The organism is Clostridium sp. (assembly GCF_047718555.1).
Taxonomy (GTDB): domain Bacteria; phylum Bacillota; class Clostridia; order Clostridiales; family Clostridiaceae; genus Clostridium_I.
Map to the genome: position 1 here is coordinate 40,701 of NZ_JBDNRK010000012.1, position 57,671 is coordinate 98,371.

Below are 57,671 nucleotides of genomic sequence, written 5' to 3' on the forward strand. Positions count from 1 at the left end.
GCTGCAAATAGCAGTGTAACTTGGAGTACATCTAATTCAAAAGTAGCAACAGTAAACTCTAGTGGAACAGTAACAGCAGTAGGAACAGGAACAGCAACAATTACAGTAACTACAGTAGACGGAAGCAAAAAAGCAACATGCACAGTAACAGTTACTCCACCAGTAAAGGTAACAGGTGTAGGATTGTATACAACTTCATCTACCTTGACTGTAGGAAATAGCACTTGGCTTAGTTACACAGTGTATCCATATAATGCTGCAAATAGCAGTGTAACTTGGAGTACATCTAATTCAAAAGTAGCAACAGTAAGCTCTAATGGAACAGTAACAGCAGTAGGAGCGGGAACAGCAACAATTACAGTAACTACAGTAGATGGAAATAAGACAGCAGTATGTAATGTTACAGTTAATACTCCAGTAAAGGTTTCTTCTATAGCTTTAAGCAGAACAACAGATACTCTTGTAGTAGGTAGTAACGATTATTTGAGTAAAACAATATATCCGTATAATGCTGCAGATCAGAATGTAATATGGACAACGTCTAACTCAAAGGTAGCTACAGTTTCAACAAGTGGAACAGTAACAGCAGTAAGCGTAGGAACAGCAACAATTACTGCTACAACTGAAGATGGAAGTAAAACAGCAACTTGTATAGTAACTGTTACTCCTCCTGTAGCAGTTACTTCCGTAACAATGAGTAGAACTACAGATACATTAACTATAGGTGGAAATGACAGTCTATGGGCAACAATATATCCGTATAATGCAGCAAATCAAGCAGTAACATGGACAACATCAGACTCAAAAGTAGCCACAGTATCTTCCAGTGGATATGTAACAGCAATAGGAGCAGGAACAGCGACAATTACAGCTACAACAGTAGATGGAAGTAAAACAGCTACTTGCAAAGTAACAGTTACTCCTCCAGTGGCAGTTACTTCTGTAACAATGAGTAGAACTACAGATACATTAACTATAGGTGGAACTGACGATTTAGGAACAACAATATATCCATATAATGCTGCAAATCAAGCAGTAATATGGACAACTTCTGATTCAAAGATAGCAACAGTATCTTCCAGTGGATATGTAACAGCAATAGGAGCAGGAACAGCGACAATTACAGCTACAACAGTAGATGGAAGTAAAACAGCTACTTGCAAAGTAACGGTTAATTCTCCTGTAGCAGTTACTTCTGTAGCATTAAGTAAAACTACATCTAATTTATCCATAGGTGGAACCGACTATATATCAGCTACAGTGTCACCAAGAAATGCAGCAAATCAGGCAGTAATATGGACAACTTCTAACTCCAGTGTGGTAATAATTACTAACACTTATAGTTTTGGTGAAGTAGATATAAAGGGAATAGCAGCAGGGACAGCAACAATAACAGCAACTACAGCAGATGGAAGTAAAATAGCTACCTGCAAAGTAACTGTTACTGCTCCAGTTGCAGTAACCTCAGTAGCTTTAAGCAAGACAAAAGACACTTTAACAGTAGGGGGAACTGATTACTTAAATACCACTATATATCCATACAATGCTGCAAATAAGAATATAGCTTGGACGAGTTCTGACTCTAGTGTGGCGGCAGTAGATTCAAATGGAAATGTAACAGCAATTGGGATAGGAACGGCTACTATTACTGTAACCACTGATGATGGAGCGAAGACAGCAAGTTGTGTAGTGACTGTTAATGCACCAGTTAAGGCTACATCAGTAACATTAAATAAAACTAGTGATACCTTATCATTATGGGATTCAGAGTATCTTTATGCAACTGTTAATCCAGATAATGCTACAAATAAGTCAGTAACATGGACAACATCTGATCCTAGTGTAGTAACGGTAGATTATTATGGGTGGATAAGAGCAACAGGAGTAGGAACAGCAACAATTACGGCTACTACAGAGGATGGAAGTAAAACTGCAACTTGTGTTATAACGGTAAATAATTAAGTTATTTATTGAAAGAGTATACAAGAGACTTATAAAAAATTATTGGAAAATAATCCTAAATATTTATTTTAGGATTATTTTTTATAGTTTATTAAAAATTATTTAGATATTATAAGAGAGAATCGTCATTTCGGTTGAAGATTCTTTATGTTTTTTTAAAATCTTTCCTTATCATTTGAATACCAGTTTTTAAGTCAGTACAGTTCCCATATATTTTTCCTATACTAAGTTTTTCCAAAAATCCTTTTTCACCTTTAATATAATGCTGTCGTTTTGTTCCTTTCCTAAAAAGGCCTTGTAAGTCTTTATGAGTAAGTCTTTCGGGATTAGAATAGGTTCTTCTTAAGCTATCAGTTAATTTTAAACCTATATAATTACATATTCCCTCTAAATCATAGAAGAACCAACTCTCTATCATTATAATAGCTTCAATTTTTTCTATCTTTTTAATTTGTTTTTTATTAAGAACCTTTAGTATTGCATCAGCATCAAATTCTACTAAATCATTTTTTGTTCCTTCTCTATCTATAAAAGCATAAACGTATAGATCAATATTTTTGTTTTTCTTATTGCTAAAAAAATAGTATAGTTCATTTGCTATTTCTTTATTGATTCCTGTACCTGATTCAAGATTTTTTGTTTTATTAGGTATTCCATTTAAATAGTTTCTGAAAACCTTCTTGTAAAATATCTCTTCTGTAAAACCTTCATAAAATATATAAGCAAGTCTTTCTTGTTTATTTTTACTTTTAACCATATTTTATACCTCAGTATAAAAGAAAATGTCACTAAAACTTGAAAAAGGTCCGGATAACTTTTTAATCAATTCTTTATTATTCTTAACTGGCTCAATAAGTGCTTCACCAAATTCTTTATTACTTATTATACTCACCTCATTAACCTTAACCATATTCAATAATACAGGTGAATGAGTAGTCAATATTATTTGAATACTTGAAAAGTCATTCTTAATTAAATATATCATTTTCTTTAGTAATTTAGGATGTATAGAATTTTCAAGTTCTTCTATGGCAATTACAGGATATTTATTTGACATAAGATAGGTAATTATATTAAGCGCAATTAGAGTACCATCTGAGAGTTCATTTATGGTATTCTTTTGCTTATTAGCAAATGTAAATACTAAATTTTTTAATTCTTGCCCTATATTAACAATATCAGTATTATCAATATTTAATATATCTTTAAGTATTTCATTATAATATTTTGCTTTATCAGATTTCAATATTTTATCTATTTCTTCAATTAAAGCTAATGATACTATTCTACCATTTTTAATTACAGGCATTTGCTTTCTAATTGATTCTCTAATTACATCTGGTGTACTATACAATACTGGAATTTTACAAAGTAAAAAAATATCATCTATACCTTTTTGAATAGGAATTTCAAAACTATCTTTAATATCCTTTATTTTATTAATAAGTGAAACTAAAGCCTCTGAACCATCTATCTTTTGTATCTTTGGACCCTTAACCTTTTTAACAATAGTATTTTCTCTTTCAAATACAGTTGATATAGGTCCTGTAGATGTTATTTTTTTATACTTAAATATTTCTCTATTTACATAACCAGTATCGAAACCATTATTACATACAACAATTTCGATGAAATAAGAATATTTATATATCTCATTTTCAACTTGTTCATTAAATTCTACTTCAATAGAAATAGAATTACCATTATAACTTTTGCAATGAGATAATACTTTGTCATTATCCAATTCTCCTATATTTAACAGTCTCTCTTTTAACTCTTCGCTTCCAGTCAACAGTACATTTAAAAAAGAAAATATTTCTAACATATTTGATTTGCCACTATTATTAGAACCAATTAGTACATTAAAATCTTCTAAAACGTATTTACAATCTATTAAGTTTTTATAGCCATTAACCTCAATACTATTAATTTTCATAATATACCCTCATTTCAAATGATATTAGGCTTGTTTATATAATATTATTAACATGTTTCAATTTAACTATACTATTAATAATAGTATATTACAATAATTATTGTTTTGTTATTATCAAGGAGCTGACTTCCAGCCATCTCCTTGCAAGTTCCAGCAAGCCCTCACTATGGTGCCTGACACGCATGTACGAATAACAAATAACTAAAAGATAAACTATTTTACAGTGTATCATATAAATCAAGCAGTATCAGGATCGAAATTCCTTTGAATAGAGAGTAATATAGGATAGATTACGGGATGATTTTGTAAATTGGGCTAAGTAAAAAACTAAGAACGTCTATGATTTAAATCTTAATAATGAAATCATGGTCGTTTTTTATTTTTAATCTTTAGTATAGAGCTATTTCATACGATTTAATAAACATGTAGATAATATTTTTATTCCTACAAAAGGAGATGAAAAAGTTGAGTCCTGAGAGAATTTACTATAGTGGTAAAGGATATAAACATCTTCTATTCTACGTTATCTTTGGAGTTAATAAATCTGAATCAAATATTTCATAACAAAAATATAAAATATAGGAGGTGCTATCTTGAAAAACAAAGAAAAAAATCATCACATATTAAAGGATATAGTAACAGTTATTTTACCTATTATAATCACATTTAACTTATTAGGGCATTCTGTATTTGCCAGTGAAGTTAATAAAAACTTAAAGGTATCATCGATAAATAGTGTATTAAACAGTAAATCACAATTAAATTTAAATAAGTCCAAAGTGGCTACAAAAGGTAAAGGACTCATACCCTATAAAGTAAAGATAAAAAAGAGTGCAGAAAGTTTAAATTCACAACCAAGGTTAAAATCAGCTGCTCCACTGCCAGCTTCTTATGACTTAAGAAAAACTGGGAGAATAACTATTGCAAAGGATCAGGGCCAACTGAATAATTGCTGGGCTTTTTCAGCTATAGGCTCCCTTGAATCAAATCTTCTTAGAATAGAGAAAAAGACTTATGACTTTTCAGAAATAAATATGACAACCCATAATAATATTGATAACAATCCCTTTGATGGTGGAAATAATGAAATGGCTACAGCATATCTTGCCAGCTGGAAAGGGCCTGTGAATGAAACTGATGATTCAGAACCATCTGATCCTAACAATATAGTAACTAGAAATGGACTAAAGGAAAAAAAGCATGTACAGGAGGTATTATTTATACCTGACAGAACAGGAGCCTTAGATAATAGTGAATTGAAAAAGGCAATAATGAATTATGGTGCTGTATCCTCTTCTCTTTATATGGACGAGTATAGTTATTTTAATTTAGGTAAAAACGCTTATTACGATTATGCAGAGAGTTCTGGTAATCATGCCATAGATATAGTGGGGTGGGATGATAATTATTCTAAAAATAATTTTTTAGTTACTCCTAAAGGAAATGGAGCTTTTATTTGTAAGAACAGTTGGGGGACAAGCTTTGGGGACAAGGGCTATTTTTATGTTTCCTATTATGATGTGTCTATAGGAATTGACAATGCAGTTTTCAATGGCATAGAGCCCGTTGATAATTATAGTAAAAATTACCAATATGACTTAGACTATAATGGTATTGTTTCATTTGGCCAAAGTAATTGGTTTTCAAATGTGTTTACAGCTTCAGCAAATTCTACTACCATGGAATCCTTAGCAGCAGTTAGTTTTTATACGGATAAAGAAAATGTAAGCTATTCAGTTTATGCAGAAAATGATTATAGCACTAACAAATTTAATAAAATAGCTTCAAATTTAGTAGCATCGGGAATAATTGCAATGCCAGGATATCATACCATAAAATTACCTAAGCCTCTTTCGTTAAATACAGGTAAAAAGTTTGCAGTGGCTGTGAAGGTTACAGGATCATCTATACCTTTAGATTACTTAAGTAATTCTAATGGAAACTCCTTTGTAAGTAACAATGGATCAAAATGGGCTGCGATTCCAGCAGCTGTAGACTTAAAAGCATTTACAAATATAAGTTCTAAAGTTTCAGTAAAGGGAATTTCTTTAAACAGCAGCTTTCTGAATATTAATGTAAACAGTACAGCAAAGCTTTCTAGTTCAATTTCTCCAAGTAATGCTACAAATAAAAATGTAAGCTGGAGTAGTAGTAATTCAAAAATAGCTACCGTAGATAACAGTGGAAATGTCAAGGGAATCTTACCAGGAAAGGCTGTAATAACAGTAAAAAGTCAGGATGGAAATTTTGCAGCGCAGTGTACAGTTAATGTAAAAGGGACTATAGCAGTTAATTCAGTATCCTTTGGGTCAAGGCCTGTAAATATAAACAGTGATTTCAGGTTTACTTTTCCAAGTACTATTTATAAGGGAACTAATTTTAAGTATATTACACTAAAAGATAATAAAAATGCTAACATAGCAATAAACGTTAGTATAAACAACAATGTGCTAATTTTAAAGCCTAAGAATAATTTAAAGAATGGCACTATGTATTTTATAAATATTCCTGTAAATTCGGTGATAGATGGCAAAGATAGTACATTGCTAAAGGATTATAGTACAAAGTTTGTAACCATTCCAGCCTATAATCCAGATATAAAATTTACAGATGCTAATTTAGAGAAAAAAATAAGGTCTGTTTTAAAAAAGCCTAAGGGAAATATAAGTTCAAATGATATGGCTGCTTTAACTTTTTTAGATATAAGCTGCAGTAATATTACAAGTTTAAAGGGATTAGAATATGCAGTTAATTTGATTAGTGTTAATGCAAAAGGTAATAAGATAACTGATACAAGTCCAATGTAGACTTAAAAGAATATTTGAATAGATATCTTATTGACATAATATTAAAAAATAAGGATAATAGATTTATATTAAACATATAGGTATAATATATTGTTGTGTAGTGAAATATAAAGTTAAATTATATTAATTAATCACAACGCTGCTTGTAGTTGACTAGAGAACTAGAGACTAATTTTTCTTAAAGTAATTTAAGAAGAATTAGTCTTTTTTGTTATATGAATAATGGAGATGATGATAAGTGTTGAAAAATGGTAATTATTTTGAAGTTGAACCCAATGTAGATATGTATTATATAGATAAAGGTGAAGGAATACCCTTGGTTTTTGTACCAGGATGGACCTTTACTTCAGATGTTTTTGAATATCAAATTGAATATTATTCTAAAAACTATAGAGTTATTGCCATTGATCCGAGAAGCTATGGTAGATCAACAATAGCTTTACATGGAAATGATTATAATACTCACATAAAAGATCTGGTGAAGCTTTTAGGTTATCTTCAGTTAAAGAATATAATTTTAGTTGGATGGTCCTTTGGTGGTTTAGTCACATGGGGCTATATTGAGCAATTAGGATTATCCAATGTAAAGGCATTAGTGAATATTGATGTTACACCAAAACAATTATCTTTAAATGAAGATGACTGGGTAGGTGGAGAAATTGATGAAATATCAAATAATTATACCTATAATATGAATTCTAATAGAAGTTTAAGAAAGTTTATGATTCCTTTTACCACTGAATTTATGGTTGAGCGTAAGCTTTCTGAAGAAGAGGTAAATAAGATAATAAAATACTCAATACGTACACCTTACTATATAACTCGTGAACTATATGCCAGCGGTATGTTTTCAAATAAAACCAAAGCAGCAAAATTGGCAGATGAATCAATACCATCCTGTATGTTCATTTCAGAGTCTAGGGCAAGTAAAGGGGTTCCATTTATGAATAAGTATTTTCCTAATACTGAGGTGTTTGTTTTGGGGCGTCATATGATGTTCTGGGAGTATCCTGATAAATTTAATAGGCTGCTGGATGAGTTTTTAGAAAATGTATAGTGTAGTAAGGAAAATAATCTATTTATATCTCATCTCATGTATGTATCTTTCTGTTCACAGATTCAAGATGATGTATGTATAATAGATAATAGTTTGAACTGAATTTCATATAGTTGGGTAATGTCTGCTTTTGTTTTGGATATAGTTTACCTACCTTATATAAGCAAAAAAAATAATAAATCTTAATTACTTATATAAGTAGATAAACTATTACAGTTGGGATAAAGCCTAGCCCCGCCCCATCAATACCCTTCTTGTTTATTGCAAACAGCAACATTAACTTTTAACTTATAATGCTTGTCCTATAAGTTCTTATCAAGGAATAAGAATATTAATGCCTACCCAGCATAAATCTGCCAAGCAACCTTACCGAACCTTTAATGGTAGTCCACACCTTGCATAGACACCACTAAAGAAGGGTATAGTGTTGTATGTGTCTATAGTTGACTTTCCGCATCGGCTCAACTGACCTACTGGATATTTTTATAGTTATTCCAGTGCGCAGATAACTAACCTACTATCTAAAAAAGACAATAGGAAACTAGACCTTTATAAAATTATATTTTTGAATATAATTTTATAAAGGCGTGGTTTGGCTGTATTTAATTTTAAAATTAGTTATAAATTTTTATTCTAAATCTATATATGATATTTACCATATAATTACAAAAAAACAGTGCAGCAGGGGCAAAATAATTTGCTATGTTTTTTAGAGGATTGAACATTAATTTGGCGTGGTTATTTATTATAGATAGTGTAGAATAAGACTTAATTTTCTGATAAAATAAAAGTACGAAGATGTAAATATAATGTATTTAATATCTAGTGGCAAATATAGAGGATGTGATACAGTGGCTGGAAAAAAGAAAAAAATACTGGATGATAATTTCATAATGTCGCCTAAGTATGATTTCGTTTTTAAGTATATATTTGGTAATGAGAAACATAAGGACTTGTCAATAGCATTACTCAGCGATATATTAGCTGTTCCAGAGGAAGAATTTGAGGGAATAGAAATAATAAATAGTGAACTTATAAAGGAATTTAAGGAAGATAGAAAAGGAATTCTTGATGTAAGGATAAAAACTAAGTTAGGAAAGCAGATAGATGTTGAAATACAAATACTTCCAACAGAGTACATGGCAGAAAGGACTATATTCTACTGGAGCAAGATGTATACAGGTCAGATCAAGCCAGGAGATACCTACGATAAGCTAAAGAAATGTGTAACTATAAATATAGTAGACTTCAAGTGTACGCCGCTAAATAAACTATATTCCAGTTATCATATAACAGAGGATGAAACAGGATATAGATTAACAGATATATTGGAAGTGTATTTTTTAGAACTACCAAAGCGTTTTGATGAAGATGTGAAGAAGGATGAGGATGACCCTATAGTTCAATGGATGGAATTCTTGGATGCAAGAACGAAAGGAGAGGTAGAGATGTTGGCGAAAAAGAATAAGGACATAAAGAAAGCTTATGATTTATTACAGATAATAAGTAAGGATGAGAAGGCTAGAATGTTGTACGAAGCTCAGCAAGCTGAAATAAGTGATCAATTGACTAGAATAAAGGTGGCAGAAGCTAAAGGAAAAGCTGAAGGAAAAGCTGAAGGAAAGGCTGAAGGAAAGGCTGAAGGAAAGAAAGTTGCAAAAGAAGAAGATGCTATAAATTTTCTGAAACTTGGAGTAGATGAAGAAATAATAGCAAAGGGTACAGGGCTAAGTATGGAAAGGATATTGGAACTTAAGAAGAAGTATCAAAATTAGTAGCAAGCAGAAATTGTTCATTAATAAATTAAAAATAAAGTGCATCTGAAATCTGATGCACTTTATTCTTCTATCCAAAGAAGAAATTGAGAATTAACAAGGCAATAAGTCCCGTAAAGCAGGCCAGAGTTGAAGTAACAGACCACACTCTCATTTGTTCTTTAACGTCTTTTATACCGATAGATTCATTGATAACCCAAAAATAGGAATCATTAAAATAGGAGAATAGCATTGAACCGATACAAGCAGCTAATGCTGCAAAGGTAGGGTCAATATGAAGTCCTGAAACCATTGGAGCTGTTACAGAAGCGGCAGTCATTATGGAAACAGTTCCTGAACCCTGCACTAGTCTTATCAAACAGGAAATAATAAAAGGCAGAAGAATTGGAGGAATACTGGTTTTGGAAATGCCTAATGCAATATAGTTTCCAAGTCCGCTGTTTTGTATAATCATTCCAAGGGCTCCGCCGCCTCCAACTAATAGAATCAATTTTCCGCTGGCTTTTAGACCTTCTTCCATGGCATCTAATGTTTCACCCTTTGAAAAAGCTTTAGTTAGGCCCAAAATGGCAATTAGTAATCCTAGTGCCAGTGCAATTATTGGAGAACCTATAAAGGAGAAGAATGAAGCTATAATATTGCCCTTAAAATTCAAAGATTTCAAAATAGTGCTTAATAGTATTAATAATATTGGAATTAAAACTGGAGCAAAGGATAAAAAAGGTGAAGGCAATTCTTTATCATTTTCTTTTAGAGTATCATTTTCTTCAAAGACATTATCTTCACTGAGATTATCTTTTACTTCAGGCCTAATCCAGCCGTCTTCAGTTTCATTAGGTAATTGATATATTTTATTTCCCAAATACTTTGCATAGGGAATTATAACGCACATAATTGGAATGGCAATAATAGTTCCAAAGAGCATGAATCTACCTATATTTGCATTGAGAATTCCAGCTGCCCCTATAGGACCAGAAGCAGGGGGAACCAAAGCATGGCTCATTAAAAGTCCACCTGCCAAAGCTATTCCAAGGGAGACTACAGATTTTCCTGTCTTTTTAGACAGACCTTTAACCAGGGGTGATAAAATAATGAAGCCAGAAGTGCAGAATATTGACAGGGAGGTAATGAAGCCGGAAGCAGCCAGAGCTTCCTCTTCTTTTTTACTGCCGAAGAGCTTGATAAAGCTGTTTGCCATTACTTTTGTAGCACCAGATACTTCTAAAAGTTTTCCAAGCATAACTCCAAATCCGATAATAATACCTATACTGCTTAAAGCATTTCCGAAACCCTTTGAAATTGATTCAACAAGCTTTTGATGATCCATTCCTCCTATGAGCCCTATTGCAGTGGCAGAAATAATTACTCCTAAAAATACATGTACTTTGGTTTTTGTAATTAGAAATATAAGTAGAGACATACCAATAATTAATCCCAGTATCATTTGGATTCCTGAACTCATTTTAATTACCCCTTTATTTTAAATTTATATATATTTAACCTGACTAACTTGGCGTAAGTCTCCCACTTATTCAAGTGGGAGTTCAACGCCAAGTAAGCCATGCATTTGCAGTTCTAAAATTCAGATGGGGTAAAAGAATCCCCACCTGAATTAAGAACTTGCTTCAACCCTCATTACTGTATTCAGTGGAGGTCTTGGTCTTTAGATAATTGATACAAACGCTTAAGGTATCCTTTGTACCTACTAGTCCTCCCTTTGTTATAATTGGCTTATTGTTAAAAACTCCACCGATTACTCTGCCATAAATAGCTAGTGGAATGACTTCATCTTTTACATCTATGCCATCAGCTTTTATCTTGTTGCAAAAATCTTCTGTCACATCTCCACCGGAAGTATAAACACTACCAATTTTATTTCCCAGTTTTTTAATTACAAGGCAGAGTATTTCGGCAATGGCGCTGGTTATTAAATTAGAACATTGTTTTTTATTCAAATTATAATTTTTTTCTATTTCTGAGAAATTCAATACATCTTTTTCTTCAGTGGTAGTAGTAACCACTAGAATACTGTAATTATCTTCTCTATGAATAATTTCATTTACAATTCTATTGACTTCTCTATCTTTCTTCTCCTCCTGAAGGAAATTCAATGTATTCGTTTTCACGATTAACGGATTATATTTTACTTTAAGATAATTTATCTGCTCTCTTGTAAGATTGCTTGCACTTCCAATACCGCACAGTACCTTCTCTCTAATCTTTAATTTTTCATCTTTTTTATAGAATACATTTGCGGCAGCTGCAGTAAAGGGACCTGGATCCACAGATACAAATTTGAGCTTACTTTCAACAGAGGCCTTTGCAATTTCATTGATATCATTATTTGTACAAGCATCAATTACAATAACTCTATTCTTTTGCTGTGCATTTTTTAGTATTTCCTGTTTTATAACCTCTGCTCCTTTAAGTACTTTATCCAGAGATATAAAGCCAACCTTATATTTACTCTGTTTTTTTACTATTTCAGTAACTTTGGAAGTGCTCACAGGAGAGGTTGGATCTTTAGCCACTTCTGTTTTCTCAAGGGGAACTCCATTAACCAGTAAAAAATCTCCTATACTGGCTCTTCCTGAATCAGGGAAAGAAGCAACTACAATAGCTGTGATGTCAGAGCCAAGACTTTCAATAATACTGTCAATTTCATATCCTACATTTCCTCTTAAAGTGGAATCGATTCTTTTACTAAAGAATAAATTCTTCTTATCATTAAATAGATTTACTGCATCCTTAACCTTTTTATAGGCATCCTCAGGGGCTAAGCCTCTGCTGTTAGTAGTTATGCTTAAAACATCAAAACTTTTAAATTTGTATAAATCTGATTCTTGAAGCAGAGTTCCTACCTTCAAACCATTTTTGGCAAGAAGTGCTCCTGTATCATTGGCACCAGTTAAGTCATCTGCAATAATTACTGTTTTTAACATATAATCCTCTCCCATCCTTATAATATCTAAAATATTTTTTTAACAAACAGTTACATTTAATCTAAAATAAAACAATTTTAATCCATGTATGTTAAACTATTAGTGTCCATTTGGATAGGCCTCTTTTTGTTCAATAGATTGAATTTGCAGGTTTTTTCTATATTGACAAATCGAGGCTTTTTTATTTCAAGTTATATTTATATACAACTAATTGTTTTTACTATTCTCATTTAAAAATCCTGGCCCATATTTAGCAGCTAATATAATGGCTTCTATCATGCTTACCTCACTTACTTTTCCAGTGCCGGCTATATCAAAGGCTGTGCCGTGGTCTACAGAAGTTCGTAAAAATGGCATATTATTAGTTAAGGAAATTGTTCTTTCAAAGTCCACCATCTTTGTTGCAATATGCCCCTGGTCATGATAGAGGGAGAGAACTGCATCATATCTTCCAAGTAAAGCCTGATAAAATACTGAGTCAGCACCAATTGGACCACTTATATCCACTCCCTTTTCACGTAAACTTTCAACTGCTGGAGATATATATTTAACTTCTTCATCTCCAAAAAGTCCATGTTCTCCAGAATGAGGATTGAGTCCTGCAATAGCTATATGCGGTTTTTCAATTCCAAGAACCTTAAGTGCCTTTTCACAGCGAATTACGAATTCTTCAATACCTTCCTTTGTAATTAAATCACAGGCATTTCTTAAAGACACATGTCTGCTGAAGAAAAACACTTTCAATCCTTTTACTTCAAACATGGTTAAAGGGTTTCTAGTATTAGTAAGGCTCTCCAGCACTTCTGTATGACCTATATAGGGTACCCCTGCACTTTTAAAGGATTCTTTATTTAAAGGAGTAGTTGCGATAGCTGTCACTTTTTTATCCATGGCTAATTTAATAGCATAGGAAAGATAATCAAAGGCTGCCTGACCACATTGTGCCTGAACTTTTCCAAACTCTAAAGTTGAAATGTCAATATTATTAAGATCAATAAAATCTATAGTTCCTAGGGTATATTTACCTTCATCTGGGCTTGAGACAGCATTTAATTTCAGTGAAATATTTGTTATATCTAGAGCTTTTTTTAAAACCTTCTTATCTCCTATTACAATGGGATTACATACATAATAAACACTGGTATTTTTAAGGGCTTTAACTACAATTTCAGGTCCTACTCCTGCTGGGTCTCCTAAGGTAATTGCAATAATTGGTCTGCTCATTCTCAATCTCTTCCTTTCAATTTATATATTTATAATTAATGTATTAGAACTAAACAAATACACAGTTATCAATGTTAAATTTATTGAAATCTTCTATTAATTTTGTGGATTGTTTGTCAACAATAATTCCAGTTAACTTACTAAAATCCTGTACTTTCACCATACTTTTCTTTTCGTATTTATCACTGCTGGCTAATAAAAAGGCTTTTTCACTTATCTTGATAAAACTGCGTTTTAAATACATTTTTTCAATACTAGTTGTCATAAAACCATTGGTTATATCAAAAGCATCACAGCCTAAAAAAGAAGCATCCACATTGTATTTTTCAACTATTTTACAGGTTTCAACTCCTGTACATTGTTTTGATTTCATGGAAACTTTTCCACCAAGGAGTGTAACTTCTATATTGGTAAAATCACTTAAAAAAACACCTATTTTTAAATCATTGGTAATAACCCTTAATTTTTCAATGTGTCTTATGCACTTTGCCATTTCCATTATGGTTGTTCCAGCATCCAAAATAATTGTGGAATTTGGTTTTACAAATTCACTGGCTTTTTTTCCTATTAAGTATTTTTCATTAATCATGGATTTTTCTTTTTCCAGATAGCTTTTTTCTTTAATTATTTTACTTTTGATTATTGCTCCACCAAAAGTCCTATCTATAAGCTGCTGACTTTCTAAAAAGGCTAGATCCTTTCTTATGGTTACTTCAGAGACATCTAACTTTTTTGATAGTTCTAAAACGGTTACATTTTTATTCTGCAGAATATAGTCATATATTTGTTCTCTTCTTTCTAAAGTAAACATAATTTTATCCCTCCATAACAATAGTTTCATTAACTTACGTGAACCTGTAAACATATAATCTTGAAAGTAATTTGATAATTAAACAGTTTATTAAATACTTTCAATGTGTTTCATTTTGTTTCTTTACTAGATAATATGAAAGCATTTTGAAAGTTATGCTAAAAATTACCTGATGTGTGAAGATATATTATCGATTGTTATAAAACTGTAAAAAATAAGTCTATACTGATTACATATTTTTGATATATGTTATAATTAAATTAAATTTTACATTAAAACTCAAAGAATTTGGGATTATTAGCCTATATTTCATATTGAGATGAAAGGGGTAATGTATTGAAGAAATTCATAATATTCTCGGGTATTATTGTTTTATCATTTTTTTTAGCTTTTAAATATATGTTTCTAATCCACAATATAACTTCTGTATATAAAAGCAGCGGAATATCATATATCTCAAAGGTAGATAGCAAGTCTTTTTATATATACAGCTATGGAAGATGGCAAAAATCCTTTGTTAAAGGAGTAAATATAGGTGCTTCAAAGCCAGGTACTTTTCCTGGAGATCTGGGCATAACTAAGGAGGAGTACCTAAGATGGTTTAAGGAAATAGCGGCTATGAATGCCAACGTTATAAGAATTTATACAATACCTAAACCTGAATTTTATGATGCTTTATATGAATATAATAAAAATGCATTTAAGCCATTGTATATTTTTCAGGGTGTGTGGGTTAATGAAGATGATATGTCAAAATACGAAAATGCACAAAACAATGTAATTAAAAGTGGTTTTAAAACGGATATTAAAGACGTAATCGATGTAATACATGGTAATGCTGAGCTGCCTGTGAAAAAGGGTTATGCCAGTGGAACCTATACAAAAGATGTATCCCCCTATGTAATGGGATGGATTTTGGGTATTGAATGGGATCCCCATTTTGTACAAAATACAAACAAAATGAATGAAAGTATTAATAGCTTTAATGGAAATTATTTGTATACAGAAAAGGCCTCACCTTTTGAAACCTTTTTAGGTGAAATGGGTGATTATGCTATTAGCTATGAAACTAATAAATATGGAATGCAGAGACCTTTAAGTTTTACAAATTGGGTAACTACAGATCCATTAAAACACCCTAATGAGCCTTTAGAAAAAGAAGACATGGTTGAGGTAAATACAGAACACATAAAGAAAAAAAATTCCTTTAAACCTGGACTCTTTGCATCTTATCACATATATCCGTATTACCCCGATTCTATGAACTACCAGCATGACTATGTGAGTTACAGGGATAAAGATGGAAAAATAAATACATATGAGGCCTATTTAAAGGATTTAATAAAGGAACATACAATGCCGGTTTTGGTAGCAGAATTTGGTGTGCCTGCATCAAGAGGAATGGGGCATAAGAGTTCTATGGGATTCAATCAGGGAGGTATAGATGAAAAACAGCAGGGTGAAATGGATGCATCAATGCTGAAAAATATTTATGATCAGGGCTATGCAGGTGGATTAGTCTTCACATGGCAGGATGAGTGGTTCAAAAGAACATGGAATACTATGGATTTGGATATGCCGGATAGAAGACCATATTGGTCTAATCCACAGACAAATGAGCAGGAGTTTGGAGTTTTGGCCTTTGATCCCGGAGCAGGTAAAAGTATATGTTATGTGGACGGGGATACATCAGATTGGAAAGATGACAAGCCTTTAGTAGATAATGACAACATGAAGCTCTATGCTAAAAGTGATGAAAAATATCTATATATTATGGGAGATATAAAGGGATTTGATTTTGAAAAGGATAAATTATTTCTGCCCATTGATATAACTCCAAACTCTGGAAATGATAAATATGATTATTACAATCTGCAATTTAAAAGACCAACAGATATGGTGGTGGTATTGGATAAAAAAGGTGGATCAAGAATAGTTACAGATTCCTATTATGATACTTTTTATTATACTTATGCTACCCAATTAAATATGATGGATAGGAATGCAGCTTATGAGAAAAAGAACAGCGGTATATTTAATCCCATATATTTATGTCTTAACAGACAATTGTATTTACCAGAGGATAAAAAATCCCTGCCACTGCAAAAATATGAAACAGGCAAATTGCGCCTTGGGGATGCTAACCTGGAGCACAGTGATTACAATTCACTGACGGACTACTCTGTAAATAAAAATACAGTAGAAATTAGAATACCCTGGCAGCTTTTAAATGTTATGGACCCTTCCAGTAAGATGATTATGGATGATTTTTATGCTAAGGGAAAAATAACTCCTACAAAAGTACCAGGACTCTATATAGGAGGTGTTTTAATTGAAAATAATAATATCATTGAAAATAGTAATATGGAATTTTACAATTGGGAAGAATGGGAGGAGCCCACTTATCATGAGAGATTAAAACCATCTTATGATATTCTTAAAAAAGCTTTCAAATCAATTGGAAACAAGTAAGGCATGTGAAATATTTGAATATGCCTAAATGGGGGATGGATATGGAACAATATGTATATTTCTCAATAATATTCTTTTTCTTAATAATATTCTTTCTATACATTTATATAATATACGAAAAAGCTGCAAGATTTTATAATCGTAAAAAAATGAAAAAATACGATAGTGAAACAGTATTTTTTATTAAATCTGCTGTTAATAAGATAGTAAGTGGACAAGATATAGATTGTGATATGCTGGAAAATATTAAGAAGCAGTGTAAAAATAAATACAAAAGAGAAATAATTAAAAAAAGGTTACTATATTATATTAAAAATTTTAAGGGGGATTTTTCTCAAAGTATCACAAAATTATCTGAGTATATTGGAATTATTCAGTATGATATAAACAGTCTTAGGACCAGAAATTATCACGAGAAAGCATTGGCAGCCAAGAGATTGGGTGAATTTAGAAGCAATAGTGCAATTGAAGCATTGCTAAGAGAAATTGATACTAAGGATAATGATGTTAAATACAATATTTTACTGGCTCTTGCCAAGATAGGGGAAGAAGAATCTTTTATTAAAGTCTTTGAAAATATTGATTCATCCATAGATTTAAGCGAAATAAGCTTAATAGAGATAGTTGATAGTTTTGAAGGAGATAAAAATAACATTTATAAATGTATGATAAATTCAGATAATAATTTCACCGCCTGTGTGTTTATTAAATTAGCAGGAAATTATAAAAACATATCTTTAAGCAAGAATATATCAAAATATTTATTTAGCAAAGATAAGGAAAGAAAAATTGCAGCTGTAGAAGCTATTGGCAATATGGGTGATGTAAGATATTTGGATTACATTATAAAGCTTTTAGAAGATAGTGAATGGGAAGTGAGATCAGCAGCTGCAAAGGCATTAAATAATTTTACAGATAGTAAAGTGTTAATTCCTCTAGCAAAATCACTTTCTGACTCACAATGGAATGTAAGGTATAATGCAGCCCTGTCATTATCAGCCAATCAGGAGGGAATGAATATAATTTCTCACATCTTTAAAGGGGAAGATAAATTTGCTAAGGATATAATCCTATCAACTATGGAAAGCTTATCTGGTAATGAATTATATTTATATGAAAATCCAGAAGAACACAATAAGAGGTCATTAGTTACTGAAATAAAAAAATATATGGTAATGAAAAAAGAGGAAGAAGTATATGAATACAGGATTAGTTAGACAAATAATTATGGATATTAATTATATAATACTCTATTACGTATTATGCATTAACACCATATATTTTTTACAATTGATATTATCTGCCTTTGGTTTGTATGATTATATAAAGAGAATGAATTATTCTGATTATAGTAAATATACTACTTCTAATAATATGATACCAGTTTCTGTACTGGTTCCTGCCTATAATGAGGAGGATACCATATTAGATAATATAAAATCTTTATTAGAGCTGCATTACCCCTTATTTGAAATTATTGTAATTAATGATGGCTCAAAAGATGATACCTTAAAGAAAATAATTGAGGCCTATAATCTGAGCAAAATAGACCAGTCAGTGTGGCATTTAATAAAGACAAATAGAATCAGGGGTATATACAAAAATGCGGATATTCCAGGCTTTACTCTAATTGACAAGGAAAACGGCGGTAAAGCAGATGCTCTTAATGCGGGAATAAATGTGTCAAAATACCCCATATTCACATCTATAGATGCAGATTCAATACTTGAAAGTGATTCTCTGGTGAGAGTAATTATGCCCTTTGTTGAAGACAAGTCAACAGTGGCAGTTGGTGGAATTGTAAGGATTGCCAATGGCAGCAAATTTGAGAATGGAATAATAAAAAATATTGGATTACCGGATAATAAATTGGCCATGTTTCAGGTGGTTGAATACTTAAGAGGATTTCTCAGTGGAAGAATGGGGTGGGATGCCCTAGGATGCCTTTTAATTATTTCAGGAGCATTTGGAGCCTTTAAAAAGGATATTGCTGTAAAAACCGGTGGATACACAAGCAATACTATTGGGGAAGACATGGAATTAGTAGTTAAGATGCATGAATATTTAAGAAAAAATAAATTGAAATACAAAATTAAGTTTACACCTGATCCTATTTGCTGGACACAGGCACCGGAAAAAATAAAAGATTTGAGAGGCCAAAGGCGGCGATGGCAAATTGGGTTAATGGACAGCTTACTTCGCCACAAAAAAATATTATTAAATCCTAAGTATGGTATTATAGGCATATTTGGAGCTCCATATTTTTGGATTTTTGAAATGCTGGGTCCTATAATTGAAATTTTCGGTTATATTTTTATTCCTTTATCCTATATTTTTGGTTTACTTAATGTGAGATATTTTATATTATTTTTAATTGCCTCAATACTTTATGGCATAATACTATCTATAGGTGCAATTTTGCTGGAAGATTACACTTTCAATAAATATAAATCCATTAGACAACTGCTTAAGCTTTCCTGGTATGGAATATTAGAAAACTTTGGGTATAGACAGATGACGGTACTTTTTAGGGTGGAGGCCATTCTAAGATTTAAGAAGTTTAAAAACAGCTGGGGAAAAATAAAAAGGAAAAATTTTAGCGAGTCCGGGCAGTCCTCATGATTAATAAATATTTTATATGATATAATAAAAGTAAGAAAATTATGGCAAGTCCTAATACTTTTCATCAAAGAATTTCACGAAAAATATCATTAAATGAAGAAAATTTCTATGGTGAACCTACTGTATATTATAAGGATGATATAGCTAAATCCAGTATATTTAGCAATCTGAATGTAAGTCTGAAAGAGATATTTAAGAATAGTTAAAAAACTGTCTCACAATGGATAGGTATATTGTGAGACAGCCATTTTTTTTATAAGAAATAGAACATTACTGGAATAGGTAGGATTTATTTGGGTTGTTAACACTTTCTTAATTTAGTTATTGTTTAATAAAAGCAATTTATATTATATAATGAATACTATGCTGTAAGTATTATGAGAAGTGAATATATGTGGTCACAAAGGATTAAAAGGTTAGCAGTTAAAATCAAAACTGCTGAATTCTTGCATAAAAAACATTGCAGCGTTGTAAATAAGCTATAATGAACATAGAGAGGAAGTGAATAAATGCAAGAAGATGAAAATAATATTATTGATAATAAAGCAACCGATAATAATATTCAAAAATATATTTTTAATTTCTATGCTATTTTTATAATGGCATTTATACCACTGTTTATTACCCCCTGGAGAACAGATATTTTTAACGATTACAGGATAATTGCTGTGGTTGTGGTTAGCGCAATAGTATTTATTATTACTTTTTATTACAGAAAACAATATGAAATTAAACTCTTGGACAAGCTGCTATTCATATATGCAGCAATATTGATACTTTCAACTATATTTTCTAAGGAAATGAATTTAAGCTTGTTTGGATTACCTAGATGTAGAGAGGGTATATTTTCTCTTTTGACTTATTTGATAATCTTCACTATATTTTATAAAAACTTTCACTTTTCCAAAAAAAGTCTCAATATAATTTTAATCAGTGCTTCAATAATTGCTATATACGGTATTTTGCAGTATTTTAAGATTAATCCAATACTTAACGTAGCCAATAATGAATTTAGAGGTTCTGTTACATCAACTATAGGTCAGCGAAATTTCGTTGGAACTTATTGTACACTTTTTATTCCCATATTCCTGGGGCTGTTTATACATAATGGTAAGAAGAGATATTTTATTGTAAACATGCTTATGATAGGACTGATGTTTAGTTCTACCACAAGAAGTTCATGGATTGCATTTGTTTTTTATAGTTTAATTTTTATTATCTATTGTCTTATTAATATAAAAAATAATAAGAAGTTTATTGCAAGATTCTCACTATTGTTAATTACACTTGTATTGATTTTCAGTTTTATGAACTTTAAAAATAAAGATATGCTTACCAATAGAGCTAAAACTGTTTATACAGATGCAAGGAACATTGATAACGATGATTCAGGTTCCAGTAGAATATTCATATGGAAAAAGGCCATTCCTTTTTTGTTTAAAAATCCTATATTGGGTTCTGGCCCGGATACATATAACCTGGTGTTAAATGATGCTGAATCCAAAAAAAGAGCTTTATATTTTAAAGCTCATAATGAATATCTTCAAATAGCCATAACCGAAGGCTATCTAGCTTTAGCAGTGTATATTTCTTTTGTATTGGTTATCCTTTTCAGACTTTTTAAAAGCCGCAAGAAGGGAATACACATATGGATTTTATTTGGCTGCATAACAGGTTATTTAATACAGGCATTTTTCAATATAAGCTTTATAGCTACTGCAGTAATATATTGGGCTATACTTGGTATTGCTGCAAATTACAGTGAGGGTAAGGCATGTGAAAATAAATAGTAAGTCAAAGATGCGACGAATATTTTGAATCATACAAGGAAACAGGTTCTGAGGATAGTGGGCTATCTGAGGGTTCTGTTGACGCAGTAGGATTGAAGCAAGTTCTTAATTCAGGTGGGGATTCTTTTACCCCATCTGAATTTTAGAACTGCAAATGCATGGCTTACTTGGCGTTGAACTCCCGCTTTCACAGAGTGCGTGGCAGTTCTTACGCCAAGTTAGTCAGGTGAAAAATAGGCTAGCATACTGACTAGTTATTTATTTGAATATGCCTAAAATTGAGGAATAAGTTTAGCAAATATAACAGAGCAAGTTGCTCTGTTTTTCTTTGCCGAATTTGATTTAAATTAAAAAGCAAAGTGGAATGAAGATAAGACTGTTGAAAAAAAGTTTCTACTTAACATATAGCATGGCTATAGTTTGGGTAGTAACTTTTTGTTTCTAACAAATAATGTATAATCAAAGATATATGGAAAATTTTTAAGTATTAGTGAGAAAAAATCATATAAATACAGAAAAACAATCTCATTAGTATAGGATAATAAATTATATTATATTTTTAAATATTTTAGATTAATTATATAATTAATCTAATTAAAATTCCATTAATGGATTTCTCTGTATAGGTAAATTTTATGTTGATTTTCTCAATGGCTAAATGTATATGGTAAAGTAGAAAATCCATAATTGAATATCCAAAGTGCAGAGGGGGGTAATTAAAATAAAAAATGTTTTGATTGTTGATGATACAAAAGCCAACAGAATTTTTATGGCAAAGTGTCTTGAGTATGAAGGGTATGAGGTTACTGCAGTTAATAGTGGAAAACAGGCCAAGGAATTGTTGGAGAGGGAAAATTATAAATTAATAATTCTAGATGTGAAAATGCCTTCTATGAGTGGAACACAGCTTCTGAAATGGATTAGGAAAAATTACATAAAGACAAAAGTGATTATGGTTACAGCATATGGGACAGTACGAAATGCTATTGAATGCATAAATAATGGTGCTATAGAATATATTCAAAAACCATTTACCATGAATAGATTTAGGAAATGTATATGTGATATAGAAAAAAAGATAGAACATGAATATATTTTTAAGAAAAATATTACAGAGACAATGCTGCATAATACTATGGAAGCCAATTTGGATACTGAATATGCTACTGCTGAAAGAATGTCAGATGATGTTATTTTAAGGCAGGCGGAAGAAATAATTAAACAGAATACAGTTACAGGTCTTTTTGATATGATACCTTACAGTATTCTTATATTAAACAATGAACGTCAGATTATATACTCAAATAATTATTTTTTAAAGCTATTGGGAATAAAACTAGATGAGGAAGTCAATGGTCTGCGTCCTGGCGAAATTCTTAAATGCGTACACTCTAGTGAAAAAAGTAGTGGATGTGGAACCACGGAATACTGTAGTGTTTGCGGAGCTGTTGAGGCAATATTGGAGTCTCAGGAGAAAAAGATATCTGTGAGTAAAGAGTGCTTAATGACGTCAGAGGGAAAAAATAAAATAGTAAGTATAGAGCTTCTAATTTATGCTGCACCAGCAGGAATAATAAATAATGAGTATACAATTTTAGTTATAAAGGATATAAGCCATGAGAAAAGAAGACAAGCTATTGAAAAGACATTTTTTCATGATATATTAAATACTTCAGGGGTAATAAGAGGATTAGTTGATTGTGTGTCAGAATCATTGAAGATAGAAGAATCAAGAGAATTGATTAATTGTGTCAGTGAAACAACAGATATAATGATTGATGAAATAAAGACGCAAATAGATTTAGTCTCAGCTGAAAGTGGAGAGCTTAAATTAAATTTATTAAACTTCTCATTAAAACAACTTATATTAAAGCTTATTAAATATCATGAGAGTATCATTGGTTGTAAAATTAAGTTTGAATGCGAAGATGACTTTGTAATTGAAAGTGATAAAGTACTTATACTGAGAGTGGTAAATAATATGGTTAAAAATGCTTTGGAAGACTCAGAAGATAAATTGATAAATATTGGAATACGAAAGAAAGAAAGGTTTATAGAGATATATGCAGATAATAAAAAATATATGCCAAGAGATATTCAATTACAAATATTTAAACGTTCTTTTTCTACAAAAGGAAAAGGTCGTGGACTAGGGACATACAGTATGAAACTTATAGGAGAAAATTATCTGAAAGGATATGTTAAATTTACATCAGATAAGGAGAATGGAACTAGATTCATGTTTGGATTACCTTATGAAAAATAAGCTTACCAAATTGATAAGGTGGATACGTAATATGTTGGAGCAAAAAGAAAATCATCATAAATCTGTACCGAAAATTTTAGAGAAAATGCATAGTGCAGAGGATATAAATGAATTAATTAAATATAAAAATATACTGGTTTTAACTTTTATATCTTCTATAGGAGAAGTAGCCAGTATAATTAGTTTAATTGTTTTCTATAAAAATAATATTCTAGATATCATATTAATAATTCCAATTTTAACAATTGCTATTAGCATAATATTATATATTATACAGAGAAAGAAATGGAATGAAAAAATTTCAATGTTATATGAAGAATTAATACAACAAAATGAAGAATTAATACAATATAATAAACAAATTGAAAAAGATAGAAAAAATTTAAGATATATGGCAAATTACGATGATTTAACAGGTTTACCCAATAGAAAAATGTTTATGGATAAATTGACGTTAATAAGTAAAGCATATAAGAAAAATAAATCTGAATTTGCTGTGGTGTTTATTGACATAGATAATTTTAAAGAGATTAATGATACAATGGGTCACTATATTGGAGATCTATGCCTTTGTGAAGTTTCCAAAAGGCTTATAAGATTAATTAATAAAAATGATGTTTTGGCAAGACTGGGTGGAGATGAATTTGCATTGATTGTCCATAAATATCAGGATAAAAAAACATTATTTAATTATATTGAGAACCTAAGAAAAAGTTTTGAAAAAAGTTTTCTAATTGAAAAATGTGAATTGAGGTTAAGTGCCAGTTTTGGAATTTCTATATTTCCACAGGATGCAGAAGATGTCATTGAACTTATTAGATTAGCAGACAAGGCTCTATATGTGGTGAAAGAACAGGGTAAAAATGGTATACAATTTTTTTAGTAATGATTAAAAAGGAAGGTAGCTTCAATGCATCAATGGAGAATTAACTAAAAAGAAATATTTATTCAAATTCAATTGAATTTTCTATAAGATTAAAACATAAAACAATAGTAATATTGCGTCTAAGGAGAATACTAGTTTGTAAGTATTCTCTTTTTCGTGAAAAGCTTAGTAGTAGGAATTAAAAAAATAGAAGAGTATTGCTTTATATTAAAAATCCTTTATCTTATGTAACTAAATTTAGTCAATAATATTTTTAATATTTGGTATTAAAGTGCTGTCTAGTAAATATATTATACAAAGATACAAATGTTTATATATTGATTAAAAATAAGGATGGTGTTTTAATGTGAAACGGTCAAAATTAATTAATACTATTACCCTGCTAAGCATATTTATATTTTCTGGAGCAGCAATATACTTCTATTTAAATTATGCCTATATTTTTTTGCACGATGTACAATATTTTCTTGATAATTACGTGGCTTGTATATTTGTAAATCATAAGGTAAGTATATTCTTTCTTGAAATTATATGGTTATTTTTGCTGTATATAATAATAAAGAAATCTACTAAAATAAAGCTTTTATTTGTTATTACTATTATTGCTTTTAATCTAATTTACATGTTTTGGAGGATTAAATATACTATACCTACAAGTAATAAATTGGGTATGATTTTAGGTGTTATGCTTATAATAGCTGAATTAATAGGCTTTTTTCAGTCTGTAATCTACAGTGTACTATTTTATAAGCCTTATAAACTTAAAGAAATGAAGATGAGTGATTTAAACAGACTTCCTACTATAGATGTCTTAATCATGACATATAACGAACCGTCATATATTTTAAGAAAAACTATTGCAGGATGTCTAAACATTGAATATCCATCCAATCTGTTAAATATCTATATATGTGATGATGGACATAGAGATGAGATTAAAAAATTAGCTGAATTCTTCAATATACATTATGTAACCAGAGATAACAATGATTCTGCAAAAGCAGGTAATATTAATAATGCTTTATCAAACTATTGTAAAGGGGAGTTATTTTCTGTATTAGATGCAGATATGATTCCTAAACCTAATTATTTGGAAAAAATGGTGGGATATTTTAAAGATAACAATGTAGGATTTATTCAGTCACCACAAGTTTTTTATAATCCAGATCCTTTTCAATATAATTTGAATTTGGACAATAAGATTCCAAATGAGCAAGACTTTTTCATGAGAGAGGTACAAGCTGGTAGAGCTAGATATAATGCATTATTTCATGTGGGTACAAATGCATTATTTAGTAGACAAGCTATAGATGATATAGGAGGCATACCAACAGGCAGTATTACAGAAGATATGGCAACGGGAATGATACTGCAGGCAAAAGGTTATAAATCAATATTTGTAAATGAGGTATTGGCAATAGGATTATCAGCTGAATATTATAAAGATTTTGCAAAACAAAGGAAAAGATGGTGTAGAGGTAATATTCAAGTGTCAAAAAAATGGAATCCTTTGATTATGAAGGGCTTAACACCTATTCAGAGATTATTATATTTTAGCGGTATTCTATATTGGTATTCAGGTGTATTAAAAATGATTTATATGTTGTGTCCAATCATATATTTGTTAGCTGGTACTTTGATAATAAAAGCTAATACAATGCAATTATTGCAGTTTTTTGTTCCTTCATATATGTCTTATATTTTAATGTTTAAGTCCCATTCATCAAAATATAGATCTTTAATTCTTACCCATATATATGAATCTGCTACAGCACCATTTTTAGCATTAGCTTCTTTATCAGAGCTTATATTTTCTAAAGAACTAAAGTTTAATGTTACTTTGAAGGGTAATATAAAGAAAAATATATTTGTAAGCTGGAATTTATTGCTGCCTCAACTAATATTGTTTATAGCAACTGTTTTTGGATTTGGAATAAGCTTAAATAAATTAATGAATACTAATTCAGTGGCACTTAAAGAGTCATTGATTATAAATATAGCATGGGCTAGTTACAATCTTATTGGTATGATAATGATTATGTTATTATCTTTAGAGAAGCCTAGATACCGAAAATCTGAAAGAAAAATAGTTAACGGTGAAAGTACATTGATATTAGCAAATTCACAAAGCATGAATTGTACTATTAAAAATATAAGTGATTCAGGGATCGGTATTAGTATTAGTAATAATAAAATAGATAATTTAGATATAGGAGATATTATAAAAGTAATGATAGGTAAAAATTATGCTTTTTCTAGAATAATAAGGTGTAATGAAAATAGTTTTGGCTGTAGATTTGTTAATTTATCAGAGAAGCAATATTTGAATATCATTAAATTTATATTTGCAGATGAAAATGGATATTACAATGTAGAAAATAAAAAATTAACTTATAGAAAATTAAATTCTGCTGAAAGCAATAATTTAATTGAACATGAAAGAGATGATGATATATTTGTGAACAATGTAGCTGTAAATGCATTTTCTAACTCAGAGACTAAAATGAATATATCATATTTAACAAATAGTGAAGTGGTAAATGAAAAGAATGTAATAAATAATAAACCAATAGAAGCTGCCAAAGAAGAAATTAGTATCAGCAGTCTTAATAAAACTAATAAGTCTTATGCAGATTTATCAATAGATGAGGTATTAAAGAATATATTAAAATTAAATAATGAAAAAATTGTTATAATAAAAATGTATGAGGAACTTACTGAAATGAAGAAAAAATTAGTGAATAGCCATAACTGAGGGATATCTAGCTTTAGCAGTGTATATTTTTATTGCATTAATTGTCCTTTTTAGACTTTTTAAAAGCCGTAAGAATGGCACATATGGATTTGGAAAATATTGCACCTTTGGGGTGTAATATTTTCCAATTTTTATACTGATAGGGGTAAGTTACCCCGTCACTGGAGTTAATTATTTCCTGCTAGAAGCTGCCTTAGTCTATTAAGTGCTTTTTTCTTTATTTCCACTGCTTTCCTATAGTTAATGTCATAGGTAGCAGCCACTTCTGTAAGAGGTCTACGCTGAATATATACTCCGGAGACTATATTTCTTTCTTGGGTAGGAAGCTTGTCCAAAGCTTCCATAATGCGTTTTGTTTCATCATAGGCAATAACCTCATCTTCCAAAGTAAAATCGTATACCTGTAAGCCTAGAATGGCCTCATTTTGAACTTCTCTAAAGTGTTTTATATGGCCTTTTAAAAGAGCTTTATAATTATTTATAATTGCATTGGTACAATAGGTGGTAAAATTGTTGCTTCCAAGTTTATAAAGATATACAGCTTTTATTATGGATAGAAAACCATGTTGGATAAGGTCATCAAAATCGTGAGAAGGTACTATGTATTTTCCCGCATGTTTTATTATAAAATAGTTGAATTTATTTAGAATTATCTCCATAGATTCATTACTTCCATTTCGGGCACTTTTAACTAGTGTCTCCATATCAGCTTTGGTGAGTTTTGATGTATCTGTATTTTTAATAGATTGTTCCATGATTAACACCCCTTATAATAAATTATTTCCATTAACTGAAATTACCCAGGTGATTTATTAAACTGCTTATAATTATTAAAACTATACTTTTTTTAGGAATATCTGAAAATAAATCTTCTACTTTAACTCCAAAAGCTTTTGCTATACTTTTTTGAGAGCTTTCTCGTGGGGTGTTTACCGCATTTTCCCAATTGCAATATGTTCTATGGTTTGTGGCACATCTTTCGGCAGCCTCCTTTTGTGTCCATTTTAGGCTTTTTCTTAAAAGCAGCATTCTCATATTCCATTTAGAATCAGCTAGTATTTTAGCCAGTAAATTAAACATATAGATCATCCTCACTTTATTAATAAGTTTTTGTTTTATGCTCATAAACTTTATGTTCATTGATGATACTATAATATTTAATGGTATAAATTGTAAATCGCTAATTTTGAATAAAAAAGTCTAATTTGTCTAATTATTCTTTATTTTCTCAATAGATTGATTCTTATCTTTTATTTACATATAAAATGTCATATTTTATGATATTTTACCATATTCAAATACACTATTTTTCTATTTAGAATTTAAATAATTTCACGGCTATGGTGTCAGTTACTCCAGCAGATACAGTTGAAGCATTGTTTATACAGTTGCGATGTAAACCCATACAGTAGATATAGTTTAAGCATCACTTATATTTTTAAATATTGAAAAAAATAATTGTGCAGCTATTTTTTAGAAAGTTTATTACATAGAAAAAGATTGATATAATCAGAAAAAATTACATCTGAATTATATCAATCTTTTATAGTTGTGATGATAATTATAACTATTCAGTTTACATGGATGAAGTAGCTTATTTTAATAGCCATGACTTTGTTTTAAGGAATATATTTAAATTTGTTTATCTCCACAAATTATCACTTAAGCCGTAATTTAAATCCAGGTTAAGATTAATTACATGAACAGTTCCCTGACCGTTAATTATAGCCATTTTTCTGGACAGAATATCACTGGAATTAGTAGTTGAAGTACTTGCTACGGCATTTGCAATAACACTGAGAAGGTCTTTTTCACTCATATTAGGATTTGTAACATAAGTACTAGCTATAATCTCCTGAGCAGCTGTGGATATACCGCCATCTTGGTTGACAATATCAAAGGCAAGAGCAAAGCCTCTTACGGTATTTAACTTGTATTTATCACATATAAGCATTGCCTGATGTACTGTATACACCTGTGCATCTTTTTCAATACCTATGAAATCCTGATTATTAGTTAAATTTACAAGCTGTGAATGCCAGGAGCTCGTAATATTATTTGAGGAATCATTAATGCTCTTAGCCCAGTTAAGTTGATTAGCCTGAGTGTCTTGCAGCATTTTGTGGATGGAATCATAATTAGTACCAAAAATACTTTTCATTTCACTGTTGTATTGACTATCCATTCTGTTAAGAAGAGGCTGAAGAGTACCCTGACCTATGCACCACTGAAGATATCCAAGAGATAAACCTTCACCGTCAAAATTTCCTTCAATCTGATTAGAAGCCCCAACTTCAAATTGCTTGGTTATATTTGCAGCAATATTAACTACATTATCTGGAGGAGAAGTATAGTGTTGTATATAGGCATCAGATACATAGGCAGTAGCATTATTATAAGTAATTTTATCCCATGTAATATTATCAGCACTATCAGTTACTCTGTCTAAGATGTTAATGTTTTGATAGTCATATAGAGTTCCTACAATGTTGTTTGCATCTAGGGTTGGGGCTGATCTTACATTAAGATAAGCATTATTTACATAGCCTTTTTCATTATTAACAGTAACAGTACAATTTGCAGTTTTGCTTCCATCTGCAGTTGTTGCTGTAATTGCAGCAGTTCCTGCAGCTACAGCAGTTACCTTTCCTGTAGAGTCTACTGTTGCAACAGAGCTATTGGAAGATGCCCATGTGACAGCTTTATTTGTGGCATTTGATGGTGCTGCAGTGGCTGTAAGGGTATCTGTATCACCCACTGTTAAATTATCTGTAGTTTTATTTAAGCTTACTGATGTTACAGGAATCAGTAATGGATTATTCACTTTTATTGTTCTGCTTGATGATACTGTCTGTCCACTGTTTCCCGTGCTGGTTACAGTTATGGTATGAGTACCGGTTCCTAATTTGGTAAGATCTAAAGTATAATTATAACCGCTATTTTTATTATTGTAATCTGGATAAGCGTTGTATACATCTTGCCTTGGAACTCCAGGAGTTATGTTTACAGCTGGCTGAGTATCTACAACTATAGATACCTGTTTTACGCCTGTAATGTCTAGTGCCCAACCTCCTATATTAACACTCTTTTGATTGTCAAAGCTTTGATTTACCTGAGGAGAATCTATAGTTAGCAGGCTATCTGGTCTTGTAATAGTAATGCTGCTAGCTTGTACAGAACCATCATTGCCTACTGCCTGCACAGTTATTGTGTGTTTTCCGCCTCCAATAGTGGAAGTATCTAGAGTATAGTGATATCCGCTTTTAGTGTCATTATACTGAGGGAACACTTTAGCCACATCTGGTCTTCCATCTCCTATAGCTGCTGTACCTATCTGCTTACTATCAACCAATATATTAACCTGCTTAACTCCAGAAGGATTCAATGCCCAACCGCCTATATTAGTACTGTTTCCTTTAAACAGCAAACCATTTTGAGGAAAATCTATGTCAGTCATAGCAGCTGGTCTGTATATTGTAACATTTTGAGAAGAAGTAGTGCCGTCATTTCCAGTGGCTTTTACTGTTATTTTATGGTTTCCAGCAGTTAATTTACCTGTATCAAGAGTATAGTTGAATCCACTATTGTTTTGGCTATAGTCTGGAAACACTTTAGCTACATCTGGTCTTGCTGTACCTATATCTGCAGTGCCCACTTTATTATCATCAACAGATATCTCTACCTGTTTTAAGCCTGAAACGTTTAGTGCCCATCCGTTTATTGGCAGAGAATTTAGAGCGTTGGCACCATTTTTTATAGTATCCAGGCACATGATAGGTAGTGGTTTATTAAAATCTATGGTTGAATTGTTTTGCTCCACAGTTCCATCGTTACCAACTGCTTGTACAGTTATGGTATGTTTGCCACCTTCAATAGCAGAAGTATTTAAAGTATAATGGTATCCGCTTGTGCTGTTTTGATATTGAGGGAAAACCTTAGCTACGTCAGATCTTGAGTCTCCAAGGGATGCTGTACCTGCAGGTGTACCATCCACTAGAATATTAACTTGTTTTACTCCAGAAGGATTCAGTGCCCAGCCAGCTACATCCACATTGGCGGCGCTTCCACTAATTGAACCTTTTGGAGTGTCTATAGTTGTAATATTTGAAGGCCTGTTTATTGTGAAATTTTGTATGGCAGAGCTTCCATCATTACCGTTAGACTGTACAGTTATGGTATGCGCTTTATGAGATAATTTACTTGTATCTAAAGTATAAGTAAAACCACTTGTTCCATCATTATAGCCTGGAAAGACCTTAGCTACATCCGGTCTTGCTGTGCCCAAAACTGCATTTCCCACTTTAGTGCCGTCTACAAGTATGTCTACACTGGACACTTTAGAGGCATTTAAGGACCAGCCTGCTATGGTAGCTTGATTTAAGGCAGCATCTCCACTGTGAGGAACATCCACACATATTAAAGGTGCAGGCTTATTTACATTTATTTTTACTGAATTTAAATTTGTTGTGCCATCATTACCTATAGCTTGTACAGATAAAGTATGGGATCCTGCTCCAATGGAATTGAAATCTATAGTGTAGGAATAGCCGCTGTTAGCTTGTCCATATGCAGAAAATATTTTTTCCACATCTGGTCTTGCTTTACCTATATTTGCATTACCTTTAAATTGTCCATCTACAAGTATTTCAACCTGCTTCACACCAGATTTATTTAATGCCCAACCAGCTACAAATATAGAATTACTGTTATTACTGTTGGCTTTTGGGAAGTCTATATCTGTTATTGGTGATAGATTTTCATTGATAGTTGCAGCGTAAACGCTGTTTGTTGTTCCTAATAAATAATCTTTTGACAAAAATAATGTACTTCCAATACTGAAAGCCAAAATTATTGCACATATTTTTTTCCTGTTCATATTATCCCCCTTACATAAAGTATTAAAATGACATTGAAATGCTTTTAATGTCATTTATATGTATATATTATCACAAATTTTTATAGGGTTTGTTACAGAAAGATAAACTTTTTTATGAATCTATGAATATCCCGGGGATGTAAATTTTCGAAATTATCTATGGAATTACACTGAAGGGGTCATAGTAATTTTAGTCTTGATTTTATTATAAATAAATTATATAATGATATAGAAAACCAATGAGTTTTTATAAAACCAAATGGTTTTAAGAGGTGAAAATATATATGGAAAAACGTACAAAGATTCTTTTAGAGGCAAAAAAACTTTTTTCAGAACATGGATATAATAATGTATCAATGCAGTGTATAGCTGAAACTTGTACTATGTCGAAAGCTTCCATTTATAAATTCTTTGAATCCAAAAATGAATTGTTGAGAAAGCTGCTTGAATACAATCTTCGGCAGATGATACATGAGTCTTCAATTATTGATTCTAAAGCAGATATGAGTGATGAAGAAAAGTTTAAAGCAAAGATTTATTATGAAATTGAATCCTATATAGAAAACAAAGAGCTTTCTAAAATGCTTATTTTTACATCATCCTCTGTTGATTGTACAGAGATAAAAAAGCATATAGAATTTGTAAGATATACAATTATGAACTGGAATAAAAATAATTTACTTCAATACTATGGAGAGGATGTTCTAAATATTGTATGGGATTTAACCTTTATACTTATTGGAAGTGTAAATATGCTTACACAAATCATGATAGATAATAAATCAATAGTAACTACGGAGCAAATTGTTCAGGAGATAAAGAAAAATTTAGATGTACTGGTTAAGGATAAACAAAGCAGACCTGCTCTATTTGATGAAGAGAAGATGAATAACAAATTTAATTACGAGAAAAATGAAGATATCTTTGAACAGGATATAATTGAAAAATATTTATCAGATATTGAAGATAAATTAAATAATCTTCCAGACCGTGATACAAGAAAAAAGGAAGCATTAGCTGCTTTAAAGCATCTTAGTAAGGAACTTTCCAAAGAAACAAAGGCAATTTATTTAGTAGATTCTCTACTAGGCTATCTAAATGAAATTGATAACCTTAAGCCAATAATCAGTAAACTGAAAACATTAGGCATATGAAAATAAGCTAGCATAATGACTAGTCATTTGTTTGAATGTGCCATATTTAAAAGGGGAGATTTTCAATGAATAATACAACATCATTAAAGCCAAGCAATCGTACTGCAATTGTCCTTGTATTTATTATTGGTGCCTTTGTGACAATTTTAAATCAGACTTTGCTTGTTACAGCTTTACCTCATATTATGAGAAGTTTTAATATCACAGCAGATAAAGCTCAATGGCTTACAACAGCTTTTATGCTTGTAAATGGAATATTTATTCCAATAACGGCTTTTCTAATTGAAAGATATTCAACACGTGCTTTATTCGTATTTTCAATGGGTATTTTTAGTGTTGGTACTTTAATAGCAGCAGTGTCACCTAATTTTACAACTTTATTAATTGCCCGTATTCTGCAGGCTGTAGGTGCTGGTGCCATGATGCCCCTTATGCAGACTGTATTCATTATTATTTTTCCAAAGGAAAAACGTGGTGCAGCTATGGGAATGGTGGGTCTTGTAATTTCATTTGCACCAGCTATAGGGCCCACTCTAAGCGGATGGATTATAGACAGTTTTTCATGGAATTATTTATTCTATATCATTTTACCTATTGCAGTAATTGATTTGATTGTATCTTTATTTATACTTAAAAATGTAACTGAGCAAAGGGAAAGTAAATTAGATATTCTGTCAGTTATTCTCTCTGTTTTGGGATTTGGGGGAATACTATACGGATTCAGCACTGCCGGTGCAGATGGATGGTCAGATAAATGGGTAATTACAACACTTGCTGTTGGTATAATTAGTCTATTATCATTTGTGTGGAGACAACTAAAAATAAAATCTCCTATACTGGAGTTTAAAGTGTTAAAAAATGGAATCTTTACGTTAACGACTGTACTTGGTACTATTGCATTTTCAATGATGATGGCAATAGAAACCATATTACCTATATACACACAGAATATGCGTGGTATATCTGCTTTTCATTCAGGATTGATGCTGCTTCCAGGTGCTGTTGTGATGGCAATTATGTCTCCGGTAGCAGGTATGATTTTTGATAAAATAGGAAGTAAATTATTGGCTTTTGTGGGGCTAGGACTGTTAACTATAACAACTTTTGTTTTCTCTTCACTGAATCTAAATACATCAGTTGCATTTATTGTAATTGTGTATGCAGTACGTATGGCATCGGTAGCATTGATATTAATGCCTTTGACAACTGCTGGCCTCAATGCTCTTCCAAATAGACTAATAGCTCATGGTACTGCCATGAACAATACCTTCCGTCAAGTTGGTGCTTCCATGGGAACAGCAGTATTGATATCTATAATGAGTAACTGGGGCAAGAATGGTAAATATGCAAATCCTCTTGATGCTCAGGTAGCGGGAATGCATACATCATTCATTATAGCCGCTGTCATATCCCTTATTGCAGTGTTGATGGTCTTCTTATTAAAGAGTGATAAAAAGACAATTGAAGATGAAGAAATGCTTGAAGAAGCAAATTAAAATACCTCTGAAATGTAAGTTTTTCCAGAGGTAATGTATAGTTTAATAAAATTGCAGCAACAAGAATAACGCCTATAGTAAAAACTACCGGCGTTATTTGTTTTTGGGAAAATTTGCACCCCTGGGGTGTAAATTCTGGAAATTGTGGCTGAAATTTTATCACAGTGATGATTTAGCATAAGATGGAACGATTGGTATTGCTTGCAAAAGGCTCCCAAGCTTGCAGATAAATATATCCATCGCTTTGTTTATTTATAAGCTCCAGAGACTCAACGGGAACTGTGTCTACAAAATTAACTAAGTTATCTGTATTTATATTGTGATTTGTAAGGTGGTCTCTACCTACAACGAATTTAACACCTTTATTGCTTAAAGTCTTCATGAATTTGATATTTGTATCTGAATTTTTGTTGGTATTGTAAAATTCAAATGCCTCTGATGTAGCTAGAACTTCAATCTTAAATTTTTTATTATTTAAGGCATCTACTAAAATATTAACATCTTTTAATAATAAATTCCATTTGTCAAGTTCGTTAATATGAAATATAATTTTATGTTCCTGCATGATAAATTTCCCCTTTATAGTTTTCATATTCATTATTAAAATAAGTAATAAAATGATAATGTAGTTATATAATATTTATGAAATTATAAGCATTATACCACATTATTTTATCAATTTCATTATAAATATAAAATATATTATGAATTTATTTGTTTATATTATCTATGTTAATATCATTTCTTTACAAGAACGTATGTTCTGTGATATTATGGGAATAATAATAGGAAGGAGACGATTTAGGTGGATATTTTTGATAAGCTGAAAATTCTCACTGATGCAGCAAAATATGATGTGGCATGTACTTCCAGTGGGGTAAATAAAAAGGCTGCAGCTGGAGGTATGGGAAATTCTACAGCCTGTGGCATATGCCACAGCTTCGCAGCGGATGGACGATGTATTTCCCTTTTAAAGGTATTGATGAGTAATGCCTGCGCCTATGACTGCAAATATTGTGTGAACCGCCGCTCAAATTCCACCCCAAGGGCTTCATTTACACCACGGGAACTGGCAGATCTTACTATGAATTTTTATCGTCGTAATTACATTGAAGGCCTTTTTATTAGTTCTGGTGTACTTAAAAATCCCAATTACACCTGTGAAAGAATGATTGAAACTCTGCGTATATTGAGAGAAGAGTACAGATTTTTCGGATATATTCATGCAAAGGCCATTCCGGGGGCGGACAAGGATTTAATTAGAGTTCTTGGGATGCTGGCAGACAGAATGAGCGTTAATATAGAGCTACCATCACAAAATAGCTTGAAGCTTTTGGCTCCGGACAAGTCAAAGCATTCCATTTTAGCGCCTATGGGACATATTCAAAGTTTAATACATGAAAACTCTACGGATTTGATAAAATATCGGCATGTACCCAAATTTGCTCCTGCTGGTCAGAGCACACAGATGATTGTAGGTGCTACACCAGAAACGGATTTTCAAATTTTAAATTTAACAGAAGGTCTTTATAAAAAATATAAGCTTAAACGTGTTTTCTTTTCTGCGTACATACCAGTTGCGGAGAATTCTGTGCTGCCAGAGGTAAGCACTAAGCCTCCGCTTTTGAGGGAGCACAGACTTTATCAGGCTGACTGGCTCCTCAGGTTTTATGGCTTTAAGGCTAATGAGATTTTGGATAAGGATCACCAGAGTTTTAATCCCTATATAGATCCAAAATGTAACTGGGCAATAAACCATATGGATATATTCCCTATGGAGGTGAATCGTGCACACTATATGGATTTGATGAGAGTACCAGGTATTGGGGTAACCAGTGCTAAGCGGATTGTAACCGCTCGACGTACTTCTAGACTTGATTTTCAACATCTTAAGAAAATGGGAGTTGTACTAAAACGAGCGCAGTATTTTATAACCTGTTCTGGTAAAATTGCTGAGGGCGTAAGAATAACGGAGGATTCAGTATTAAGGTCTTTGATGTCTGAAAAAACACTGGACATGTATAGACAGAATTTGAATTTTCAACAAAAGCCAGAGCAGTTATCTTTTTTTGATGAACTTATGCTAACTTAAATTGAGCAAATAATTAATATATGATTAAAGCATAAAAAGCTGTAAGCTAATTTCTGCTATACCATTTACAGTGTTACTAATGTAGAATAATTACAATAAATATTCTATTACGAATATAATCTATTAAAAGATATATATTATTAATAAAAAAGGTGATGAATTATAGATAAAATGCTTAGTAAATCAAATATCATTTATGAATATGATGGAAGCTTTGATGGACTACTGTGCTGTGTATTTGAAAGTTATGATAAAAAAGAAATTCCCATGGATATTATTCTGTCCAGCGCAGCCCAAACTCTGCTGCTTCCCATGAAGGAAATTTCAACGGACTTGCAGAAATCTACTAGAGTCCTTAGCTCTATACCTAAAAAAATGAGCATTGCTGCTCTAGATTTTGTGCGTCATGCCTTTTTAACTTGCCTTCCACAAAAGGAATTATACATACTTTTGTTTCTTCGTAGAGGTTACCGTTATGGAAGTAAGGTAATGGATATGCTTACTGACGATGTAGTAAATAGACTATTTAAGGCAGTAAAACATTTGAATAACGAAAGTCATTTACTGAAGGGGTTTATTCGTTTTTCTGTTTTTAATGGTGGACTTGTGTCGGAAATAGAGCCTAAAAATTATGTGCTGCCGTTACTGGTGCAGCATTTTTGTGAGAGATATCCAGAGGAATACTTTTTAATTTATGATAAAACTCATGGTATGGCACTAATATATCAACTCCACAAGCCTGCAATTATTCCCATTGAAGATCTTAAGATTCCAGAAGCAGATGAGGAGGAATTGCATTTTCGCAAACTGTGGAGGCTTTTTTATGACACCATTGAGGTAGAAGGACGCCATAATCCCAGATGCCGCATGACTCATATGCCAAAGCGTTACTGGAAATATATGACGGAGTTTGGTGCTGGAGAAAAGTTTCTTCCAAAGTAATGAGAAACAGGTAACAATAATTTGCAGACCAGTGTGAACTCGTTTCAGCAAGTTGAAACATCGGTAAATCAGGTGGGGAGCCCAGCCCACCTGATTGGAAAATCCCACCTTCGCTTCGCTTAGAGGTGGAGGTCTGAACCTTTCAGTCAGGAAAAGATGAAATTTAATAAAATTATAATATGAATTTTGTGATAATTTTATGTATAATATAGTTGAGATACTATCTTTTTATAAATGTAATAGGAGGTGAATAAATGACAAAAGGCAATCGATTGAAAGCTTTCAAAATATTAGCGGTAGTTATAAGCCTTTTTATGATTTCGCAACCAGTTTTTGCTAGCACAGCTGGAAATCAAAATTATAAGTACATGGAGGACAGTAATATTTTACCTGTACTTAGCAGCAGTGGTGTTACAAAATTAGGGGATGTGGAAGATAATAAGCAGTTAAGTATAACAATAGGATTAAAATTTCGAAATAAGGATCAGCTGAAACAGAAAATTAAAGCAGCGCATGAGGTTGGTAAAGCTGGAAGGGTAGTAAGTGCTCAGGATATGAATAATAATTTTCTACCTAGCGAAAGTGCAAATAATGAGGTTATTGAATTTTTAAAAAACAATGGATTAAAAATTACTAAAACTTACAATAGCCATATGACAATTAAAGCCACTGGCTCCGTACAGGATATAGAGAAGGCATTTAAAGTAAAGCTAAATTATTATTCTAAAGATGGAGTAAATTTTTTGGCCAATAGCACCCAGCCACAACTACCAGCTGATATAGTAGGATTGGTACAAAATATTTCTGGTCTCAATAATTTCAAGCTTAAACCATCATCATCTTACAATAAACAAATAAAATCTCAATCATTAAGTACATCATCTTTTACCCCAGGGCAAATACAAAAAGCATATGATTTTACATCTGCTTATGCAAATAATATTAATGGCAAGGGTATTAAATTAGCTATAGCATCTTATAATTCTTTTAATAAAAGTGATATAGATAATTTTCTTAACACCTTTGGCATTAAAGGAACTAATGCTATTACTACTATAAATGTGGGTGGTGTTCCACAATATGATGAAATTGGCTCTGAAGAAACTACAATGGACATAGAGTGTGCCTTATCAAGTGCTCCAGGAGCACAATTACTTGTTTATGATGGAGTTAGTGCAGATACAGCTACAGAAACGGATCTGTTTACACAAATCGTAGATGATGGACAAGCTAATGTAGTAAGTTATTCCTGGGGAAGTGAAGAGCAATACTACAGTCCTTCTGAGTTAACTGAAATGAACAACTTATTTATGGCGGGTGCAGCGAAAGGAATGACCTTTGTAGTAGCTTCAGGGGACTATGGAAGTAATGTTATTAATTATCCCGCGACAGACCCTTATGTTACTGCTGTTGGAGGAACAACGCTAAAGTTAAATAATAGTTCTGGTGAAATTTCTAGTGAAACAGGCTGGGGTGTGGATGGTTTTGGATATGGTAGTGGAGGCGGAAGCAGCTCATTTTTTTCAACACCATCATGGCAGCAGGGAATAACCACTTTAAATAATGGACACAGAATGATTCCAGATGTTTCACTTGATGCTGATCCTAATACTGGATATACCATTTATTCTAATGGAAACTGGTATCAGTATGGAGGTACCAGTGCGGCTGCTCCGGAATGGGCTGCTATATTTGCTTTAGTTAACCAGAGTAGAGAAAGTAAAGGCTTAGGGACTATAGGACTCGCAAATTCAAGGTTGTATTCATTGGCCAATCAATCAGTATTTCATGATATTGTTAGTGGATCAAATGGCGAATATTCCTCTTCACCAGGTTATGATATGGTGACTGGATTAGGGTCAGTTGATGTGTGGAAATTGGTTAGTGCCTTATCCGGTGTAAATACAGAAAATTATACTGTTACCTATAATGGAAATGGCAGCAATGGGGGATATGTACCTATTGATAGTAAAGCATATGTTTCAGGGGAGACGGTAATTGTATCTGGTAATGCAGGTAACCTTGTAAAAACAGGCTATAGATTTGCAGGCTGGAATACAGCACAAGATGGAAGCGGTATAGATTATTCACCTAATAGCACTTTTGATATAAAAAATTCTAGTGTAACATTATATGCAAAATGGAATTCTATTTATCCAGTTATAGGCTGCATTGATACTCCATCAGAGGGACAGACCATAAGCGGAAATAATATGATTAATGGCTGGTTCCTTGATGGAAATGGAGTAAAGAAGGTAGACGTGCTTGTAGATGGAACAGTAGTAGGAACAGCTAGCTATGGAGATGGAAGATGGGATGTAGCAAGAGTATATCCAACCTATAACAACGGAAACAGCGGTTATCACTATAGTCTTGATACAACTAAGCTTACTAATGGAAGACATACCATAGTAATAAGGGAAACGGGAAACAATAATTCTCAGACCAGTTTAAGTGCAAGAAATATAACAGTAGCTAATCCAGTAATAGGCTGCATAGATACGCCTGCAGAGGGACAGACCATAACAGGAAGCAACATGATTAGCGGTTGGTTTTTGGATTCCACAGGAGTAAATAAAATAGAAGTACTTGTGGATGGAAATGTAGTGGGAACAGCTAGCTATGGAGATGGAAGAGGAGATGTGGCCAAGGTATATCCAACCTATAACAATGGAAACAGCGGCTATCACTATAATCTTGATACCACGAAGCTAAAAGATGGAAAGCATACTATAGTAATAAGAGAAACAGGCAGCAATAATTCTCAGACTAGTTTAAGCGGAAGAAGCATAACAGTATCAAACAATCCTGTAGGCTGTATTGATACCCCATTAGAGGGACAGACCATAAGCGGAAATAATATGATTAATGGATGGTTCCTTGATGGAAATGGAGTAAAGAAGGTAGAAGTGCTTGTAGATGGAACAGTAGTAGGAACAGCCAGCTATGGAGATGGAAGATGGGATGTAGCAAGAGTATATCCAACCTATAACAACGGAAACAGCGGTTATCACTATAGTCTTGATACAACTAAGCTTACTAATGGAAGACATACCATAGTAATAAGGGAAACGGGAAACAATAATTCTCAGACCAGTTTAAGTGCAAGAAATATAACAGTAGCTAATCCAGTAATAGGCTGCATAGATACGCCTGCAGAGGGACAGACCATAACAGGAAGCAACATGATTAGCGGTTGGTTTTTGGATTCCACAGGAGTAAATAAAATAGAAGTACTTGTGGATGGAAATGTAGTGGGAACAGCTAGCTATGGAGATGGAAGAGGAGATGTGGCCAAGGTATATCCAACCTATAACAATGGAAACAGCGGCTATCACTATAATCTTGATACCACGAAGCTAAAAGATGGAAAGCATACTATAGTAATAAGAGAAACAGGCAGCAATAATTCTCAGACTAGTTTAAGCGGAAGAAGCATAACAGTATCAAACAATCCTGTAGGCTGTATTGATACCCCATTAGAGGGACAGACCATAAGCGGAAATAATATGATTAATGGATGGTTCCTTGATGGAAATGGAGTAAAGAAGGTAGAAGTGCTTGTAGATGGAACAGTAGTAGGAACAGCCAGCTATGGAGATGGAAGATGGGATGTAGAAAGGGTATATCCAACCTATAACAACGGAAACAGCGGCTATCACTATAATCTTGACACAACTAAGCTTACCAATGGAAGGCATACCATAGTAATAAGAGAAACAGGCAACAATAATTGGCAGACAAGCTTAAGTGGAAGGAAAATAACAGTATCAAACTAGTGAACAACTGGAAAATATTGCACCTCTGGGATATAATATTATATAATTTTAGTAAATGATGAGCCCTTGAGGTGAGTAATGTATCTCAAGGGTATTTTCTACGAATAAATATAAAATTAGGATGAACTTTCTGAGAATTTTAGATATAATATACTTATTGATGTTTTTATAAATATAAATTGGGGGACGAAATATATGATAACAGATGGAGAATTAAAAGAGTTAAACAGATCCATAATAAAATTACTATTAAAGATGCGTCGACCAGTTAAGGATTTGGAATTGGCAGATACAGAATTGAAAAAGGGAGAAAAATTTACTTCTTATATTGGATATAGATTTTATTGCTTTCATTTACAGTCTTTTTATATAAGAAAGTTTAAAGGTTCGGAATTTAGGTATGCTATACCGGAAAGCGTAAAGCAATGTGGTAAGAGCTTTGTTGGTAAAAATGGCAAGTTTATGCTTTATGCAGATGAGGCACAATTATTAGAAATAAGAGAAGTATTGGAGAGAAATTGAATAAAGTTTATTATAAGCAGCATTTCAGCAATATTATGAAATTCATTTATTTTTAGAACAATAAAAACGAAATCCAAAAGGGATTCGTTTTTTTTGTTTTTCCTTAGGAAATTTTTTACCGTTAAGGCACTATCTTAGTTAAATAATTAACAATATATTTAATGTAATTACCATGTAAATATTAAATAATATAAAAATATGCCTCAAAAACAAATATTATTGAATAATAAAATACAAATAGTACCAAATAATTGATTGACATTTAACAAACAAAGCTGGATAATAGAAATGTAGACACCAGTGTGTGAAACTTATTTGTATAATAGTAAGTTTAATTAAATTTAATATATACAAAATTAAGAAAGAGGTGTATCTTATGAAAGTCAGTAATGTTGAAGAGTTAGATTTAAGATTAAAGGAAATGAAGAAAGCTCAAAAAATTTTTGCGGAATTTTCCCAAGAACAAGTTGATGAGATCTTTAGAGAGGCGGCTATGGCAGCACTGGACGCAAGAATACCACTGGCGAAAATGACAGTAGAAGAAACTGGGATGGGACTTGTGGAAGATAAGGTTATAAAGAATCATTTTGCAGCTGAGTATATATACAATCAATATAAAGATGAAAAAACCTGCGGGGTAATAGAAACAGACGAATCTTATGGCATAACTAAAATTGCAGAGCCTATAGGTATTGTGGCAGCTGTAATACCAACAACTAATCCAACTTCAACGGCAATATTTAAAATATTGATATCACTAAAAACAAGAAATGCCATAATGTTATCACCACATCCAAGAGCAAAGAATTCAACTATAGCGGCAGCTAAAATAATACTTGATGCAGCAGTGAAAGCTGGTGCTCCAGAGGGAATAATAGGATGGATAGATGAGCCGTCAATTGAGCTTACACAGATATTAATGCAGGAAGCAGATATAACTCTTGCTACAGGGGGACCATCTATGGTTAAATCAGCCTACTCATCTGGTAAGCCAGCTATAGGAGTTGGACCAGGAAACACTCCTGTTATCATTGATGAAAGTGCACACATAAAGATGGCAGTAAGCTCAATAATTCTTTCAAAGACTTTTGATAACGGTGTCATATGTGCTTCAGAGCAGTCAGTAATAGTTCTAGATTCTATCTATGATGAAGTCAGAAAAGAGTTTGAAGAAAGAGGGGCATATATAATTAAAGAAAATGAAATAGACAAAGTAAGAAATACAATTTTTATAAATGGGAGTATAAACTCCAAAATAGTAGGTCAATCAGCATATAAAATAGCTGAAATGTCAGGGATTACAGTACCGGAAACAGCAAGAATTCTTATAGGAGAGGTTACCTCTTTAACAGAGGAAGAACCCTTTGCCCATGAAAAATTGTCTACAGTTTTAGCTATGTACAGAGCGGAAAACTTTGACGATGCCCTTGAAAAAGCTGTGACTCTTGTTAATCTGGGAGGACTTGGACATACTTCGGGAATCTATGCAGATGTAATAAAGGCAAAAGATAAGATAGATAAATTCAGCAACGCCATGAAAACAGTAAGAACCTTTGTAAATATACCTACAGCACAGGGAGCAAGCGGAGACTTATATAACTTTAAAATAGCACCTTCTTTTACACTGGGCTGTGGTTCCTGGGGAGGAAATTCAGTATCGGAAAATGTAGGACCTAAGCATTTGTTAAATATTAAAAGAGTAGCTGAAAGGAGAGAGAATATGCTTTGGTTTAGAGTTCCTGAAAAGGTTTACTTCAAATTTGGATGTCTTCAATTTGCGCTAAGGGAATTAAAGAACTTAAATAAAAAGAGAGCATTTATAGTAACGGATAAAGTACTTTATAATCTTGGATATACAGATTCCATTACAAAAGTACTTGAAGAAATAGGGGTTGATTTTAAAATATTTACAGAAGTAGAACCAGACCCAACGCTTTCCACAGCCAGAAAGGGCACAGAAGAAATGATGAATTTTAAACCAGACACAATAATATCTCTTGGCGGAGGATCTGCAATGGATGCAGCTAAAATAATGTGGGTAATGTATGAACATCCAGAGGTAAGATTTGAAGATCTTGCCATGAGATTTATGGATATAAGAAAGAGAATATATAATTTTCCAAAGCTTGGAGAAAAAGCTATGATGATATCTGTAGCAACATCAGCTGGGACAGGGTCAGAGGTTACCCCTTTTGCTGTAATAACGGATGAAAAGACAGGCGTAAAATATCCACTGGCGGACTATGAATTAACTCCAGACATGGCAATAGTAGATGCGGAACTTATGATGAACATGCCAAAAGGATTAACAGCTGCATCCGGTATAGATGCATTAATCCACGGCATAGAATCTTATACCTCGGTACTTGCATCAGAATATACCAATGGATTGGCACTGGAGGCTATAAGATTAATATTTAAATACTTACCACAGGCATATTCAGAAGGTACCACTAATGAAAAGGCAAGAGAAAAAATGGCACATGCATCTACCATGGCAGGAATGGCCTTTGCCAACGCTTTCCTTGGAGTATGTCATTCCATGGCACATAAATTAGGGGCAGAGCACCACATAGCCCATGGAACTGCCAATGCACTATTAATTGAAGAAGTAATAAGATTTAATGCAGTAGATAATCCTGTAAAGCAGGCATCCTATCCTCAGTATAAATATCCAAACGCTAAATGGAGATATGGGAAAATTGCAGATTATCTAGGTCTAGGCGGAAGTACAGATGAAGAAAAGGTTGAACTTTTAATCAAGGCCATTCATAAATTAAAGGAAAAAATAAATCTTCCAATGACAATTAAAGAGGCAGGAGTTTCAGAAAAGAAATTTTATGATACACTTGATAAGATGTGTGAACTTGCCTTTGATGACCAGTGTACGGGGGCTAACCCAAGATATCCATTAATAAGTGAAATTAAGCAGATGTTTATTAATGCTTTTGATAAAGATGAGACATATACTGAATAGGTTTTTCGCAAAAAATAGGGGTATTAATGAAAATTCTTTCTTTTCATTAATACCTCTATTTCCTTTGTAAACTTATGTATCAAAATTGAAAAAATATTCTTAAAACTGTATCAAGGACATAATACAGTATTTGAAAAGTAAAATAGAGTGTATTATTTAGGCATATGAAAATAAATAATAAGTTAAAGATGCGACGGATATTTTGAATCATACAAGGAAGCAGGTTCCGAAGATAGCGAGCTATCTGAGGGTTCTGCTGACGCAGTAGGATTCAAAATAGACTAGCATACTGACTTAGTTATTTTTTGAATATGCCTTACATTAAATAAAATTAAAAAATACGTTAATTTTACTCAATATGATTTTGATACATATGTGTGGCATATAAATTGCTAGATTATATTAATGGAAATAAAATTAGAGTGGTGGTGGTTAATGTAAACGTTTGTATAATGTAGACATAAATATTTGACTTACATCTGGTTCTGTTACCAACAAATTTTACCAAGTGGAGGTTTAGTTTTAAGGAATAGTTGAATTATTTGTAAGACTTAACTTAGAAAATATCAATTTACAGGGGGGAATTTTTTAATGAAAAAAAAGTTTAATAGTGTGTTCAGTTTTTTCATATGCTTCGCCATGTTTTTAACTACTGGTATTACAGTGCCATCTGTAGTAACAAAGGCAGAAACAACTACTTATCTCACTAGACAGGATTTTATAAATGGTAATTTTGGAAATACAGACAACGGTGTTGAACTTCTAAAAAATGATGGTGACAATGCTGCCGTTACTAGTACATACGCTGCAAAATTTACCTATGAGGCAGATGTAACTCTTGAAGATGGTCCTTCAGCAGCTCTAACTTTTGGAGTGGCAAATAAGGACAACCCCTCCGGTGGAGTATGGTATGGTGTTAATATCAATAAAACAGAAGGATATTCGTACTCTCAAAACGATAATGTAACTGGTGTAATAAGATTATTTAAGGTTATTCCTGGACAACCTCTTGGATTTAATCAGGTGGCAGCACTTACAGATGCTCAAAAGGCAAAAAATACTTTCCATTATAAAGTAACTGTTGATAGTAATAAAAACATTAAGTTCTATTTAGATGGCAATCTTGTGCTTATGCAAAATGATCCAAGCTGGGTAGGAGGAAATGTAGGTATTTTAACCTATAATACTAAGGCTACCTTTAGTAATGTTAAATTTAGTGATAGTGCAGTAGATAATGATGAAAATGGATTTTTAACTAATTTGGCAAATATTCAGGCAGTAAAGGCTGGAATCTGGAACAAGACTAATGAGGGATTATATTCACAGGGAAGAGGAGATAATTTTGCTATATCACAGACTACAGGAACAGATTTTACTTATGAAAGTGATGTAACTCTGCCATCTACAGGAGCAGCATCCTTAGTATTCAGATCAAATGATAACGGTTCCAGCTCTTATGTGGCTAATGTGGACAAAGGTGCTGGCATGGGAAAACTCTTCAAATTTGTAAATGGTGCGGCCACTGTTTTAAGTGAATTTAGGCTAGCTTCTACAAAGGATAATTATAATTTGAAGGTTAAGGCAATAGGTTCACATATAGAGTACTATATTGATGGTTCACTTGTGGCAAATTGCAGCGATGGCAGTTTAAGTTCCGGAAAATTTGGAGTGTTGACTTATAGTGGAGCGGAAATATATCAGAATTTAAATAAATATGACATAAATGCTGCAACTTATCCTAAACTAACAGATCTTCAGATTAATGGGATAAATTTAGAACCTGCATTTAATGAAAACGTATACTCGTATAATACTACTGTAGATTATGCAACAGATAAAATAAACATAAAACCTGTGGCAGTTAATTCTAGTACTGTAAATGTAAGAGTTTTGGATAGTAAAGGTTCTGAGGTATTTAATAACACAGTTCAAAACAATACTTTTAATGAACTTGCAATTCCTGTGGGATTGAATAAAGTCTATGTAACTGCTAAGGATTCAGATAGCAATGAAAGCACATATTTAGTACAAGTTAAGAGAGAGCAGGATCCAAGCTCCTATTACTCAGAAGAGTACAGACCTCAATTCCACTATTCAGCAAAGGAAAATTGGGTAAACGATCCTAATGGTATGGTTTACTATGAAGGAGAATATCATTTATTCTATCAATATTATCCTTATGGTAAAGAATGGGGTCCTATGCACTGGGGACATGCAGTAAGTACAGATTTAGTTCACTGGACAGAACTTCCTATTGCTCTTTATCCAGATAATATTGGAGCTATATTCTCTGGCTCTGCAGTAGTAGATGAAAATAATACCACAGGTTTCTTCACTAATACTCCGGAGAAAAAAGGCTTGGTTGCAATTTACACTACTGATAATAGTGGAGTACAGCAGCAGAATATTGCCTACAGTACAGATAAGGGAAGGACCTGGACTAAATATACTGGGAATCCTGTTATAAAAACTGCGGATGATCCTCTAAAGGATATTGCCAACGGTGCCTTCAGAGATCCAAAGGTGTTCTGGGATGAAGATGCTAAAAAGTGGATTATGGTAGCTGCTGGCGGTCCTCTTAGATTTTTCTCATCTTCAGATCTTAAAAACTGGACACCAGAAGCAATGCAGCCAGAAATTCAAACTGAATGCCCTGATATCTTCAAACTTAATGTGGAAGGAACAAATGAATCAAAATGGGTACTAAGTGAAGGTGGAAGATACTATAGAATTGGTGATTTGAAACAGGTAAATGGAAAATTGACCTTTGTATCAGAATCAGATAGAATTTCAACAAATTTTGGTAAAGACTCTTATGCGGGACAGACTTACAACAATACTCCTGATGGCAGAAGGATTATGATTAACTGGATGAACACCTGGGATAACTATTGTAATGCGCTGTCAGCTATTACAGACCCATATAATGGTTCTTTCACTTTGCAGCATGAATTGAAATTGAAGAAAAATGGAGATGGACAGATTAGATTAGTTCAGGAACCTATAAAAGAATACAACAGTTTACGCTTAGCTCCTACAGTAATAGAAAATGCTACTGTCAGTGCTACTGGCAATATACTTCAAGGGGTTACAGGTAAGCAGACTGAAATTGATGCTGAATTTACACCAGGAGCGAATACTACAGATGTGGGCTTTAAACTTAGAGTAGGCAATAATCAGGAAACTGTGGTAAATTACAATATAGCAAGTAAAAAGGTATCCATTGACAGAAGTAAATCAGGAAAGATACCAACAGAAAATGGCAATAGATACTATGAAAGTGATTTGTTTAAGGCTTTAGAAACTGGAGATATGAGTATGACTGCAGATGGTAAAATCAAACTTAGAATCTTCCTTGACTGGTCTTCTATAGAGGTATTTGGCAATGATGGAGAAGTAACCGGGGCTTCACTTATATTCCCAGATGACACAAGCACTGGTATGGAAACGTACTCAAAAAATGGAGATTCAAAGGCTAATATTACTCTATATCCAATCAATAGTATATGGAAAAGTGATGCAACTACGTTAAAAATAAATGCAGAAGACGCCGGCAATGGCAAAAAATCATTAAATGGAGCTGAATTTAAACTCTATGACCTTAATGGAAATGCTATAGGAACTGACAAAATCGAAACTAATTCAAAGGGACAGGCTACTGCAGCAAATTTAGCACCAGGTAAATACGTACTAAAGGAAATAAAGGCCCCAAAGGGACCCTATGAACTGGATGAAAATTGGAGCCAGCAAGTAGACTTAACAAAAGGCAGTCAAACTATAACCATAGAAAGTTCTAAGTATAAAAAGAAGTAATTTTTTTACTTTTACTAATTTCTTTACTTCGGGGTACTGATTTTGGAATGTAAATTTCAATTACATTCCCATTTCTTTCACCCCAGGGGTGTAAATTTTTCCATTTTGGAAAGAATTAATACCCCTGGGGTGTTTTTAATGTTCTCTTGTATTAAAATAGTTAACAGGGGGATTAGAAGCTTTGTCAATGAAAATTTCTTTTTGGGCATCCTCTATATAAGGAAGTGATTCCCTTAACACATCTTCAATGGTGTTGAGATAGGGAATATAAATATTATCTATTATGTTAGGGCTAAAATTAAGGGGTTTTAATTTCCAAAGATCATATTCATATTCATTATAGAAAACCATGCTTCCAAAATGATAGAATATAAGAATATCATTTTCTACATATACTTTTCCATCCACATTATGAATATTGTAATTATTATTTAGAATGATATTCCAGGGAGCTGCGTTAATTCCAATATTATACTCAATTCTAATTCCAACAAATTGAAGAGGTACCTTATCGAGATATTTCTGATCTCCCCATCTTTCAGACTCAGGTTGTGGATCGTCAAAGCACCACTCTATACATCTTTGGCGCCACCATTCCAGTATTCTAAATGCTTCCTTGTCTTTTTTAAACCCTATGAAACCGGCTTGAAATCTTCCATGTACTCTTTCTGATTCAGAATTATCTCTCTGGGTGCAAATATAAAAGTAGTATCCTATCCAGTTTTGAAGAATAGGCGAAGGATCTGCAAAAAAGAATATATCAGCGTCGCAGTATATAATATAATCTATATCATAGTTTGTGATTACATACTGTACTAGAGGAGCTTTCAGTGTCCAGCAGAATTCATTAATGTTCCTATTTTTTCTGCATTCTCTCAGATCATCATCTTCTAAAACATCTAAGGGTATAAGTGTTACATTTTTAAGGCCCATTCTATTAATTGCAGAGTAGCTGGTTTCGTCAACACAGCATATCCACATATGAAAATTTTTTGCATGTACTTCTAATGATCTGTAAAGAGCCAATCCTCTTATCAAATATTTTTTACTTATTATAGTGCAAAAGTATTTGGTTTTATCATCTGCCTTAATTCTAAAATTTAAGGGAGGATATCTGTAATATGTTTGTGCTCCACTTAAAGGCTTCTGACTGAATAATAAATTTAAATTACTTACATTAGCTGCTTTTACCCTGTTAATGCATTCCCTTATTAAGTTTAAATAGGGAAGATAAATCTTGTCTTTTATTGTTCTTCCTATAGGTATATAATTAAAAGACCATAAATCAAACTCAGTGTCATTATAAATATTTACTGTTGCAAAATGGAATGCCACCAGCCTATCTTTTTCTATATATATAAAACTGTCTTTTTCATAAATATTATAATTATTATTATAAATACAGTTCCAAGGGGCTGCATTTACACCTAAGTTTTCTGAAATTTTTATCCCTTGAAATAAAACAGGAAGTTTATCCAGATATTTTTGATCACCAAATCGTTCCATTCCAGGTTCCGGATTTGAAGAGCACCATTCAATACACTTATTGCGCCAGAAACTAAGACATCTAAAAGCGTTAACAGTGTTTTTAAAACCAATCAAACCTGCTTGATATTTTCCGTATATATTTTCAACCCATTGAAGGTCTCTTTGAGGACATAAGAAAACGTCAAAATTACCCCATTCACCATAAATTGCCTTAGGATCAGAGAAGAAGCATAAATCCGAATCACAATATACAATATCAGGTATCTTATAGGTATCTAGTATATATTTGATTAGTGGAGACTTTAATGTCCAGCAATATTCGTTAGGTTTCCTAAAATTTTTAACTGATAGAAGTTCATTGTCTTCAATTTTCTCTACCCTAAAAATGTAAGCATTATATAATTTCAATCTTGATAAAGTGGAATAGGATTCTTCATCCATACAACATATCCAAAGACTAAAATTTTCAGCTGAATTTTTAAGAGATTTATGGAGAGCTAATACTTTTAGGAGGTACTCATTACTGGCTATCGTACAAAAACGACAGGACTTAGTTTGTGCTTCAAATTCAGGAATTTCAGTGTATTCAGTGAGATTGTCATTTTTAGTTTTTTCTATAGATGTATTGTCTTTAGTTTTATTTTTATCATATACAGGGTCTTCAGCTACTTTAGCAGTATTATTATCATGGATTCTTTCTTCAGACTTATTGTCTTTATACTCATTTGTATTAATTTCTTTATTTTCATTCTGTACAGGATACTTAATTGCTTCGGCAGGATTATTATCATGTTTTTTTTCTTTAGACTTATTGTTTTTATATTCATTTGCACTAGCTGCAGGGATCTCAATGGATACTACTGAATTTTTATATTTAGGTCTTTTTTTGTGGATATATTTTACATTTCTTCTTTTACGCTTTTTCTTGTTAGTTTTAGGAGATTTAATGGATTCCAATAAATCTTTATCAGTAAAAATAATTCTTCTATTAGGTGTATTATTATCCTGCTTACTAAAATATATTGGAAAATTCTTGTTTGCGGATTTATTATCATAATAAGAGTCTACAGGATAACAATAGGCAGGTATCCAATTTTCTAAACAACTTAGTGATTTTAGATACAGCTTATTAATTGACAAAAATATATTTTTTAAAGCTGTCAGTTTTCTTACCAAGTTTATAAACGACATAAATTTCACCTCTCACAGGGCAGTTTACATACTGAAAAACTCTAATACATTTTTAAAATTTTGTTTGGATATACTGCTGTTTCAAATTTTTATTAATTTAATCAATGTGAAATTATCTTATTACTGTTATTGTATGTAGTATATCTTGCTATAGTTACATTTTATCCGATGACTACCATCCGTAATACTCCCATCGCACTCTGTGAAAGCGATTCACACAAAATTAAAAATTTTGGTTCTCTGCTTTTCTCAAAACAAATAATTTTTAGAGGGAATTAACACATTACAAACTCTAAAATCATATTATACTATTGAAAAAATAAGTAACTCTATAGAAAAAATTGGGAGAGATATGTTATGAAGGTTGTTATATTATGCGGAGGAAAAGGCTCTAGACTAGCGTCCCCTACTGAGAATAAACCTAAGCCGTTAGCTATAGTTAATGGTAAACCAATCATATGGCATATCATGAAAAACTATATGAAATATGGATTTAATGATTTTATTTTACCTTTAGGTTTTGGAGGGGAAAAGATAAAGGAATATTTTTGGGATTATGAATGGAAAAATAAAAATTTTATTAAAGATTCTGCTAATAATAGTGTAAAACTTTTAAGTGAACCAGAAAATTGGAAAATAACATTTGTTGATACTGGAGTTAATACTATGACCGGCGGGAGAATAAAAAAAATACAAAAATATATTGATGAAGATATCTTTATGCTAACCTATGGCGATGGACTATCAGATATAAATATTAAAACTTTATTAGAGTACCATTACAATAAGGGTAAAATTGCAACTGTAGCCGGTATACAGAGAAAAAGTCAATACGGTATTCTAACTGTAGAAAATGGTATTGCCAAATCTTTTGATGAAAAAACAAAATTGGATGGCATCATAAATGGAGGTTTTTTTGTATTAAATACCAAAATATTTGATTATATAGAGGATAGTGAATCCTGTGTTTTTGAACAAAGGCCATTGAAAGATTTAGCTAAAAAAGGAGAACTCTCCGTATATCTATATAACGGATATTGGATATCTATAGATACCTATAAAGATTTATTGGTGGCAAATAAGACATGGAAAATTTGAAGGCAATCTATATTGGAAAGAAGTAAGTCTTATTGAAAGATTTCCTTATGGTGGTGATATTTTTTAAAAGAATAATTTATGTAAAGTAGAAAAGAAAGGCAAAATTTTATGATTTGTAATAATTCATATACTTAATCAGCTTCTGGAGGTAATATATGGATGAGTTTAAAGACAAGAAAATATTGATAACTGGTGGTTTGGGCTTTATAGGCTCTCATTTAGTAAATCGTATGTTAAAAGAAAAGGCTAAAGTATTTATTATAGAAAGAAAAAAATCTAATCCCTGGAGGATAAAAAGTATTATAAACAAGGTTAATATTGCTGAAGCCGATATAATAAACAGCAAAGAAATTTATAAGGTTATAAAAAATATAGATCCTGAATATGTGTTTCATCTAGCTGCTTATGGAGTGGATTCTTCTAAAAAGGAGTATATTACTGCCATCAATACTAATGTAGAGGGAACTGTAAATATATTAAATTCGCTAAAAGACACTGGGTGCAAAAAAATAATAAATATGGGTACTTGCGCTGAATATGGAGATAGAACAGAATTAATGAATGAAGATATGAGACCTATTCCTGTGAGTATTTATGGAAGTACTAAAGCCTGTTCTACTATACTAGCCCATCAGATTGCCAAAGAAAATAGTATCGATATTGTTACTTTAAGACCATTTGGGATTTTTGGTGAAGGTGAAGCACACCATAAGATTTTTTGTCATATAATTTTATCTATCCTACAAAATAAGGATGTAGAACTTACTAATTGTGAACAATACAGAGATTATTGCTATGTTGAAAATATAATAGATGGAATGCTTTTATCTGCAAAAAATAGTTCTATAAAGGACAATATTTTTAATATAGCCAGTGGAAATATATACCCGCTTAAATATTATGTGGATTTAATATTTAAAAATATTAATACTACTAAAAAGCCTTTATATGGAGCTATACCCTATAGAAAAAACGAAATGTGGACTCCAAAAGCGGATATTAGCAAAATTAAATCCATGCTCCATTGGGTACCAAAGATAAGTGTTGAAGATGGAATTATTAAGACTATAGATTGGTACAGAAAAAATAAAGAATTATACTAGGGGGTGATAGTAAAATGGATTTATCTTTAAATATATTTAAAAATAAAAATGTGCTGGTTACTGGACATACTGGCTTTAAAGGTTCCTGGCTTTCAATATGGTTAAAAGAACTTGGCGCAAATGTAATAGGATATGCTTTGGAGCCTATTAATCCTGAAGATAATTTTTGTTTAAGCGGATTGAAAGACAATATGGTAGATATTAGAGGAGATATTAGAGATAGTACGTTACTTAATGAAGTATTTAAAAAATACAAGCCAGAAATTGTCTTTCATCTTGCAGCACAGCCTCTTGTAAGATATTCCTATGAACATCCTAAATATACATATGAAGTAAATGTGATAGGAAGTTTAAATTTGTTGGAAGCTATTAGAGATTGTCAATATACAAAAGCTGCAGTTATTATAACTACTGATAAATGTTATGAAAACAAAGAATGGATATGGGGATACAGAGAAAATGATCCTATGGGGGGATACGATCCCTACAGTTCCAGTAAAGGTTGTGTAGAACTTTTAGTTTCGTCCTATCGTAATTCTTTTTTTAATCCCAGGGAATATGCTAAACACAATAAGGTTATAGCCTCAGTTAGAGCAGGTAATGTAATTGGCGGCGGTGATTGGGCAAAAGACAGAATTGTTCCTGATTGCATAAATGCTTTAAAAACAAATAAGTCCATAATTCTTAGAAATCCTAATTCAATTCGTCCTTGGCAGCATGTCCTTGAGCCCTTAGGAGGATATTTAAAATTGGGATCTCAGCTTTTAAAATATGGTACTGAATTTTCTGGTGCATGGAACTTTGGACCTAGAGAAGAAAGTATTGTAAGTGTAGAAGAAATAGTAAAAAAAATTATTAAGTATTGGGGATATGGTCATTATAAAATCTTGGGTTCATCTTCAAATTCTCTTCACGAAGCTAATTTATTAAATCTTGATATAAGTAAAGCTAAATTTAAATTACAATGGCAGCCAAACTGGAATGTAGATAAGGCTGTTGAAAAAACTGTAGAGTGGTATAAAAACTATAATAATACAGATGTTTATAATTTATGTGTAAAACAAATTAATGAATATTGTACCTTACTCTAGATGTATAATTATTACTCAAATGTAAAATGTTATAATTTAGGGGTAGCGGAGATAGATGCTACATGTATATATCCGAAAACTCTATTTTAATTTTTTCTATATTGTTATGGTCTGCAAATTTCTCTTCATTGTTACAATTTTCATCACCTTTTAGCAGCTTTACGGGAAGGGTTATTTTAAATTCACTTCCTTCATTTGGAGCACTCTCTAACTCAATTATCCCATTATGCAAAACCACTAGTTCCTTAACTAAGGAGAGACCTATGCCGCTGCCTTCTGAACCTCTTGATAAAGATTTGTCAACTTGAACAAATTTTTTAAATATTGAAGCCTGTTTATCAGGAGGTATTCCAATTCCTGTGTCCTTTACAGAAATAACTATGTTGTCTACTTTATCCTGTATATTAACTTCTATGCTTCCGCCAGGAGGTGTAAATTTTATTGAGTTAGATAATAAATTAAGTATAATTCTTTCCATAGCATCTGGATCAAAAGCCATAACCTTTTCTTCAATGTCTGTGTCAAAAGTAATATTAATACCTTTACTTTTTACATAATCAACAGTAGACATTACAGTATTTTCTAAAATAAAGACTATATCATAATTTTTAAAGTGCGTAGAAAAATTACCTGAATCGATCTTTGTTATATCTATAAGGTTATTAATAATTCTAAGCAATCTATAACAGTTTTGTTTCATTATATCTATATATTTTTCTGAAGTTTCATCTTTACCTTCAGTAGTTCTATTTTTAAGTTCTATAATTTGAAGAGCACTGAAAATTAAATTTAAGGGAGTTTTAAATTCGTGAGAAATATTAGAAAAAAAGTTAGTCTTTAATTCATCATAGTATTTTAACTCCTTAATAAGTTTTTTATTTTTTTCATTTAGTTTATGCTCAGTTATATCACGACCTAATAACATCAATCCTTTACGGCTTCCGTCTTCGTTAAATAGAGGAATTCTCAAGGTGTCATAAATTTTATTAGTTTCTTCTCTTCTATTTAGAATAACTTCTTTAGTTCTATATATAGTTCCTGTTTCCCATGTTTTTTTATCGTTGGCTTCAAATTCATCAAGTAAATCTTTGTTAAAATATGGAGATGTATTTATATTATTCATATTAATATTTTCATAATCATCTCTGCTAATGTTTAAGAGGCGGAGAGCAGCGTCATTTATTTCCAGAAAATTTCCTTTATCATTTTTAAAATAAATTATATCAGGAGTAGAATTTATTAATGTATTTAGCAGGTTTTCATTATCGGACAGCGAACTTTCAGCAAGTCTACGCTTATATATATTAAAAATTATTAAAAACATTTGTAAAGCAATTATAAATATGATAATAGAAGCAGCAATGGGGAAAAACATGTTTTTATAAATATTAAAATAATCTAAAGGTGCATTGCGTATTATTGATCCTTTGGGCAGAGATTTTAGGTCAATGCCAAATTTTTTTAATTGCAGGTAATTAAATTCATAGTTATGGGCGGTGTCTTCCGTAACAGGTATACTGGAAGACTTTTCACCATTTAATATTCTTAAAGCTAAATCACCTATACTACTCCCATAACTATCTGCGTATGTAAGCATACCGCCTATGCTTTGATTATTTATATATGTGCTTGCTCTGCAGTACATAGGTATGTCAGAATCTTTAAAGAGTATATCTGCAGCTGATGATTGTGAAGTTGGTCTGTCGCTGATGTCTTTAAAGGCATCAGGGGTTGCACTAAAATAAATAACAGTATCTTTAGGTAAGTTATTTATTTCTTTTTTTAATTTAAAGATATCACTTTCATCAGAAAATAAGAAATTAATTTTGTTTTTATATAGAGGTATTAAACTTTCAACAAGTTTTTTATGATAAATTCCAAATTGAGTTTTATCTGTGATTACAAATATTTGTTTAGTTTTTGGATGAAGACTCAAAGCTACATCAAGAGTACTTTTGATATCCGGATTCTTTGTTATTCCAGTATAGTTCGAATGACCCTTAACCAAAGAAGTGTCAAAAGAAGGTACTCCAGCAAATACAACAGGGGTATTGGGGAATAATTTGTCTCCATAATTAAGCATAAATTTAAAGGCATTATCATTCATATCATCTAAAGTGATGACAGCATCAAATTTTGTATTCTCATATTTAACTTTATACAAATTATAAAGCTGCTGGGAATAGGTATCCCTCAAGTTATTATTGTAATCCATATATTCAATTGCAACATTTATATTTTTTTTACTTTTTATAAATTTTGAATTTATTGATGATATAATTGTATTTTCAAAGCTCATTGACTCAGTGCCATTGGTAAAACTATTATAATTTTCATTTGAATTTAAAATAAGTATATTCTTTTCAGCTCCATTTTCAGCATAAGCAGTACTTTGGAATAAAGAAAGAAAAATAGCAAAAGATATTAGAAAAATATATTGTTTTGTATGTTTAAAAATTTTCACAATAGTTAATACCCCCGTCTAAATTAAGAATTATTTATCTTAATGTAATTTTATATCTAAATTTGTAGATTTTGTTATATTACATATGCATATATTCTACATAAAATACAAAATTCCTTTTTTAGAAAGTTTAGTCTGTGTAGATTTAACATAAAGGTGGAATTTTTCATCTCGGAGGTGTAAATATTTCTAAGAATAGAAAGTCTTATACCAATAAGGTGCTATATGAAAAAATGCTTATGAAATATCATAAGCAAATGCTAAGAAATTAAGTATTAGG

35 protein-coding genes are annotated in these 57,671 nt (G+C 31.9%); 23 read left to right on the forward strand and 12 right to left on the reverse strand.

The window, feature by feature from the left end; all coding sequences use genetic code 11:
* Positions 1 to 1,962 (forward strand): Ig-like domain-containing protein (locus ABF633_RS07100; protein ID WP_415522957.1); only part of this gene is annotated, 1,962 nt, incomplete at its 5' end.
* 145 nt (positions 1,963 to 2,107) lie between these two features.
* Here the strand turns inward: ABF633_RS07100 and ABF633_RS07105 are convergent.
* Both ABF633_RS07105 and ABF633_RS07110 read right to left on the reverse strand, forming a co-directional pair.
* Positions 2,108 to 2,719, reverse strand: a complete 612-nt coding sequence (locus ABF633_RS07105; protein ID WP_415522958.1) for a hypothetical protein — start codon at positions 2,717 to 2,719, stop codon at positions 2,108 to 2,110.
* Positions 2,720 to 2,722: 3 nt separating this feature from the next.
* The gene (locus ABF633_RS07110; protein ID WP_415522959.1) at positions 2,723 to 3,898 is read right to left on the reverse strand and encodes an AAA family ATPase; all 1,176 of its coding nucleotides are present in this window, start codon (positions 3,896 to 3,898) and stop codon (positions 2,723 to 2,725) included.
* A 593-nt stretch (positions 3,899 to 4,491) separates the two neighbouring features.
* On the opposite strand from ABF633_RS07110, the gene ABF633_RS07115 reads away from it, so the two are divergent.
* The 3 genes from ABF633_RS07115 (at position 4,492) to ABF633_RS07125 (ending at position 9,537) form a co-directional block, all read left to right on the forward strand.
* Complete coding sequence (locus ABF633_RS07115) at positions 4,492 to 6,705, forward strand: C1 family peptidase (RefSeq protein WP_415522960.1); 2,214 nt, start codon at positions 4,492 to 4,494, stop codon at positions 6,703 to 6,705.
* Positions 6,706 to 6,943: 238 nt separating this feature from the next.
* Positions 6,944 to 7,762 (forward strand): alpha/beta fold hydrolase, encoded by an 819-nt coding sequence (locus tag ABF633_RS07120; RefSeq protein WP_415522961.1) that lies wholly within the window; start codon positions 6,944 to 6,946, stop codon positions 7,760 to 7,762.
* 809 nt (positions 7,763 to 8,571) lie between these two features.
* Positions 8,572 to 9,537 carry an Rpn family recombination-promoting nuclease/putative transposase gene (locus ABF633_RS07125; RefSeq protein ID WP_415522962.1) on the forward strand — a complete coding sequence of 322 codons (966 nt, stop codon included), beginning with the start codon at positions 8,572 to 8,574 and terminating at the stop codon, positions 9,535 to 9,537.
* A gap of 70 nt (positions 9,538 to 9,607) precedes the next feature.
* On the opposite strand, the gene ABF633_RS07130 is transcribed toward ABF633_RS07125, so the two are convergent.
* The 4 genes from ABF633_RS07130 to ABF633_RS07145 form a co-directional block, all read right to left on the reverse strand.
* Positions 9,608 to 10,999, reverse strand: coding sequence for a GntP family permease (locus tag ABF633_RS07130; RefSeq protein ID WP_415522963.1), 1,392 nt, complete (start codon positions 10,997 to 10,999; stop codon positions 9,608 to 9,610).
* 163 nt (positions 11,000 to 11,162) lie between these two features.
* Positions 11,163 to 12,479, reverse strand: a complete 1,317-nt coding sequence (locus ABF633_RS07135) for a four-carbon acid sugar kinase family protein (protein ID WP_415522964.1) — start codon at positions 12,477 to 12,479, stop codon at positions 11,163 to 11,165.
* Positions 12,480 to 12,686: 207 nt separating this feature from the next.
* Positions 12,687 to 13,703, reverse strand: coding sequence for a 4-hydroxythreonine-4-phosphate dehydrogenase PdxA (gene pdxA, locus ABF633_RS07140; protein ID WP_415522965.1), 1,017 nt, complete (start codon positions 13,701 to 13,703; stop codon positions 12,687 to 12,689).
* Between the two features lie 49 nt (positions 13,704 to 13,752).
* A complete protein-coding gene (locus ABF633_RS07145; RefSeq protein WP_415522967.1) occupies positions 13,753 to 14,514 on the reverse strand; it encodes a DeoR/GlpR family DNA-binding transcription regulator in 762 nt (253 codons plus the stop codon).
* Positions 14,515 to 14,850: 336 nt separating this feature from the next.
* Here ABF633_RS07145 and ABF633_RS07150 point away from each other — a divergent pair, with 336 nt between their 5' ends.
* The 8 genes from ABF633_RS07150 (at position 14,851) to ABF633_RS07185 (ending at position 27,305) form a co-directional block, all read left to right on the forward strand.
* Positions 14,851 to 16,986, forward strand: a complete 2,136-nt coding sequence (locus tag ABF633_RS07150; RefSeq protein ID WP_415522968.1) for a family 2 glycosyl transferase — start codon at positions 14,851 to 14,853, stop codon at positions 16,984 to 16,986.
* 149 nt (positions 16,987 to 17,135) lie between these two features.
* A complete protein-coding gene (locus ABF633_RS07155; RefSeq protein WP_415522969.1) occupies positions 17,136 to 18,203 on the forward strand; it encodes a HEAT repeat domain-containing protein in 1,068 nt (355 codons plus the stop codon).
* Entirely contained in the window at positions 18,184 to 19,608 is a 1,425-nt protein-coding gene (locus tag ABF633_RS07160) for a glycosyltransferase family 2 protein (RefSeq protein WP_415522970.1), read from the forward strand. The genes ABF633_RS07155 and ABF633_RS07160 overlap by 20 nt, the downstream gene beginning before the upstream one ends.
* 41 nt (positions 19,609 to 19,649) lie before the next feature.
* On the forward strand, positions 19,650 to 19,814 hold the full coding sequence (locus ABF633_RS07165) for a hypothetical protein (RefSeq protein ID WP_415522971.1): 165 nt from the start codon (positions 19,650 to 19,652) through the stop codon (positions 19,812 to 19,814).
* A gap of 303 nt (positions 19,815 to 20,117) precedes the next feature.
* Positions 20,118 to 21,398, forward strand: coding sequence for an O-antigen ligase family protein (locus tag ABF633_RS07170; protein WP_415522972.1), 1,281 nt, complete (start codon positions 20,118 to 20,120; stop codon positions 21,396 to 21,398).
* A gap of 700 nt (positions 21,399 to 22,098) precedes the next feature.
* Entirely contained in the window at positions 22,099 to 23,664 is a 1,566-nt protein-coding gene (locus tag ABF633_RS07175; RefSeq protein WP_415522973.1) for a response regulator, read from the forward strand.
* A gap of 31 nt (positions 23,665 to 23,695) precedes the next feature.
* Positions 23,696 to 24,547 (forward strand): diguanylate cyclase domain-containing protein, encoded by an 852-nt coding sequence (locus tag ABF633_RS07180; RefSeq protein WP_415522974.1) that lies wholly within the window; start codon positions 23,696 to 23,698, stop codon positions 24,545 to 24,547.
* 349 nt (positions 24,548 to 24,896) lie between these two features.
* A complete protein-coding gene (locus tag ABF633_RS07185) occupies positions 24,897 to 27,305 on the forward strand; it encodes a glycosyltransferase (protein WP_415522975.1) in 2,409 nt (802 codons plus the stop codon).
* 167 nt (positions 27,306 to 27,472) lie between these two features.
* Here the strand turns inward: ABF633_RS07185 and ABF633_RS07190 are convergent, their stop codons facing one another.
* From ABF633_RS07190 to ABF633_RS07200, 3 genes are all read right to left on the reverse strand, one after another.
* The gene (locus ABF633_RS07190; protein WP_415522976.1) at positions 27,473 to 28,060 is read right to left on the reverse strand and encodes a sigma-70 family RNA polymerase sigma factor; all 588 of its coding nucleotides are present in this window, start codon (positions 28,058 to 28,060) and stop codon (positions 27,473 to 27,475) included.
* A 31-nt stretch (positions 28,061 to 28,091) separates the two neighbouring features.
* On the reverse strand, positions 28,092 to 28,385 hold the full coding sequence (locus tag ABF633_RS07195) for a helix-turn-helix transcriptional regulator (protein ID WP_415522977.1): 294 nt from the start codon (positions 28,383 to 28,385) through the stop codon (positions 28,092 to 28,094).
* A 562-nt stretch (positions 28,386 to 28,947) separates the two neighbouring features.
* Positions 28,948 to 32,181, reverse strand: a complete 3,234-nt coding sequence (locus ABF633_RS07200; protein WP_415522978.1) for an Ig-like domain-containing protein — start codon at positions 32,179 to 32,181, stop codon at positions 28,948 to 28,950.
* A gap of 284 nt (positions 32,182 to 32,465) precedes the next feature.
* Between ABF633_RS07200 and ABF633_RS07205 the strand changes: the two genes are divergently transcribed.
* Both ABF633_RS07205 and ABF633_RS07210 read left to right on the forward strand, forming a co-directional pair.
* Positions 32,466 to 33,335 (forward strand): TetR/AcrR family transcriptional regulator, encoded by an 870-nt coding sequence (locus ABF633_RS07205; RefSeq protein ID WP_415522979.1) that lies wholly within the window; start codon positions 32,466 to 32,468, stop codon positions 33,333 to 33,335.
* Between the two features lie 65 nt (positions 33,336 to 33,400).
* Positions 33,401 to 34,831, forward strand: coding sequence for an MDR family MFS transporter (locus tag ABF633_RS07210; protein ID WP_415522980.1), 1,431 nt, complete (start codon positions 33,401 to 33,403; stop codon positions 34,829 to 34,831).
* A gap of 172 nt (positions 34,832 to 35,003) precedes the next feature.
* Here ABF633_RS07210 and ABF633_RS07215 read toward each other — a convergent pair whose 3' ends face one another.
* Positions 35,004 to 35,396, reverse strand: coding sequence for a hypothetical protein (locus ABF633_RS07215; RefSeq protein WP_415522981.1), 393 nt, complete (start codon positions 35,394 to 35,396; stop codon positions 35,004 to 35,006).
* A gap of 240 nt (positions 35,397 to 35,636) precedes the next feature.
* Here ABF633_RS07215 and ABF633_RS07220 point away from each other — a divergent pair, with 240 nt between their 5' ends.
* The 6 genes from ABF633_RS07220 (at position 35,637) to ABF633_RS07245 (ending at position 48,956) form a co-directional block, all read left to right on the forward strand.
* Positions 35,637 to 36,923: a putative DNA modification/repair radical SAM protein gene (locus tag ABF633_RS07220; RefSeq protein WP_415522982.1), complete on the forward strand. Its 1,287-nt coding sequence runs from the start codon at positions 35,637 to 35,639 to the stop codon at positions 36,921 to 36,923.
* 171 nt (positions 36,924 to 37,094) lie between these two features.
* The gene (locus ABF633_RS07225; RefSeq protein WP_415522983.1) at positions 37,095 to 37,865 is read left to right on the forward strand and encodes a TIGR03915 family putative DNA repair protein; all 771 of its coding nucleotides are present in this window, start codon (positions 37,095 to 37,097) and stop codon (positions 37,863 to 37,865) included.
* A gap of 254 nt (positions 37,866 to 38,119) precedes the next feature.
* A complete protein-coding gene (locus ABF633_RS07230; RefSeq protein ID WP_415522984.1) occupies positions 38,120 to 41,644 on the forward strand; it encodes an Ig-like domain-containing protein in 3,525 nt (1,174 codons plus the stop codon).
* Between the two features lie 195 nt (positions 41,645 to 41,839).
* Positions 41,840 to 42,166 (forward strand): hypothetical protein, encoded by a 327-nt coding sequence (locus tag ABF633_RS07235; protein WP_415522985.1) that lies wholly within the window; start codon positions 41,840 to 41,842, stop codon positions 42,164 to 42,166.
* A gap of 376 nt (positions 42,167 to 42,542) precedes the next feature.
* Positions 42,543 to 45,143, forward strand: coding sequence for a bifunctional acetaldehyde-CoA/alcohol dehydrogenase (gene adhE, locus ABF633_RS07240; RefSeq protein ID WP_415522986.1), 2,601 nt, complete (start codon positions 42,543 to 42,545; stop codon positions 45,141 to 45,143).
* 591 nt (positions 45,144 to 45,734) lie between these two features.
* The gene (locus ABF633_RS07245) at positions 45,735 to 48,956 is read left to right on the forward strand and encodes a GH32 C-terminal domain-containing protein (RefSeq protein ID WP_415522987.1); all 3,222 of its coding nucleotides are present in this window, start codon (positions 45,735 to 45,737) and stop codon (positions 48,954 to 48,956) included.
* A gap of 135 nt (positions 48,957 to 49,091) precedes the next feature.
* Here the strand turns inward: ABF633_RS07245 and ABF633_RS07250 are convergent, their stop codons facing one another.
* The gene (locus ABF633_RS07250; protein ID WP_415522988.1) at positions 49,092 to 51,635 is read right to left on the reverse strand and encodes a glycosyl transferase; all 2,544 of its coding nucleotides are present in this window, start codon (positions 51,633 to 51,635) and stop codon (positions 49,092 to 49,094) included.
* 357 nt (positions 51,636 to 51,992) lie between these two features.
* Between ABF633_RS07250 and ABF633_RS07255 the strand changes: the two genes are divergently transcribed.
* From ABF633_RS07255 to rfbG, 3 genes are all read left to right on the forward strand, one after another.
* On the forward strand, positions 51,993 to 52,733 hold the full coding sequence (locus tag ABF633_RS07255) for a sugar phosphate nucleotidyltransferase (RefSeq protein ID WP_415522989.1): 741 nt from the start codon (positions 51,993 to 51,995) through the stop codon (positions 52,731 to 52,733).
* A 155-nt stretch (positions 52,734 to 52,888) separates the two neighbouring features.
* A complete protein-coding gene (locus tag ABF633_RS07260; protein ID WP_415522990.1) occupies positions 52,889 to 53,836 on the forward strand; it encodes an NAD-dependent epimerase/dehydratase family protein in 948 nt (315 codons plus the stop codon).
* Positions 53,837 to 53,850: 14 nt separating this feature from the next.
* Positions 53,851 to 54,927 carry a CDP-glucose 4,6-dehydratase gene (rfbG, locus tag ABF633_RS07265; protein ID WP_415522991.1) on the forward strand — a complete coding sequence of 359 codons (1,077 nt, stop codon included), beginning with the start codon at positions 53,851 to 53,853 and terminating at the stop codon, positions 54,925 to 54,927.
* 58 nt (positions 54,928 to 54,985) lie between these two features.
* On the opposite strand, the gene ABF633_RS07270 is transcribed toward rfbG, so the two are convergent.
* Positions 54,986 to 57,391, reverse strand: a complete 2,406-nt coding sequence (locus ABF633_RS07270) for an ATP-binding protein (RefSeq protein ID WP_415522993.1) — start codon at positions 57,389 to 57,391, stop codon at positions 54,986 to 54,988.
* Positions 57,392 to 57,671 lie beyond the last annotated feature (280 nt).

Bases quoted from the DNA above. Each gene is read 5' to 3' on its own strand.
- ABF633_RS07130 (WP_415522963.1), bottom strand. From the start codon at position 10,999: ATGAGTTCAGGAATCCAAATGATACTGGGATTAATTATTGGTATGTCT.
- ABF633_RS07210 (WP_415522980.1), top strand. From the start codon at position 33,401: ATGAATAATACAACATCATTAAAGCCAAGCAATCGTACTGCAATTGTC.
- ABF633_RS07135 (WP_415522964.1), bottom strand. From the start codon at position 12,479: ATGTTAAAAACAGTAATTATTGCAGATGACTTAACTGGTGCCAATGAT.
- ABF633_RS07180 (WP_415522974.1), top strand. From the start codon at position 23,696: ATGTTGGAGCAAAAAGAAAATCATCATAAATCTGTACCGAAAATTTTA.
- ABF633_RS07170 (WP_415522972.1), top strand. From the start codon at position 20,118: ATGCAAGAAGATGAAAATAATATTATTGATAATAAAGCAACCGATAAT.
- ABF633_RS07105 (WP_415522958.1), bottom strand. From the start codon at position 2,719: ATGGTTAAAAGTAAAAATAAACAAGAAAGACTTGCTTATATATTTTAT.
- ABF633_RS07215 (WP_415522981.1), bottom strand. From the start codon at position 35,396: ATGCAGGAACATAAAATTATATTTCATATTAACGAACTTGACAAATGG.
- ABF633_RS07190 (WP_415522976.1), bottom strand. From the start codon at position 28,060: ATGGAACAATCTATTAAAAATACAGATACATCAAAACTCACCAAAGCT.
- ABF633_RS07110 (WP_415522959.1), bottom strand. From the start codon at position 3,898: ATGAAAATTAATAGTATTGAGGTTAATGGCTATAAAAACTTAATAGAT.
- ABF633_RS07195 (WP_415522977.1), bottom strand. From the start codon at position 28,385: ATGTTTAATTTACTGGCTAAAATACTAGCTGATTCTAAATGGAATATG.
- ABF633_RS07225 (WP_415522983.1), top strand. From the start codon at position 37,095: ATGCTTAGTAAATCAAATATCATTTATGAATATGATGGAAGCTTTGAT.
- ABF633_RS07230 (WP_415522984.1), top strand. From the start codon at position 38,120: ATGACAAAAGGCAATCGATTGAAAGCTTTCAAAATATTAGCGGTAGTT.
- ABF633_RS07260 (WP_415522990.1), top strand. From the start codon at position 52,889: ATGGATGAGTTTAAAGACAAGAAAATATTGATAACTGGTGGTTTGGGC.
- ABF633_RS07255 (WP_415522989.1), top strand. From the start codon at position 51,993: ATGAAGGTTGTTATATTATGCGGAGGAAAAGGCTCTAGACTAGCGTCC.
- rfbG (WP_415522991.1), top strand. From the start codon at position 53,851: ATGGATTTATCTTTAAATATATTTAAAAATAAAAATGTGCTGGTTACT.
- ABF633_RS07205 (WP_415522979.1), top strand. From the start codon at position 32,466: ATGGAAAAACGTACAAAGATTCTTTTAGAGGCAAAAAAACTTTTTTCA.
- ABF633_RS07235 (WP_415522985.1), top strand. From the start codon at position 41,840: ATGATAACAGATGGAGAATTAAAAGAGTTAAACAGATCCATAATAAAA.
- ABF633_RS07160 (WP_415522970.1), top strand. From the start codon at position 18,184: ATGAATACAGGATTAGTTAGACAAATAATTATGGATATTAATTATATA.
- adhE (WP_415522986.1), top strand. From the start codon at position 42,543: ATGAAAGTCAGTAATGTTGAAGAGTTAGATTTAAGATTAAAGGAAATG.
- pdxA (WP_415522965.1), bottom strand. From the start codon at position 13,703: ATGAGCAGACCAATTATTGCAATTACCTTAGGAGACCCAGCAGGAGTA.
- ABF633_RS07200 (WP_415522978.1), bottom strand. From the start codon at position 32,181: ATGAACAGGAAAAAAATATGTGCAATAATTTTGGCTTTCAGTATTGGA.
- ABF633_RS07245 (WP_415522987.1), top strand. From the start codon at position 45,735: ATGAAAAAAAAGTTTAATAGTGTGTTCAGTTTTTTCATATGCTTCGCC.
- ABF633_RS07250 (WP_415522988.1), bottom strand. From the start codon at position 51,635: ATGTCGTTTATAAACTTGGTAAGAAAACTGACAGCTTTAAAAAATATA.
- ABF633_RS07155 (WP_415522969.1), top strand. From the start codon at position 17,136: ATGAAAAAATACGATAGTGAAACAGTATTTTTTATTAAATCTGCTGTT.
- ABF633_RS07125 (WP_415522962.1), top strand. From the start codon at position 8,572: ATGTATTTAATATCTAGTGGCAAATATAGAGGATGTGATACAGTGGCT.
- ABF633_RS07145 (WP_415522967.1), bottom strand. From the start codon at position 14,514: ATGTTTACTTTAGAAAGAAGAGAACAAATATATGACTATATTCTGCAG.
- ABF633_RS07165 (WP_415522971.1), top strand. From the start codon at position 19,650: ATGGCAAGTCCTAATACTTTTCATCAAAGAATTTCACGAAAAATATCA.